Annotated in this window: 47 protein-coding genes and 2 pseudogenes (1 of these 49 running past the window's edge); 38 read left to right on the top strand and 11 right to left on the bottom strand. The window is 34.6% G+C overall.

The features are described from left to right. The 17 genes from lpxA to C245_RS0115350 all read left to right on the top strand — a co-directional run. Nucleotides 1-220 carry the final stretch of an acyl-ACP--UDP-N-acetylglucosamine O-acyltransferase gene (gene lpxA, locus C245_RS0115430; RefSeq protein ID WP_017497513.1) on the top strand. The gene continues 566 nt to the left of window position 1, outside the view, so only the last 220 of its 786 coding nucleotides appear in the window; its start codon lies off the left edge, out of view; its stop codon occupies nucleotides 218-220. Between the two features lie 94 nt (nucleotides 221-314). Further along, nucleotides 315-881 carry an elongation factor P gene (gene efp, locus C245_RS0115425; RefSeq protein WP_017497512.1) on the top strand — a complete coding sequence of 189 codons (567 nt, stop codon included), beginning with the start codon at nucleotides 315-317 and terminating at the stop codon, nucleotides 879-881. A 96-nt stretch (nucleotides 882-977) separates the two neighbouring features. Next, the gene (locus C245_RS0115420; RefSeq protein WP_017497511.1) at nucleotides 978-1,907 is read left to right on the top strand and encodes a UDP-3-O-(3-hydroxymyristoyl)glucosamine N-acyltransferase; all 930 of its coding nucleotides are present in this window, start codon (nucleotides 978-980) and stop codon (nucleotides 1,905-1,907) included. A gap of 2 nt (nucleotides 1,908-1,909) precedes the next feature. Beyond that, entirely contained in the window at nucleotides 1,910-2,272 is a 363-nt protein-coding gene (locus C245_RS0115415; protein ID WP_017497510.1) for a nuclear transport factor 2 family protein, read from the top strand. Between the two features lie 84 nt (nucleotides 2,273-2,356). Further along, on the top strand, nucleotides 2,357-3,229 hold the full coding sequence (sucD, locus tag C245_RS0115410) for a succinate--CoA ligase subunit alpha (RefSeq protein ID WP_017497509.1): 873 nt from the start codon (nucleotides 2,357-2,359) through the stop codon (nucleotides 3,227-3,229). A 140-nt stretch (nucleotides 3,230-3,369) separates the two neighbouring features. Beyond that, nucleotides 3,370-3,798, top strand: a complete 429-nt coding sequence (locus tag C245_RS0115405) for a hypothetical protein (protein ID WP_017497508.1) — start codon at nucleotides 3,370-3,372, stop codon at nucleotides 3,796-3,798. Nucleotides 3,799-4,372: 574 nt separating this feature from the next. Then, nucleotides 4,373-4,984 carry an RNA polymerase sigma factor gene (locus C245_RS0115400; protein ID WP_017497507.1) on the top strand — a complete coding sequence of 204 codons (612 nt, stop codon included), beginning with the start codon at nucleotides 4,373-4,375 and terminating at the stop codon, nucleotides 4,982-4,984. A gap of 90 nt (nucleotides 4,985-5,074) precedes the next feature. After that, nucleotides 5,075-6,190, top strand: coding sequence for a FecR family protein (locus C245_RS0115395; protein WP_017497506.1), 1,116 nt, complete (start codon nucleotides 5,075-5,077; stop codon nucleotides 6,188-6,190). A gap of 241 nt (nucleotides 6,191-6,431) precedes the next feature. After that, complete coding sequence (locus tag C245_RS0115390) at nucleotides 6,432-10,151, top strand: SusC/RagA family TonB-linked outer membrane protein (RefSeq protein ID WP_026110092.1); 3,720 nt, start codon at nucleotides 6,432-6,434, stop codon at nucleotides 10,149-10,151. Nucleotides 10,152-10,165: 14 nt separating this feature from the next. After that, nucleotides 10,166-11,653 (top strand): RagB/SusD family nutrient uptake outer membrane protein, encoded by a 1,488-nt coding sequence (locus C245_RS0115385; protein ID WP_017497504.1) that lies wholly within the window; start codon nucleotides 10,166-10,168, stop codon nucleotides 11,651-11,653. A 19-nt stretch (nucleotides 11,654-11,672) separates the two neighbouring features. Next, nucleotides 11,673-12,530, top strand: coding sequence for a putative zinc-binding metallopeptidase (locus C245_RS0115380; protein ID WP_017497503.1), 858 nt, complete (start codon nucleotides 11,673-11,675; stop codon nucleotides 12,528-12,530). Between the two features lie 29 nt (nucleotides 12,531-12,559). Beyond that, nucleotides 12,560-13,903: a DUF4302 domain-containing protein gene (locus C245_RS0115375; protein ID WP_017497502.1), complete on the top strand. Its 1,344-nt coding sequence runs from the start codon at nucleotides 12,560-12,562 to the stop codon at nucleotides 13,901-13,903. A gap of 271 nt (nucleotides 13,904-14,174) precedes the next feature. Next, complete coding sequence (locus tag C245_RS0115370) at nucleotides 14,175-14,378, top strand: hypothetical protein (protein ID WP_017497501.1); 204 nt, start codon at nucleotides 14,175-14,177, stop codon at nucleotides 14,376-14,378. 298 nt (nucleotides 14,379-14,676) lie between these two features. Continuing rightward, complete coding sequence (gene fabG / locus C245_RS0115365) at nucleotides 14,677-15,423, top strand: 3-oxoacyl-[acyl-carrier-protein] reductase (protein ID WP_017497500.1); 747 nt, start codon at nucleotides 14,677-14,679, stop codon at nucleotides 15,421-15,423. Between the two features lie 96 nt (nucleotides 15,424-15,519). Further along, nucleotides 15,520-17,547, top strand: coding sequence for a hypothetical protein (locus C245_RS0115360; protein ID WP_017497499.1), 2,028 nt, complete (start codon nucleotides 15,520-15,522; stop codon nucleotides 17,545-17,547). A gap of 58 nt (nucleotides 17,548-17,605) precedes the next feature. Beyond that, nucleotides 17,606-18,502, top strand: a complete 897-nt coding sequence (locus tag C245_RS0115355; RefSeq protein WP_017497498.1) for a LysR family transcriptional regulator — start codon at nucleotides 17,606-17,608, stop codon at nucleotides 18,500-18,502. Between the two features lie 74 nt (nucleotides 18,503-18,576). Beyond that, nucleotides 18,577-19,542 carry a YeiH family protein gene (locus C245_RS0115350; protein ID WP_017497497.1) on the top strand — a complete coding sequence of 322 codons (966 nt, stop codon included), beginning with the start codon at nucleotides 18,577-18,579 and terminating at the stop codon, nucleotides 19,540-19,542. A 10-nt stretch (nucleotides 19,543-19,552) separates the two neighbouring features. On the opposite strand, the gene C245_RS0115345 is transcribed toward C245_RS0115350, so the two are convergent. After that, entirely contained in the window at nucleotides 19,553-20,506 is a 954-nt protein-coding gene (locus tag C245_RS0115345; protein WP_017497496.1) for a hypothetical protein, read from the bottom strand. A gap of 170 nt (nucleotides 20,507-20,676) precedes the next feature. Here C245_RS0115345 and C245_RS0115340 point away from each other — a divergent pair, with 170 nt between their 5' ends. After that, on the top strand, nucleotides 20,677-21,675 hold the full coding sequence (locus C245_RS0115340; protein WP_017497495.1) for a zinc dependent phospholipase C family protein: 999 nt from the start codon (nucleotides 20,677-20,679) through the stop codon (nucleotides 21,673-21,675). 226 nt (nucleotides 21,676-21,901) lie between these two features. On the opposite strand, the gene C245_RS0115335 is transcribed toward C245_RS0115340, so the two are convergent. Continuing rightward, nucleotides 21,902-23,992: an LTA synthase family protein gene (locus tag C245_RS0115335; protein ID WP_017497494.1), complete on the bottom strand. Its 2,091-nt coding sequence runs from the start codon at nucleotides 23,990-23,992 to the stop codon at nucleotides 21,902-21,904. Between the two features lie 348 nt (nucleotides 23,993-24,340). Here C245_RS0115335 and C245_RS0115330 point away from each other — a divergent pair, with 348 nt between their 5' ends. The 11 genes and pseudogenes from C245_RS0115330 (at nucleotide 24,341) to hisIE (ending at nucleotide 34,797) form a co-directional block, all read left to right on the top strand. Continuing rightward, nucleotides 24,341-25,006 (top strand): response regulator transcription factor, encoded by a 666-nt coding sequence (locus C245_RS0115330; protein ID WP_017497493.1) that lies wholly within the window; start codon nucleotides 24,341-24,343, stop codon nucleotides 25,004-25,006. Beyond that, nucleotides 25,007-26,407, top strand: a complete 1,401-nt coding sequence (locus tag C245_RS0115325) for a HAMP domain-containing sensor histidine kinase (protein ID WP_017497492.1) — start codon at nucleotides 25,007-25,009, stop codon at nucleotides 26,405-26,407. 309 nt (nucleotides 26,408-26,716) lie between these two features. Then, nucleotides 26,717-27,574 (top strand): ATP phosphoribosyltransferase, encoded by an 858-nt coding sequence (gene hisG / locus C245_RS0115320; protein ID WP_017497491.1) that lies wholly within the window; start codon nucleotides 26,717-26,719, stop codon nucleotides 27,572-27,574. Nucleotides 27,575-27,680: 106 nt separating this feature from the next. Beyond that, the gene (gene hisD, locus C245_RS0115315) at nucleotides 27,681-28,973 is read left to right on the top strand and encodes a histidinol dehydrogenase (RefSeq protein WP_017497490.1); all 1,293 of its coding nucleotides are present in this window, start codon (nucleotides 27,681-27,683) and stop codon (nucleotides 28,971-28,973) included. Nucleotides 28,974-29,123: 150 nt separating this feature from the next. Further along, a pseudogene (hisC, locus tag C245_RS23150) lies at nucleotides 29,124-30,169 on the top strand (histidinol-phosphate transaminase). 99 nt (nucleotides 30,170-30,268) lie between these two features. Next, entirely contained in the window at nucleotides 30,269-31,405 is a 1,137-nt protein-coding gene (gene hisB / locus C245_RS0115305) for a bifunctional histidinol-phosphatase/imidazoleglycerol-phosphate dehydratase HisB (RefSeq protein ID WP_017497489.1), read from the top strand. 82 nt (nucleotides 31,406-31,487) lie between these two features. Then, entirely contained in the window at nucleotides 31,488-32,081 is a 594-nt protein-coding gene (gene hisH, locus C245_RS0115300) for an imidazole glycerol phosphate synthase subunit HisH (RefSeq protein ID WP_017497488.1), read from the top strand. Between the two features lie 57 nt (nucleotides 32,082-32,138). Then, nucleotides 32,139-32,881, top strand: a pseudogene (gene hisA, locus C245_RS0115295) (1-(5-phosphoribosyl)-5-[(5-phosphoribosylamino)methylideneamino]imidazole-4-carboxamide isomerase). 6 nt (nucleotides 32,882-32,887) lie between these two features. Then, nucleotides 32,888-33,193 carry an NIPSNAP family protein gene (locus C245_RS0115290; protein ID WP_017497486.1) on the top strand — a complete coding sequence of 102 codons (306 nt, stop codon included), beginning with the start codon at nucleotides 32,888-32,890 and terminating at the stop codon, nucleotides 33,191-33,193. Nucleotides 33,194-33,293: 100 nt separating this feature from the next. Next, on the top strand, nucleotides 33,294-34,049 hold the full coding sequence (gene hisF / locus C245_RS0115285) for an imidazole glycerol phosphate synthase subunit HisF (protein ID WP_017497485.1): 756 nt from the start codon (nucleotides 33,294-33,296) through the stop codon (nucleotides 34,047-34,049). 145 nt (nucleotides 34,050-34,194) lie between these two features. Then, a complete protein-coding gene (gene hisIE / locus C245_RS0115280; RefSeq protein WP_285226726.1) occupies nucleotides 34,195-34,797 on the top strand; it encodes a bifunctional phosphoribosyl-AMP cyclohydrolase/phosphoribosyl-ATP diphosphatase HisIE in 603 nt (200 codons plus the stop codon). 86 nt (nucleotides 34,798-34,883) lie between these two features. On the opposite strand, the gene C245_RS0115275 is transcribed toward hisIE, so the two are convergent. After that, nucleotides 34,884-35,582 (bottom strand): carbohydrate-binding family 9-like protein, encoded by a 699-nt coding sequence (locus tag C245_RS0115275; RefSeq protein WP_017497483.1) that lies wholly within the window; start codon nucleotides 35,580-35,582, stop codon nucleotides 34,884-34,886. A gap of 179 nt (nucleotides 35,583-35,761) precedes the next feature. On the opposite strand from C245_RS0115275, the gene C245_RS0115270 reads away from it, so the two are divergent. Then, nucleotides 35,762-37,417, top strand: coding sequence for a M1 family metallopeptidase (locus C245_RS0115270; RefSeq protein ID WP_017497482.1), 1,656 nt, complete (start codon nucleotides 35,762-35,764; stop codon nucleotides 37,415-37,417). A gap of 151 nt (nucleotides 37,418-37,568) precedes the next feature. Here the strand turns inward: C245_RS0115270 and C245_RS0115265 are convergent, their stop codons facing one another. Then, nucleotides 37,569-39,113, bottom strand: coding sequence for a hypothetical protein (locus C245_RS0115265; protein ID WP_017497481.1), 1,545 nt, complete (start codon nucleotides 39,111-39,113; stop codon nucleotides 37,569-37,571). 155 nt (nucleotides 39,114-39,268) lie between these two features. Here C245_RS0115265 and C245_RS23145 point away from each other — a divergent pair, with 155 nt between their 5' ends. From C245_RS23145 to acs, 7 genes are all read left to right on the top strand, one after another. Continuing rightward, on the top strand, nucleotides 39,269-40,444 hold the full coding sequence (locus C245_RS23145) for a 2-isopropylmalate synthase (protein ID WP_017497480.1): 1,176 nt from the start codon (nucleotides 39,269-39,271) through the stop codon (nucleotides 40,442-40,444). 99 nt (nucleotides 40,445-40,543) lie between these two features. Beyond that, nucleotides 40,544-41,662 carry a 3-isopropylmalate dehydrogenase gene (gene leuB / locus C245_RS0115255; protein WP_017497479.1) on the top strand — a complete coding sequence of 373 codons (1,119 nt, stop codon included), beginning with the start codon at nucleotides 40,544-40,546 and terminating at the stop codon, nucleotides 41,660-41,662. Between the two features lie 269 nt (nucleotides 41,663-41,931). Then, nucleotides 41,932-43,605 carry a dihydroxy-acid dehydratase gene (gene ilvD, locus C245_RS0115250; protein ID WP_017497478.1) on the top strand — a complete coding sequence of 558 codons (1,674 nt, stop codon included), beginning with the start codon at nucleotides 41,932-41,934 and terminating at the stop codon, nucleotides 43,603-43,605. Between the two features lie 158 nt (nucleotides 43,606-43,763). Continuing rightward, nucleotides 43,764-45,452, top strand: coding sequence for a biosynthetic-type acetolactate synthase large subunit (ilvB, locus tag C245_RS0115245; RefSeq protein ID WP_017497477.1), 1,689 nt, complete (start codon nucleotides 43,764-43,766; stop codon nucleotides 45,450-45,452). A gap of 85 nt (nucleotides 45,453-45,537) precedes the next feature. Further along, nucleotides 45,538-46,059, top strand: a complete 522-nt coding sequence (gene ilvN, locus C245_RS0115240) for an acetolactate synthase small subunit (RefSeq protein ID WP_026110090.1) — start codon at nucleotides 45,538-45,540, stop codon at nucleotides 46,057-46,059. 60 nt (nucleotides 46,060-46,119) lie between these two features. After that, nucleotides 46,120-47,589 (top strand): ketol-acid reductoisomerase, encoded by a 1,470-nt coding sequence (gene ilvC, locus C245_RS0115235; protein WP_026110089.1) that lies wholly within the window; start codon nucleotides 46,120-46,122, stop codon nucleotides 47,587-47,589. A gap of 503 nt (nucleotides 47,590-48,092) precedes the next feature. Beyond that, nucleotides 48,093-50,000 (top strand): acetate--CoA ligase, encoded by a 1,908-nt coding sequence (acs, locus tag C245_RS0115230; RefSeq protein ID WP_017497474.1) that lies wholly within the window; start codon nucleotides 48,093-48,095, stop codon nucleotides 49,998-50,000. On the opposite strand, the gene C245_RS23140 is transcribed toward acs, so the two are convergent. The 7 genes from C245_RS23140 to C245_RS0115190 form a co-directional block, all read right to left on the bottom strand. Beyond that, entirely contained in the window at nucleotides 49,956-50,279 is a 324-nt protein-coding gene (locus C245_RS23140) for a DUF4287 domain-containing protein (RefSeq protein ID WP_017497473.1), read from the bottom strand. The genes acs and C245_RS23140 overlap by 45 nt on opposite strands. Nucleotides 50,280-50,305: 26 nt before the next feature. Beyond that, nucleotides 50,306-50,845, bottom strand: coding sequence for an SRPBCC family protein (locus C245_RS0115220; RefSeq protein ID WP_017497472.1), 540 nt, complete (start codon nucleotides 50,843-50,845; stop codon nucleotides 50,306-50,308). Between the two features lie 566 nt (nucleotides 50,846-51,411). Next, nucleotides 51,412-52,008, bottom strand: coding sequence for a PolC-type DNA polymerase III (locus tag C245_RS0115215; protein WP_017497471.1), 597 nt, complete (start codon nucleotides 52,006-52,008; stop codon nucleotides 51,412-51,414). Between the two features lie 2 nt (nucleotides 52,009-52,010). Beyond that, entirely contained in the window at nucleotides 52,011-53,927 is a 1,917-nt protein-coding gene (locus C245_RS0115210) for a DUF294 nucleotidyltransferase-like domain-containing protein (RefSeq protein WP_017497470.1), read from the bottom strand. A gap of 770 nt (nucleotides 53,928-54,697) precedes the next feature. Further along, the gene (locus C245_RS23135) at nucleotides 54,698-54,883 is read right to left on the bottom strand and encodes a hypothetical protein (RefSeq protein ID WP_017497468.1); all 186 of its coding nucleotides are present in this window, start codon (nucleotides 54,881-54,883) and stop codon (nucleotides 54,698-54,700) included. A gap of 261 nt (nucleotides 54,884-55,144) precedes the next feature. Continuing rightward, nucleotides 55,145-55,528, bottom strand: coding sequence for a hypothetical protein (locus tag C245_RS0115195; RefSeq protein ID WP_017497467.1), 384 nt, complete (start codon nucleotides 55,526-55,528; stop codon nucleotides 55,145-55,147). Between the two features lie 267 nt (nucleotides 55,529-55,795). After that, nucleotides 55,796-56,221: a hypothetical protein gene (locus C245_RS0115190; protein ID WP_017497466.1), complete on the bottom strand. Its 426-nt coding sequence runs from the start codon at nucleotides 56,219-56,221 to the stop codon at nucleotides 55,796-55,798. 153 nt (nucleotides 56,222-56,374) lie between these two features. Here C245_RS0115190 and C245_RS0115180 point away from each other — a divergent pair, with 153 nt between their 5' ends. After that, on the top strand, nucleotides 56,375-57,604 hold the full coding sequence (locus C245_RS0115180; RefSeq protein WP_026110088.1) for a multidrug effflux MFS transporter: 1,230 nt from the start codon (nucleotides 56,375-56,377) through the stop codon (nucleotides 57,602-57,604). Nucleotides 57,605-57,671 lie beyond the last annotated feature (67 nt).

The raw sequence follows: 57,671 nt of genomic DNA, 5'->3' as shown, positions 1-57,671 counted from the left end.
AATTAATTCAGTAGGTTTAAGAAGAAGAGGTTTCAGTACTGAGAAAATCAGAGAAATTCAGGAAATTTATAGAATTTTATACCAAAAGAATTACAACACAACACAAGCTTTAAGTATTATTGAAGCTGAAATGGAAGCAACTCCTGAAAGAGATGAAATTCTGGATTTTATCCGAAATTCGTCAAGAGGAATCATGAAAGGATATTCCGGAAACTATTAAAATAAGTTTAATCGTTTATTTGTTGAATCGTTTATAGGAATAAACAGTTAAACGATTCAACGATTCAACAAGAAATAAATAAAACAAAAACAAAATGGCATCTACATCAGATATTAGAAACGGATTGTGTATTAAATTCAACCACGATATTTTTAAAATTGTTGAATTTCTTCACGTAAAACCTGGAAAAGGACCTGCTTTCGTAAGAACAAAATTAAGAAGTTTAACATCAGGGAAAGTATTGGATAATACATTTTCTGCAGGACATAAAATTGATGTTATTCGTGTAGAAACACATAACTACCAGTTTTTATATGCTGAAGGTGATGAATTTCATTTTATGAACACAGAATCTTTCGAGCAAATTTCTTTAAATAAAAACATTTTAGATGCTCCGGGATTATTGAAAGAAGGAACAAGTGTAATGGTTCAGGTAAATACTGAAACTGACTTGCCTTTATCAGTAGATATGCCATCTTCTGTAATTCTTGAAGTTACTTATGCTGAGCCGGGAGTAAAAGGAAATACAGCTACAAATGCTACAAAAAACGCGACAGTAGAAACTGGAGCGTCTGTAAACGTTCCTTTGTTCATCAATGAAGGTGATAAAATTAAAATTGATACAGCTTCAGGTTCTTACATGGAGCGTGTAAAGGAGTAGTTTTTATAAGTTTTCAGTTTTCAGTCGCAGTTATCAGTTTGTTAATGCAGATTGAAAACTGAGACTGAAAACTGAGACTGAAAACTAAATAAATATATGAAATTTCCAAAGAGTCATTCTTTACAAGAAATTGCAAATTTGCTTGATTGCGAATTTATTGGTGACCAAAACTTTCCAGTTTTAGGCATGAACGAGATACATGTCGTTCAAGCCGGAGATATTGTTTTTGTTGACCATCCTAAATATTATGACAAAGCATTACAATCGGCTGCTACTATAGTTTTAATCAACAAAAAAGTAGATTGTCCTGAAGGTAAAGCCCTTCTAATTTCTGATGATCCTTTCAGAGATTTTAATATCTTAACCAAACACTTCAGACCTTTCCAAGGCACAAATGTGTCGATTGCACTCTCTGCAACTATCGGAGAAGGCACAGTAATTCAGCCCAACTGTTTTATCGGAAACAATGTTACCATTGGTAAAAACTGTCTGATTCACCCCAATGTTACTATTTACGATCATACCGTAATTGGAGACAACGTAATGATTCATGCCGGAACTATTTTAGGAGCCGATGCTTTTTATTACAAAAAACGTCCTGAAGGCTTCGATCAGTTAATATCCGGAGGTAGAGTCGTTATCGAAGACAATGTTGGCATAGGAGCGCTGTGTACGATTGACAAAGGTGTTACCGGTGATACTACTATTGGTGAAGGTACAAAATTGGACAATCAGGTACATGTTGGACATGATACTGTAATTGGTAAAAAATGTTTAATTGCGTCACAAACCGGTATTGCCGGATGCGTAGTAATTGAAGATGAAGTCACCATTTGGGGACAGGTAGGAACCACCAGTGGCATCACAATAGGAGCAAAGGCTGTTATTATGGGGCAAACAGGAGTTACCAAATCGGTTGAAGGAGGAAAATCTTATTTCGGAACCCCAATCGAAGAATCGAGAGAAAAGTTAAAACAAATGGCCAATATCAAAAAGATTCCTGAAATTCTAAATAAATTGAAGTAATTATGTCTATAAAAGAATTTGTTCAAAAATTTTACAAGTCAGATGCCTTAATTGATAGCGAAATCATGAAAGCTTACTTACATCCGGAAGTAAAGTTAGACTGGAACAGCACCAAAGGATTGATTGAGATGGATTATGATTCTATGATAGCTATGGCCAATGAGCTTAGCCGTGCTTATGTTCGTTCGAAGGTTAGAATTAGCCATATCATTGCCGAAGAAGACTTAGTTTCAATACGATATTCTCACTTTGTAAAAACGATTGAGAACCCCAGAGAAGAGATGTTATTAGCTCATTTTGCCACAATTTGGCAAATAAAAGATGATAAATTATATCGCGGTTATCAAATGAGTCAATTTTCTTAATTTTTTTAAAGACAAAAAGGTTAAAATACGTTACAAAACCTTACTTTTGCATCACAATTTTAAAAACTACATAAAATATATATCATGAGTGTTTTAGTTAATAAAGATTCCAAAATAATTGTTCAAGGATTTACAGGTAGCGAAGGAACTTTCCACGCTTCTCAAATGATTGAGTACGGTACAAATGTTGTTGGTGGTGTAACTCCGGGTAAAGGAGGAACAAGCCATTTAGACCGTCCGGTTTTTAACACAGTAAAAGATGCTGTAGAACAAGCCGGAGCTGATACATCTATCATTTTTGTTCCGCCAGCTTTTGCTGCTGATGCAATTATGGAAGCTGCTGACGCTGGAATTAAAGTAATTATTGCTATTACTGAAGGAATTCCTGTAGCTGATATGATTAAAGCTAATAACTATGTTAAAGAAAGAAATTCAAGATTAATCGGACCAAACTGTCCTGGTGTAATTACTCCGGGAGAAGCTAAAGTTGGTATTATGCCAGGTTTCGTTTTCAAAAAAGGAACAGTTGGTATCGTTTCTAAATCAGGAACTTTAACTTACGAAGCTGCTGATCAGGTTGTAAAACAAGGTTTAGGAATTACTACTGCTATTGGTATTGGTGGAGATCCAATTATTGGAACTACAACTAAAGAAGCAGTTGAATTATTAATGAACGACCCAGAAACTGAAATCATCATTATGATTGGTGAAATTGGAGGTCAATTAGAAGCTGATGCTGCTAAATGGGTAAGAGCTGATGGTAACCGTAAACCAGTTGTTGGTTTTATTGCCGGAGAAACTGCTCCAGCAGGTAGAACAATGGGTCACGCAGGTGCTATTGTTGGTGGTTCTGATGATACTGCTGCTGCTAAAAAACAAATCATGAGAGACAACGGAATTCACGTTGTTGATTCACCAGCTGAAATTGGTAAAAAAGTAAAAGAAGTACTTGGATAATTCCGGGTATTTAAAATAATAAATTCCAAAAAAGTCTCAATATTCTGTTGAGACTTTTTTACATTTAAAGTCCTCAGGGATAAATCAAAAAAACTTAGTATCTAAGTATCTCAACATCTTAGAAACTTAAAAATAAAAATATGTACAAAGAATTAGAAAAATTTAAAGTAAGTAGTAGTTTTACTTTTACAACTGAAGACAGTTTAGAACAAGTTTGTAACGCTCCTGAAGGAGGTGCAGGTGTTTTTGTAGTTTATGCAGTTGAAGGAAATGCAAAAGAATTGATCATGGTAGGATCTACCGGAACTGTTCAAAATGATGGTACTTTGAAAAGCAAAAACGGCGGATTGTACGATAAAATTGTAAACGGACATCAATTTGCAAAAACGGGAAGAAAATACTCTTGGCCAGCACAAATGAAATTAGAAAATATTGCTGCTCTTGAAGTAGTTTGGTTCGAAACTTTCAATGCAGATTCAAAAGGAATTCCAACTACAGTAGAAGGACAGGTTTTGCAGAATTTCTTAGATGAAAATGCAAAATTACCTAGATGGAATGTAGCTTTCTAAAAGAAAACTTCAATATAAAATCGTCAAAAGCCTTACTAAATATTTTAGTAAGGCTTTTTTTTTAACACATAGAAATATAGATTTGATACTTTTAAAAAAGGTATTTCCCTTATTGAAAACACACAGAGGCTACTAGGTGTGAGAAACCGGTAAAGTATCTTTTTTGTCAGATATTATACCGATTCTCGTACTGCTTCAGTCCAATGTTTTGTTGCTTAATATTTGAATTTGGAATAGTTACTTTTTTGATCGGCAGGTACTACTTTAGAATAAAATACAAACAAATCATTTAAGCTATTGTTAAAAAAAAGCTAAAGAACTATGGCTGTAAAATCTGACATTTAGATAAAATAAAAGATTAGCTTAAATTTTACTTTTATGTGCTAAACCCCGTTAAGTCAATAAAAAAAGCTCTTTCCAAATGTTAAATATTTATATTTCTCTTATAAAAAAATTTGTTTTATATGTTTGCTTTTATATATTTATCGCATAGATGTAAAGAATAATGTTAAAAAATCTTATTCTTTATGTTAAAAACAAGTGCTTATTTTCAAGAATTCTATTGCAATTTTATATGAATACCAAAACTCTACAATTCAAAACATCGGACGATCTTACGCTTTGGACTAACTTGAAAAATGGAGATGAAAAGTCATTCTCTTTGTTGTTTGAAAAATACTATGGTGATTTGGTAAATTATGGAAATTCACTTTCTCCGAATGCCGAAAAGGTACAGGATTGTGTTCAGGATGTTTTTACAGATATTTGGGTTTACAAGAATGGGCTTCAAAGTTCGGTTGTAGTAAAAGCCTATTTATTATCAAGTGTACGCAAGCGTATTGCACGTTTATACGAGCGTGATCATATTTTTCGCAAGTCCGCAAGCACAGATTCAATTGCTTTTCTTTTAGAGTTCTCTGTAGAACATGATCTCATGGATGATGATTATGCTACAAAAGAAAAAGTAATTCATTTGAATAAATTATTAAACAATTTACCGGCACGACAAAAAGAGGCCTTATACTTAAGATACCATCAAGGCTTAACGGTTGATCAAATTGCCGATATGCTGGAAGTAAATTATCAATCAGCAAGTAACTTACTACACCGCGGTTTACTTACTCTTCGCAAGGAATGGAAGGGTAGTGTTTCGTTAATTCTTCTTCTTTCCTCAACAACTTTTTAATTTTATTTATACAGAATTAAAAAAAAATCACAATTTGGTGAGTATATAATAAGAAAGCCGTCCTCTATGTTTTTGTAACCCTATTTCTAGATGCAAAAACGTAATACATATACCGAAATTGAAGATTTCTTATCTGATGAATCATTTCAGTCATGGATTTTATCCAAAATAGACAATGATGGTTGGGAAGAATGGACTTTAGAGAGTCGTCAGCGCGCTAAGCTGGTAGAAGATGCAAGATTATTGTTGTTGGCCATGAAAGTGCCGGATCAGCCGATATCTCCTGTAGATCTTCATCATGCTTTGCAGGCCACCTGGATTAAAATCGAAGAGAAAGAGAATCAGAACAATTCAACCCCAAGTTCGAAAATAAAATTTCTTAAGAAATATTTTCTTAGTGGTATTGCCGCTGCTTTAATTATTGGCTTAGGATCAGTTTGGTTGTATAACAATCAAATAATTCCTAATAGCAAAGAAGTAACCTACAATGAGTTAATTAGTGAAAACAATGAAGGACTGGTTGAACAAACCAATAATTCAGACAAAGCTCAAATTATTACTTTATCTGATGGTAGTTCGGTTTTATTACAACCTAATAGTAAACTGAGTTATCCTAAGATCTTTACCGGAAACGAAAGAAAGGTGTATTTATCTGGTGAAGGCTTCTTTGAAATTAGTAAAAATCCAAAAAAGCCCTTCTTTGTTTACGCCAATGAAATTGTTACGAAGGTAGTTGGAACTAGTTTTAGAGTCAAGGCCTATTCTGACCAACCTGATGTTGAAGTTTTGGTTCGCACCGGTAAAGTAAAAGTAAAATCAAACGATTTGGTTGCAAAGTCAGACGATGATGAAGTTGTTTTGTTACCTAATCAGGCGTTACGTTTTCAGCGAAAAGATTTAAGCTTTAATAAAATTACAAATATCACTCAGGATATAGTCCTTACCCGTAGTGTCGGAAATATCGAACAGCTCAGCTTTGAGTTTACCGATATTCCGGTATCACAAATTTTTGAAACGATAGAGCAGGCTTACCTTGTAGACATCGATTATCCAAAAAACAAGCTGAAAGACTGTCACCTTACAACATCTCTTAGTGATCAGCCTTTGATGGAAAAGCTAAAAATTGTCTGTAACAGTATTGGCAACAAGACGACTTTTGAAATGAATGGAAATCAAATCGTTATCGTATCTGATGGATGTAACTAAACTCATTTTGCAACTGTAATTGTAAAGTTGAGTTTTAAATAACAAAGAAAAAACATGAACAACCTAAAATAACCAAAACAAATAATAATAACGCCTATGTAAAAGAAAATGCATAAAAAAAGTGCCGAAATGCTGTAACATTATCGACACTTAGATGAATCAAATTACTCTCTGTAAAGAGTAACTGAGGATGTTTCTTAAAATACACTCGAATCAGTATTAATCAAAACAAACCAAAATTATGAAAAAACCAGTTGTTAAACAACGATTACTCCATCGAATCATGAAAATAACACTATTTCAGTTTGTTCTGGCACTTGTGTTTTCAAGTGTTGCCATGGCAAATGATGTAAATGGACAAAAAAAATTAGATACTAAAGTTACAATTAATATTACAAATTTAACTTTAGACAACACCTTGTCTAAATTACAAAAGTCTGCAAATGTAAAGTTTTCTTACAATTCAAGATTACCACAACTGAATCAAAAAGTTAGTATAGATGCTAACGATGAAACTTTGTCGAGTATTTTGAATCGAATTTTATTACCATTTAATATCACTTACACTGAAGTCAGCAATCAGATAATTCTACAGAAAAATGCATCAGCAGTTCCTTTTACAAGTGCTGAAACATCAAATTCAGTATTTGAAAGCTTAACCGCTGCAGGTCCGATTATTAAGGGTACAGTTACAGATGTTAGTGGCAGTCCGCTACCTGGAGCTACTGTATTAGCGAAAGGAACTAAGATTGCGGTATTAACAGATTTTGATGGTAAATTTTCTATCGAAATGCCGACTAACAGTGACAGACTTGTAATTTCTTATGTTGGAATGGAAACAAAAGAAATAGGAATAAGCAATACAAATCCGGTTATCGTTTTAAATGAAGCAGGACAAAATCTAAAGGAAGTCGTAGTAACCACAGGTTATGAAAAAACTTCAAAAAGAACTTTTACGGGGGCAATCAGTAAAATTTCCGGCAGTGAATTGAAAGTCGATGGTGTTGTAGATGTAAGCAGAATGATTGAAGGTAAAGCTGCCGGTGTTACTGTACAAAACGTTACGGGATCTTTTGGTTCGACGCCAAAAATTACGGTTCGTGGATCTTCTTCTATTTTTGGAGATACCAAACCTTTATGGGTTATTGATGGGGTTGTACAAGAAGATATTATCAACGTTTCATTTGCTGATTTAGCATCTGGAAACTCAGCAACATTATTAAGTTCTGCTGTAGCAGGTTTGAATGCAAATGATATTCAAAGTATTGAAATTCTAAAAGATGCATCTGCTACTTCAATCTATGGTTCAAGATCGTTAAATGGGGTGGTGGTTGTAACTACTAAACAAGGACGTAGAGATTCTCCTCTAAAAGTGACTTATTCTGTTGAAAATACAGTTAGAACTGTACCAAGTTATACTCAGTATGATATTCTAAATTCTCAGGAATCGATGAGTATTTTTCAAGAGATGAGAACCAAAGGTTATCTTAATCAAAGTTCGTCTATTACTGCAAGATTTAGTGGTGTTTATGGTATTTTGGCTAAAGAAGTTAACCGCTATAATGAATCAAATGGTCAGTATGGTGTTAGAAATGAGCAGCCATACATCAATGAATTTTTGCAAAAATATGAATTAGCAAATACAGACTGGTTTAAAGTTTTATTCAGACCATCTATCACGCAGAATCACTCCTTAAGTTTTTCAGGAGGTGGAAAAAATAATACTTTTTATGGTTCTCTAGGATACTATACTGATCCGGGATGGACTTTAGCTGATAATGTGAAACAATTATCATCAAACTTAAAAGGAACATTCTTTATCAACGACAGATTAAATATTACTTTATCAACACTTGCTTCTATACGTGATCAGGAAGCTCCGGGTACGTACGAAAGTAAAAATGATGCTGTATTTGGTAAGATAACCAGAGATTTTGATATTAACCCATTCAATTATGTATTAAGTACAAGCAGAACGCTTAGACCTTATGATGAAAATGGTAATTACGAATACTACCAAAACAACTGGGCTCCTATGAACATCTTAAAGGAGTTGAAAAATAATACTATGGGGATAAAAGTAAACGATATTCGTTTTCAAGCTGACATAGATTATAAAATAAACAAAAACTTAACCTATAACTTTACAGGTTCTGCACGTTATGCTAATACATCAAGAGAGCATAAAATTTACGAAGATTCAAACGTAGTAGGGGCATATAATGCAGGAGTTGGTGCGACTCTAAATACTCAAATTCAAAAGGATAATGTGTTCTTATACCAAAATCCAAATGATTTAACCGCACCGAAAATATCTGTATTGCCAAATGGTGGATTTTTAAGAAAATACACTAACGACATGACTTCTTATAATGTTAGAAATAGTATTACTTACAGAAACACATTGAATGACAAACATGAATTAGAAGGCTTCTTTGGTACAGAGTTCAGATCAGTAGACAGAAATAATGACAATTTTACTGCTGCAGGAATTCAGTATGAAAAAGGGCTTAGTGCTTTTATTGACCCAAAATTAATTGAAAAGTTAGTAAACGAAGGAAACTCTTACTACGATTTTGGAGCTGAAAGAGAGAGAACAGTTGGTTTCTTTGGAAAAGTTGGATATACTTACGATCGTCGTTATACAGGATCTATTACTGGTCGTTATGATGGGTCTAACAGACAAGGAGATACAGGATCATCAAGATGGCTTCCTACTTACACATTAAGTGGTAAATGGAACATTAAAGAAGAAAATTTTATGAAGAATGTTGAATCTGTAAACACTTTAGCACTTAGAGCTTCATACGGTTTAACAGCAACGGCAGGTCCTGCTACAAATTCATTGGCTATTTACAGAAGTTTTATCACTAACCGTTTTAACACAGGTGACAGAGAAAATGCAATAAATATTTCGGATTTACAGAATGCTGATTTGACATGGGAGAAACAATTTGAAACCAATATTGGTTTCGATCTTGGATTGTTTAGAAACAGAGTACAAGTAACTACAGATGTTTACAGCCGTAAAGCATTTGATCTTATTGATTATGTAATTACTTCCGGTGTTGGAGGACAATCTGTTAAACAGGGTAACAATGCCGATATGGAAACTAAAGGTATTGAGTTTGGTTTTACTACTCAGAATATTGCTGCGAAAGATTTTAAATGGTCTACAACACTAAACTTATCTGTTTATGATCAAAAAATTACAAAACTAGCCAACAGACCAGCAGTATTTGATTTGATAGCTTCCAACGGAGGTAACACAGTAGGGCATCCTAGAAACTCACTTTATTCTTATCAGTTCACGGGACTGAATCCTGAAGGATTACCAACTTTTAAATTACAGGATGGTGCTGAAAATAATATTACAGAAGCTAATTTTCAGGATACTAATAATGTAATGAAATATTTAAAATATGAAGGATCTGTTGAGCCAAATAAATCTATTGGTCTTGCTAATACGTTTACTTACAAAAACTGGTCATTATATGTTTTCATAGTAGGATCAGGAGGAAATAAAATCAGATTGAATCCTGTGTATAATAATGTTTACACAGATCAGACCGTTTTCACAAAAGAATTTGCTAACAGATGGATTAATCCAGGTGACGAGCAATATACAAATGTACCGGTTATTGCAGATCAATTGTTGAACAGGAATTACGGAGCCAATAACTTACAAATTGCATACAACACCTATAATTTTTCTGATGAAAGAATTGCAAGTGGTGACTTTGTACGATTAAAAAATATCTCTCTTGGCTGGGAATTCCCAAGTGATTTTAAAAGAAAGTTAGGAGTTAGCACCTTTACTTTAAAAGGTTCTGCGGTTAATCCATGGCTGATTTATTCAGACAAAAAATTAAACGGACAAGATCCTGAATTCCGTAATACCGGAGGGGTAGCTTTCCCTATTACAGCACAATATACTTTTGCAATAAATATTTCATTCTAATACTAAAATTGATTATGAAAAATATAAAAATAACACTATCACTATTATTGCTGATTGGTTTTAGCAGTTGTGATGATTTCCTTTCAGAAGTACCAGATAACAGAACGCAGATAGATACACCTGAGAAAATATCTGAATTATTAGTTACAGCCTATCCTAGCTCTTCTTATTTTGCACTTGCTGAAGCCATGTCAGATAATGTTTTTGACAGTGAGTTAAAACAGGCTGCGAATGTAAATAATGATAATAGCTATAATTGGGAAATGCAAAATCAGATCGGAACAGATACTGAAAATGATTTTTGGACCGGATCGTACGAAGCTATAGCAGCAGCAAATCAGGCATTAGATGCGATTGAAAAATTAGGCAGTCCAACAAGTTTAAATCCACAAAGAGGGGAGGCATTGATCGCGAGAGCCTATTCTCATTTTATGTTGGTTTCATTATGGGCAAATCGCTACAATCCTACAACAGCCTCAACAGATTTGGGAGTTCCGTACATTACAAAACCGGAAACAGAATTATTAGTGAAGTACAAACGTAATACTGTCAAAGAAGTTTTTGATTTTATTGAGCAGGACATTACAGAAGGTTTGAAATATGTAACAAATGATTATAAAGAACCTAAATTTCATTTTAACAGGGATGCTGCCAGGGCTTTGGCATGTCGTTTTTACTTAATAAAAGGGGACTGGGATAAAGTTCTTGAATTTTCTGAAGGACTTGGCTCTAAACCAACTAAAATTAGAAGTTACCTTGCTTTTAACGCTGTTCCTTTCTCCCAAATGCCTTTAGAATACTCTAAAGCAGAACAGGAAACCAATCTGTTAATTGCTTATCCTAATTCAACTGCAAACAGAGCAGGTGCATACAGATTTGCTCTTGCCGGAAATAAATCAGATGAAATATTAGGTAATCAAACCAATATGTGGGGTAAACCAAATCTAATTAAAGCTCAAGGTCAGTATTATAGCGGAGTACTAGTTGTGGTTCCTAAACTTTACGAATATTTTAAAGTTACCAACTTAACATCTGGTATTGGAGTGCCATACACTGCTACTGTTTTACTTAGCAATGACGAGTTATATTTGAACAGAATTGAAGCATTGGTGATGAAAAACAGAATGGCAGAAGCCAATACAGAACTGGGATTCTTTTTAGGAACCAGAACATCAGGATACAATGCTACAACAGATGTCTTGAATGAATCAGTAGTACAAGCTAAATATCCGGTAATCACAAATGAGTATACTCCATTCTATACCTTAAGCCCGCTTCAGGCTTCCTACATAAAAGCAATAGCGGAGGCAAGAAGAAAAGACTTTTTACGTGAAGGACTTAGATGGTTCGATATTAAACGTTTTAATCTGGTTGTAACTCATAATACACTTGAGTTTGGTAAAGTAATTCGAAAAAACGTTCTGGAGAAAGATGATAATAGAAGAGCATTACAAATTCCGCTTAGAGCTTCAGATAATGGTATTGAAAAAAATCCTAGATAATTTTTAATTAAAGTATAGTATGAAAATAGTAAAAACATATAAAATAGCACTAATGGCAGGGGTTTTACTTCTTGCATCCTGTGCCCATGAAGTACAGCCAAAAGAAAGTCAATTTGATTTTTCAGCACTGTCAAAAACAGATTTAGATAAATGGATTGGGACCAATTTCTTAGATCCTTATAACATAAATGTATACTATGAGTGGAATCAAAATTTAGTTGATAATACTAAATATCTATTTCCTCCTCAAGTAGATAAAGTTCAACCGGCAATGGAAGTGGTAAAAAAAATCTGGGTAGATAGCTACACCAAGATTGGCGGAGTGAATTTTGTAAAGAAAATTGCTCCCAGAGAATTTGTACTTGTTGGTGGTGTTAATTTAAACACTAACGGAACGGTAACACTAGGATTAGCAGAAGCTGGTCAAAGAGTTACACTATTTGAGGTAGATAAACTTAATAAGAAAAACAGAGCCAATGTTACACAGTTTATTCACACCATTCAACATGAATATGTGCATATTTTAAACCAAACTAAGCCATTTGACGAACAGGCCTGGTCAAAGTTAACTCCGGTAGGTTATACTTCTACATGGTACACAGAAGCACTTTCAACTTCAAGATCATTAGGTTTCATAACCAGTTATGCAAGATTGAATATTTACGAAGATTTTGCCGAAACTGCCGCTACAATTTTAACAAGTTCAAAAGCTGAATATGATGCCATTTTAGCAAGTGTAACAGATGCTACAGCTAAAGCAAATATTAAAGCAAAAGAAGCATTGGTTGTAAAGTATTATAAGGATTCTTTTAATATAGATTTCTATGCTTTAAGAGATGAAGCTCAAAAAAACACTGATGTTGTAGTTAATAACTAAGGACAATAAATTTTATAAAAAGCAATATTATGAAAGCAAAAAATATATATAAGTATTTAGCGATTTCTTTGATAGCTTTATTTCTGGGATCTTGTACAAGCACAGAAGTAGACGCTAAATTTGATCAAAATGCTACCGAAAGATTAAGTTCTCGTCAAAAAGAACTGAATGATGTTCTACTTTCATCTTCAGAAGGATGGAAAGCCGTTTACTACACAGACAGCACACAATTAGGAGGCTGGACACATTTATTCAAATTTCTTCCGGAAGGAAAAGTAGATATGGCTTCCGATTTTAATAGCCTGACAGGTACTTACAAAAGTCAGTACGAAATTCAGGTTGGCAGCACTGTAAGTTTAGTTTTTACAACGGAAAATAGAATACATCTTTTGTCTGATGCGAATAATTCTCCTACAGCGGCTCTTTTAGCCAAAGGATATTTAGGAGATTTTCAATTCTTTTATTATGGACAGAAAAATGGCGACATTATTTTTAAAACCAATAGAAATGGACACGAAGTTCGTTTTGTAAAAGCGACAGCAAAAGATTGGACAGATTTACCTAAAAACACGCCAATAATAAATGCCATAACAGGAAATGAGGTAAGTCCGCTTTATAGATTATTGCAAATAAATGACGGATCTACGGTACAAAACTATGATTTTGATTACAATACAGCTGCGCGTTTTGGAGTGGCAACATCATTAGTAGCAGGATCAAATGACGTTCAAAATTTAGCTTTGGCTTTTACACCAACCGGAGCTACAGTAAAACCGGCACTTACAGTAAAAGGTCAAAAGCTAACTAATTTTGTGTATGATTCCGCTACTAACAATTTTGTGGCAACTGGAACTGGTGGAGTAAGTGCAACTCTTAAATTTAGCAATGTCCCACCAAGATTAACAGATGATTATAAGATATTGCTTCCGGGGAAAATTTATGCCAGATTTGGTTATTATGTTGACGATTATACAGAGGATGCATCAACAAACTCGCAATTGTTTGTAAATGAGTTAGCAAAAATTAACGCAAGTTTACCTAAAGGTGTAGCCATATCATCTGTTCAGCTTTATTTGAATCACTCGCTTGGAAATTTCATTTACTATACGTTTACAGGTGGTCAGGCAGCAATTTTTCACTACATAGATGTTGTGGAAGACGCACCGAACCAAAAGATCATTCTAAAACATAAGTCCTGGAACGGAAACACAACTGCTGCAGCTCCTGCATTTTTGGCAAGTTTTGATAAAAATCTTGTCAATACAACTGGTGTTTATGTCAAGAAAGAAAACTTCAAGTTAGGATATACCAATACCGTTTATACGTTTACCAGTGCGTCAAGTTCATTTAGAATGACAACCTGGCTGCTTTAAGTTGCACCTAAAAAAATGCATTGTAGTCTTTTAGAAAGAGCAGCTACAAACTGCAATGCGTTTTGTCTTTATTTTATTTTATTTTATTTTATTTTATTTTTATTTTGAGTTGAGGCAGCCCTTACGGGCTGCTTTTTTAAGTGAGAAATCAGAACAACTCGTTGTATATGATTTAGAAAGAGAACTAATATGTTATTTAAGAATATGTTTATGTCTGAAACTCAACGGACAAAAAATGATTGAGCTAACCAACTATTAAACAACCAATTTTATGATGTTAAAAACTATTTTAAATTTCGCAGGAGTTGAAGTACTAGGTAAAGAAGAACTAAAAGAAGTAAACGGAAGCGGTGGAGTAAGATGTACTGTACCGTGGTCACCATTACCTTATAATGGGCCGTGTATTATGCTTCCACCGATAACACCTGCAGAACCAATATGCAGAGCAACGATAGATGGTGTGATTTGTGAGTAGTTTTAAAGATGTGTCATCCTTAAAGAAAGATATTCAACCGATGCTAAAAGTTGAATAAATGACTTTTAAAGAACATTTTTTTATAGATTAAGAAAAACCGTTTCATAATTTGAAACGGTTTTTTTATGATTATTGCTAAAGAATCGTCCTAAATCGCAAATTATACTAAGAGTAATTTTTTTAAAAAGGGAATTATCATATATTTGACAAGTCATTCACAGCACTGTTTTTTACTCTTTTTCTCAGGAGAAAGTAAATAGCTGGTTAGCTGGAAATAATATTAACATTAATTTTGAATATGAAATTACTAGAAGGAAAAGTTGCCATTATTACAGGCGCTAGTCGTGGAATTGGAAGAGGAATTGCTGAAGTTTTTGCTAAACATGGCGCAAACGTTGCTTTTACATACAGCTCATCTGTAGCTTCTGCAGAAGCTTTAGAAGCTGAATTGAACGGTTTAGGAATTAAAGCAAAAGGATACCAATCAAATGCTGCCGATTTTAATGAAGCACAAACTTTTGTTGATGCAGTTTTAGCTGATTTCGGAACCGTAGATATCTTAATTAACAATGCCGGAATTACAAAAGACAACCTGTTAATGCGTATGTCTGAAGCAGATTTTGATCAGGTTATTGATGTAAACCTGAAATCTGTCTTTAATATGACAAAAGCAATTCAAAAAACCTTTTTGAAACAACGTTCAGGATCTATCATAAATATTAGTTCAGTAGTTGGAGTCTCAGGAAATGCAGGACAAACTAACTATGCCGCTTCAAAAGCAGGTGCAATTGGTTTTACTAAATCTGTAGCATTAGAGTTAGGTTCCCGTAACATTCGTTGCAATGCAATCGCGCCAGGTTTTATTGAAACGGAGATGACTGCAAAATTAAACGAAGATGTAGTAAAAGGATGGAGAGAAGGAATTCCGTTAAAAAGAGGAGGAAGCGCAGAAGATGTTGCTAACGCTTGTCTTTTCTTAGCTTCAGACTTAAGTGCGTATGTTACCGGACAAGTACTTAATGTTTGTGGAGGAATGCTTACCTAAAAATAATTTAAGGATTCAATAATTGAAAAATTTAAAGATTACTAATTTTTCAATCTTTTAATTTTTAATTTTTTTTAATCTTTCAATTCATAAAATATGACTACAAACACGATTCTATTAATATTACTTTCTTTAGTAATCGCAGTTGGTTTGTCGTATTTTCAATATTTTTTTAAAGCCAAAAACAAATCCAATGTGATTTGGTTTTTGGCTTTTTTACGTTTTTTAGCCATTTTTGGATTATTGCTTTTACTGATAAACCCAATAATGACCAAAAATACACTGGAAGTTACTAAAACTCCGCTTGCGATTGCTGTAGACAATTCAAGTTCTATTACCGCTTTATATTCAAATAAAAAAGTAATCGAATTGCATCAAAAATTGATGTCGAATCCTGCGCTTCGGGATAAATTCGAAATTCAGTCCTACCAGTTTGATGCCGATTTTAAACCTTCAGAGAAGTTTGATTTCAAAGGAAAACAAACCAATCTTGACGAAGTTGCCAAAAATCTAAAAAGCATCAATAAAAACCTGATTTTTCCAACTGTAATTATAACTGACGGAAATCAGACTACAGGAAACGATTATGTCTATCGTTTTGATCCTGTTAATAAAGTTTATCCCTTGGTTGTGGGAGATACAACCACTTTTTTAGATCTTAAAATCAATCAGCTTAACGTAAACAAATACGCTTTTCACAAGAATAAATTTCCGGTAGAAGTATTTCTTCAATACGCAGGAGACAAAGCTACAAATGCTGATTTTACCATATCACAAGGAGGTAAGGTAGTTGCCAAAGAAAAAGTTTCTTTTTCTCCTTCCAAAAAGACAGCAACCTTAAACTTACTTTTACCGGCTGATAAAGTAGGCTTACAAATTTTTAAAGCAGCAGTTTCTTCCAATATCAAAGAGAAAAACAGCTACAATAATATCAAAAATTTTGCTGTCGAGATCATTGATCAAAAGTCAACGATTGCAATCGTTTCTGCTATAAACCATCCCGATATTGCAGCGTTAAAACGTTCGATTGAAACCAATGCACAGCGTAAAGTGATCCTGGTTAAGCCAAACGATATCAATCAGCTGCAAGAAGCTTCTGTTTTGGTTTTATACCAGCCAACGACAGCATTCAAGGCTATCTTCGATAACAATAAGCTTGCCGGAGTAAACACTTTTATCATCACCGGTAACAACACTGACTTTAATTATTTGAATCAGCAGCAAAAAAATCTGGTATTTAAAATGAGTGGTCAGAGAGAAGATTATCTGGCAGAATTTGAATCGCAGTTTAATCTGTTTGCTGTAGATAATATAGGTTTTGAAAATTTTCCGCCACTGCAAAATTTATTCGGAACGGTGACCACTAATGGAAATGTATCGGTACTGCTTTCTTCAAAAATTAGAAATGTTTCTACAAATGCACCCTTACTGGCCTTTACAGAGAATCAGGCAAAAAGAACCGCTTTTCTTTTAGGAGAAAACAGCTGGAAATGGCGTCTTCAAAGCCATATTGACAATCAGTCTTTTGAGAAGTATGACGTTTTTATAGATAAGGTTATTCAGTATCTGGCCTCAACTACTTCCAAAAAATCTTTGGTAGTTACACACGAAAGCTTCTACAATTCCGGTGAGGCTATTGTGATCAATGCGCAGTACTTTAATAAAAACTATGAGTTTGATGAAAAAGCAAGACTTACAATTACCGTAACAAATGCAGCAACCAAACAGGTAAAAAACTACGACCTGCTAAAAGGAAACAACTCTTTTTCCGTAAACCTGGATGGACTGGCCACCGGAAAATACAATTTCACAGTAAAAGAATTGAACACCAATACTTCTTATTCAGGTCACTTTGAAATTTTAGATTTTGATATCGAAAAGCAATTTGTAAATCCGGATGTTCAGAAATTAAAGCAATTAGCCCTACAAACCAACGGAAAAGCTTTCTTTGAAAATCAGTCAGATGATTTAATTCAACAGCTTTTAGAGAATAAAGAATACAAATCGATCGAAAAAAATATTTCCACCAAAACACCTTTAATTGATTGGGTTTGGCTGTTGATTTTAATTGCTTTGGTATTTACTGCAGAGTGGTTTATCAGAAAATATAACGGGTTGCTTTAATCAATCATTTAAACCATAAAACTTGAAACTTGAAACAAAATAACTAAAAACTAAAGAAATGGATTTCAGGCTAAAAGTATTCTACACCGTTGCACTCCGTCTTAACTTTACTAAAGCGGCAACTGAATTATATATTTCACAGCCAGCGGTTTCCAAACACATTCAGGAGCTTGAAGAAACTTATAAAACCAAGCTTTTCGAACGAAACGGTTCCAAAATCGCTTTAACTCCGGCAGGAGAAATTCTGCTAAAACACACCAAAAACATCTTTGAAATATATCGCGAAATAGATTTCGATATGAGCAGTTTTATTAACGATCGTCAAGGATTACTGAGGTTGGGAGCGAGCACAACGATTTCTCAGTACATTATTTCACCGGTATTAGCACGTTTTCATCAAAAACAAAAAGACATTAAAGTCAATTTGCTCAACGGAAATACAGAACAAATTGAGAATGCCTTAATCCATAAAGAAATCGAAATCGGAATTGTTGAAGGACAATCCAAAAACCAATCGATTAAATATACTCCGTTTTTAAAAGATGAACTGGTGCTGGTGTGCAATACCAAAAATCCGCTGATCAAACAAAATGAAATTTCACTGGAAGATTTAAAATCGATGAAATTCATTACCCGTGAGCGTGGATCTGGAACACTTGAAGTTATAGAATACTCTTTGAAGCAAGTTGGGGTAAAAATAAGTGATCTACAAATCGAAATGCAGTTAGGAAGTACCGAAAGCATTAAATCATATCTTCTAAATTCGGATTGCCTGGCTTTTATGTCCATACATGCAGTAGATAAGGAACTTAAAAACAATGAATTAATGATACTTGATGTCGCTAATTTGTCTGTTGAACGCTACTTCTACATCATTACTTTACTAGGTAAACCAAATGCATTAACCGAGCTTTTTATCCAAAATTTGTCTGCTTATTATAACCTAGAGTTATAGCCTATTGCGTTTTACGATTGGTAATTTTGATATAAACGACAGACCTTTGTACAAGAAATATCAAATTACTTATTTTGAAAACGAAACAACAAACATCGGTACATTTTTTTGAAATTAATCCTTATACGCAACAGGCAATTTTTGCTTTCATAATTGTTCTATGCCTATTTTCAATCATTTCACCTCCAATTGCTTTACTATTAGGAGTAATTCTGGTAAATGTCTTCGGGAATCCATTTGAAAAGTTCAATGCGGTAGCGATTACTTATTTACTTCAATTTTCAGTGGTAGGTTTAGGCTTCGGAATGAATGCAACTGCAGCGCTCTCTGCCGGAAAAGAAGGATTCTTACTTACTATATTATCCATTTTCAGCACTTTAATTTTGGGGACTTTCTTAGGGAAATGGTTGAAAACCGAGAAGAAAACCTCTCATTTAATTTCTTGTGGAACAGCTATTTGCGGAGGAAGCGCCATTGCGGCCATTGCACCAGTTATTAAATCTAATGAAAATCAGACCTCAATCGCTCTGGGAGTTATTTTTATTCTGAACTCTGTAGCATTGTTTGTTTTCCCCTTTATTGGACATCAACTCGACTTATCGCAGAAAGACTTTGGATTATGGTGCGCCATAGCCATTCACGACACGAGTTCTGTAGTAGGTGCTGCCAACAAATATGGTACAGAAGCACTTCAGATTGCAACTACGGTGAAATTGGCCAGAGCCCTATGGATTATACCGATCTCTCTTTTAACCGCTGTGCTTTTTAAGAATAAAAACTCTAAAATCAAGATTCCGTATTTCATAGGTTTATTCATTCTTGCTATGCTTTTCAATACTTATGTACCGCAAACGGCTGTGATCGCACCACATATTGTTTCGATTGCCAAAATCGGTCTTACGATAACTTTATTCTTGATAGGAGCAACTTTAAGTGTCAATACTTTAAAATCAGTTGGAGTTAAACCTTTACTGCAAGGAGTTGTTCTTTGGATATTTATTGCGGTTCTGGGACTTGTATCGATACTATTTTTCCACTAAAGAGAAATATTTATTTCACATTCGAGAATCTAACAACAGGCTTATCAATCAGCTTATACTGTTTTCCTTTAAACGAATAACGTCTTTCGATCTCGAAATTAAACTTCTTCTTAGTTTTGGCCATTGCAGCTATTTCATCAGGTAAAACGACTTCAAATTCATCATTAGCCTGGGCAGCTTTACTAAAGGAGCCGTTTGTTTTAACGATAATATCCCTAAAGTGTTTTTTGTTTGTATCCTTTACGACGGTGTAAGAACCGGACCATTCTACGCTCGCCACATTGGTGAGTTTGTAATTGTAAGACTCTAAAATAGGCTGGTACCTTCCGTCAAATCCGGCAATCAGATAGAGAATTCCCTCAAATGGACCGCCCGCACCACCATTTACATGGGTAAGTGTAAAGGCGTACTGATCTTCTCCAATTTCTACTAATTTTGGAGAAGGCGCCTGAGCAAAAGAGCCAAAAGCCGCAATAGCAGGTTGAAAAGATCTCATTTGCCAAATTTGGTTGTTTTTAGCAAACTTGGCAACGCCAACAAGTCCGCCGGAAAATCTTCCGGTCTGCAACCCGTCTTCATCGTAAAAAGAATGATTAAAAAGCAGCAATTTAAACTGATTCCCTTTAGAATCTGTATAATCAAGAGTGCCCAAAACCCTGGTTGCAACGCCATTTTCATAAGGAAACAACTGATCGCCTTCGACACCATTGACATCAATGTAGGCGGCAGGTTTGCAATTGCTGCATTTCCAGCTTATAAAAGTATTATGGTCGGAGAGATTATATAGTTTACCCGGAAACAATTGCTGCATCGTTTTCACTGAATTGAAAGGATCCGCTACCTGTAATGTTCTTTTGGTATTCAGAATCGTATCCTGAACATTTTTCAATTCGACAATATCTTCTTGTGCAAAACCGCTGGAAGTGAAGAGCAGGAAAAGAATTCCTATAGAAATGAGGCGCATATTTTTAGATTTAGATAAAAGATAGCGAATTTACGAAGAAACTTTTAATTTGAATTTCAATTACTTCGGATTCAAAAAAAATAAATGAAGCTAAATTTTGCAATCTTTACGATTATTCCCTTTGAAATGTACATAAATAAAATAAATTTGCACCTCTAACAAAAATAAAAATGAAAAACTTAAAAATGAAACCAAGACTAATTGCATTATTCGCATTAGCAATTGGTTTTTTGACATTATCCTGGGGGATGGTTGGTCACGAACGTATTAATAAAGCCGCAGTTATGGCTTTGCCACACCCGCTTCAGGTATTCTTCTATAATCATATAGATTTTATTACACAGGAAGCCTCTGTACCGGACATTAGAAAATATGCCTTAAATTATAAAGACGAAAATCCAAGACATTATTTTGACATGGAGAGTTTTGGTAACCCAGCAGATTTCCCACAGACTTTAGAAGCAGCAAAGCAAAAATACGATGCCAAATTCTTAAACGAGAACGGAATCCTGCCTTGGTATATCGAAGAGATGATGGTAAAATTGACAAAAGCTTTTAAAGAGAAGAACAGAGCTGAAATTTTGTTTTTAGCTGCAGATTTAGGTCATTACGTTGGTGATGCACACATGCCATTGCATACCTCTTCAAATCACGACGGACAATTAAGCGATCAAAAGGGAATTCATTCCCTTTGGGAAAGCAGACTTCCGGAATTGTTTGTTAAAAACTACAGACTAAACGTTCCGCAAGCCCAATATTATGAGGATGTTCACAAAGCAACCTGGGATATGATTAATGATACTCACAGTTTAGTACAGCCTTTGCTGGATGTAGATAAAAAGCTAAGAACAACAACTCCGGAAAATGAGACTTTTAAATTGGATGCTGACGGGAAAGTATTAAAGAGTAAATACAATACAGCTGTTTTCTCTGACGAATATGCTAAAAAACTACACAAAGAATTAAACGGAATGGTGGAGAATCAAATGAAAAAAGCCATTGCAGCAACAGCAAGTTTTTGGTACACAGCATGGGTAAATGCTGGAAAACCTGATTTAAGTGATTTAGATGCATTTGAGCTGACACAAAGAAATAATCAAGCCTTAAAAGATGATGCCAGATTATTTCAACAAGGAAACTTATTTGGAATGAAAAATCAGAATGATTAAATAGTTTACTATATAAGTATTCAGTCTCAGTCTCTGTACTGTGTTTAGTTTACAGATTATAGCTAATTATTATAATGAGAACAGCCTCAAATTCTAATGAATCTGAGGCTGTTTTTTTGTAATATTTTTACTTAATTTTATTTTAGACTTCATCCGCGATCAATACCGCAATAGTAAGCAGTATTCAACTGTGAGCACGACTGAATACTGCGACTGAGACTGAAAACTAACGCTGATACTTCTTCTCTTTAAGCATATAGGAAGCTGTTTGATAAAAAGAAATGGTTTCTTTTATTAAATCAGCTCTCTCCGTTTTCATCGGAGTTTCGTTGTAATCAATTTGAAATTCAGGAGCAATACCCGGTTTAGGGTTAATTTGCACATTAAACTGTTTTACCTGTTGCTTAGGCGACAAAATCGTCAGAACATTGTCTTTTATTAGTCCCATGTCCTGATAAGTAGCAATAAAAGCTCTGGGTTTATAATCCGATTTTAAAACATCCTGACCAAAAAACTTACTTTCGTAATTAAAGTTTAATAATCCAAAGAGTGTTGGCATAACATCTATTTGCGACATTAACTGATTGTATTTTTGAGGTTTTCTATTCGGATCATAAATAAACCCCGGAATTCTATACTTATCTAATGGAAGCTCGGTTTTTCCTGCACTTGAAGCACAGTGGTCGGCTACAATAACAAAAATGGTATTCTTAAACCAAGATTGTTTGCTTGCCATTGCAAAGAATCTTTTCAACGAATAATCCGTATATTTTACACCACCTTCACGAGATTTTGCATCACCCGGAATATCAATTTTATTATTTGGATACGTAAAAGGTCTGTGGTTACTCACCGTCATAATGTGATTAAAGAAAGGTCTGTTTTCCTTTTCCTCAGCATTCATAACCTTTATCGCTTTATTGTACATATCTTCATCACAAACACCCCAAACATTGGAGAAAGTAATTTCTTCAGGTGCAAAACTTGACTTGTCTACAATTTCATAACCATTTCCGGAAAAGAAATCCTGCATATTATCAAAGAAAGCATCTCCGCCATACAAATATTTCACCTTATATCCCTTTTGCTTAAAAATAGCTCCTGTAGAAAATTTATTTTTATTGTCTTCTCTTTTTACGACACTTTCACCGGCAGTTGGAGGCAAACATAAAGTAACCGCTTCCAGTCCGCGAACTGTTCTGTTTCCGGTAGCATACAAATTGGTAAAAAGAAGACTCTTTTGAGCCAAACTGTCTAAGAAAGGAGTAATGTTTTCTTCATTTCCATACATCTTCATAAAATCGGCACTATAACTTTCAATAGTAATCAGGACCACATTTTTATGATTTTCAAGCGAATCTCCGGTGATCGTTCTTTTAGTACTGTTTCCGTTAATAGTAGCGAACTGTTGTTTTAGTATCGCGAAAGCCTCTTCATTAGGCAACGTTTTATAAAAATCAAAGTAATCAAGCTTACTGTTCACAAATGCTAAGTAAAATTTATAGATACCGTTAGCCTGTAACTCGTTAACAAAAACATTCTTTGAGTTTTCTGTTTTTGCCAGCGTTGGAATCGCAATTAGTGAAACAGCAAATACCCCAAGATAGATAGCCGTAATTTTTAGTTTCTCACTTACAGTTGGAATATGGTCAATATAGTTTCTGGATTTTTTAAGGATAAAGTAAGTCACAATTCCAGTCACTAAAAATAATGCGGAGAACAAAGGAATTACCGGATAGGACTCCATAATATTTCCAATAACTTCAGTAGTGTAAATCAAATAATTTACCGCAATAAAATTATACTTCACACCAAACTCATTCCAAAAGAAATATTCACTTAAACCATTTTGCAGAATTAGTAAAACATACAGGAAAATTACAAATGCAAACAACCAATATCTGATTTTATCCCTTAGCTTAGGCAGAAACAATAAAAGAGCAAAGAGAGCCATCTTAATTCCGATAAAAATCATAACGATCATTGGCAAAGCACCTCCATACTCGTCAAAGACGCTTTTCCCGGAAGCTGCATAGATAAAGAGAACTGCCAAAATCCCAAGAATTATATAACCAGAAGGTTTATTATATTTAGAATTGGATATGAAAATCAGATAGAGCCATAAAAAAACACTTGCCACAACAAAAACAAAAAAATCAGAAGTAAGTCCCAGAGCAAAGATTTTTAAGCTCTGAATAATGGTAAATGAACTTTGTGTTATGGGATGAAAAAACAAAACAATTCTTAACAGAAAACTAACGATAAAATAAAATATCGCCAGATTATAGATTGGGGAAAACTTTTTTGAGAGGGACATTAATAGCTTTTTAAGTTCAGATAATTATTAATTTAAAAGAGTTATTCGTTTGCTTAAGATTGTAAAATTAGTAAAAATAACATACTTTTTTTAAGGATAAACAGCGAGTAGTCTCTTTTATAGTCAAATATGAGAATAGTACCTATTTTGACTTCTTTTTCAAACAAAAATAATCCCATTAAATTAATTCAGAATAAAGTTATGCTTTTGCCTTACTTAGTGTTAACTTAAGGTTTACTTAAGCAGGATAATTTTCAGCTATTCTAATGGCATTAAGTCCTTTCTGACCTCAAAAGTCTTATCTTTGAAGGTAAATAATTACAGTTCAACTAAAATTACACTATTAAAATGCACATTCTAATCGTTGAAGATGAGTTAGGTATTGTTCAGTTTTTGCAACAAGGTCTGCAGGAAGAAGGATACCAGATTACAACAGCCAATGATGGCTCCAAAGCTTTTGAGCTGATTCACAGCCAACACTTTGATTTGATTCTGTTAGACTGGATGCTTCCTAAAATTAACGGATTAGATTTGTGCAGAGCCATTAGAGTTAAGGATCAGAAAACCCCAATTATCTTTTTGACCGCTAAAGATACTGTACAGGAAACGATAGAAGGCCTGAAAGCAGGAGCAAATGACTACATCAAAAAACCTTTTAGCTTTGAGGAATTGGTAGAACGCATCAAAATACACTTTAGAAATCAAAAAGGATCAGAAGATTTGACTTTGGGGACTATCAAAATAGATTTGTTAAAACATATCGTTCTAAAAAACAATGAAGAAGTTGCGCTAACCCAGAGAGAATTCGAACTCTTAAAATATCTTATTCAGAACAAGGGAAAAGTCTGCACACGAAATCAAATATTAAAAGATGTTTGGGAAATAAACTTCGAATACGACACTGGTGTAATCGATGTTTTTATGAATGCCATCCGAAAAAAGCTCAATTTAAAAATTGAAGAAGATTATATTAAAACTATACGCGGTATCGGTTATATCGCTAACGATTTATAAATGACACAACTTTCTTTTAAAAACAGAATTGCTTTAAATTACATCATTACAACGGGATTATTAATTTTAGCCGTTTTCTCCGTCATTTATTCTATTGTAAAACACACAGTTTACAGTCATATCGATGAAAAAATAAAAGTTGAAATTCAAAATCACCTGCAGGAAATCAAAGAGGTAAAGGGAAAAGTAATTTTAATTGATGAAGAAGAATGGAACGAAAGAGAGCACAACACGGTAGATGTCAATCCCGTTTTTGTAGAGTTCCTCGATCTGAATAAAAAAATCATTGAAAAAGCACCGAATCTAAAAACCCAAATCCTTAAATTTAATGATTCTGTTGAAGATTTTGAACTCTTTGACACCAAAATGGGAGACCATGCGATCCGACAAATTCAGGTTCCGCTTCATCTTAAAGAGAAGAAAATTGGATATGTAATTGTTGCTATGTCCCTGGCCGATTCTAAAATGGTATTGAACAACCTGTTTGATATCATGTCACTTTCTTTTTTAGGCATTTTGATCCTGTTATTTTTTATAGCCAGATTCTTTGCGGGACGAAGCATAAAACCCATCAATGAAATCATTAATACCTCAAAAATTATCACCAAAGACAATTTAAAGACACGTATTGCATTACCGAGAACTAAGGATGAATTGTACACGCTTTCGAAAACGATAAACAATCTTTTAAACCGAATTGAACATGCAATTGAACGCGAAAAAGAGTTTACCTCTGATGCTTCTCATGAACTAAGAACACCTCTTACTGTTATTAAAGGAACACTTGAAGTGCTAATCCGTAAACCTCGAGACAATAAGGAATACGAAGACAAAATAAACTATTGCATAAAAGAAGTCGATCATTTGAATATGCTTGTAGATCAACTGTTGTTGATGGCTCGTTTTGAAAATCAGAAGAAAAATATAAATACCGAATCTGTTTATCTAAATGGGGTAATTTTAGACGTTTTCAGATTAAACTCCGAAAGAATTAACAATCAGCAGATCAAAATTAAATTTGATACCCGTCAGGATTATTATATTGAGTCGGATAATTTTCTAGTGATTACGATACTCAGAAATATAATTTCCAATGCTATTAAATATTCCCACAGTGGAGGCGAGGTAACTGTTCTGCTCTCCGAAGAGAATGAAAAGACAATCTGCAGAATTTCGGATAACGGTATTGGTATTGCAAAGCAAGATTTAGACGCTATTTTTAGCCCATTTTTTAGATCCAATTCTACGGAACATCCCGAAATTAAAGGAACCGGATTAGGACTTTCCATCGTAAAAAGGGTAACTGAATTACTTCATATCAAGTTTAAAATGGAAAGCGAAATAGGGGTAGGTACCACTGTCATTCTATACTTTGATCATAATAAAAAAGCACTATTATAGCTTCTGAAAGGCCTTTAAAACTAAGCCTTGAAAGTTTTTTTAACAATAAAATACCTTTAAGTTAAAATAAAAAATGCTTTTTTATGAAAATAACTACTATATTTGCAACCGAATCAAAGAATTAAAAAATAAAACAAGACATGATTTCTAATCAATTACATCATCATCATTTTCATTATTGCTCTCAGGCGATGTGTTAATGGTATGCGTGTAAATCATCATATTTTAAAACCCGTTTGAGTACATCAAACGGGTTTTTTTATACCACTTCTTTGTACTCAGACTATTTAATTCAAAAAAACTAAAAAAATGAGTACATTAAAAATTGCAATTCAAAAATCAGGTCGATTAAACGAAGACAGCATTCAAATTCTTAAAGATTGTGGTATTTCAATCAACAACGGAAACGATCAGCTTAAAGCCGAAGCTTCCAACTTTCCTTTAGAAGTTTTATACCTTCGAAACTCAGACATTCCGCAATATTTAATTGATGGAGTGGTAGATCTTGCTATCGTTGGGGATAATTTACTTGTGGAGAAAGGCCGACAAATCGAAGTAATTCAAAAACTGGGTTTTTCTAAGTGCAAAGTTTCTGTTGCAGTCCCTAAAACCTTTGAATACAATTCGATACAGGATTTATCAGGTTTGCGTGTTGCAACCTCATATCCAAATACTGTTAACGAGTATTTTAATTCTTTCGGACTGACAGTTGATATTCACCAAATTTCGGGTTCTGTAGAAATTGCCCCTAATATCGGACTTGCAGATGCCATTGTTGATATTGTTTCCAGCGGAAGCACCTTATTCAAAAACAATTTAAAAGAGGTTGAAGTAATTCTTAAAAGTGAAGCTGTTCTGGCAGTTTCGCCAAAAGTGTCTCCCGAAATTCAAAAACATATTGATACTTTAAAATTCAGAATCCAGTCCGTTTTAAGAGCAAGAAACTCCAAATACATCCTAATGAACGTACCTAATGATAAAATCGAAGCAATTGGAAAAATTCTGCCGGTGCTTCGAAGCCTTACCGTTTTGCCACTTGCACAAGAAGGATGGAGCAGCGTTCACTCGGTAATTGACAAGGACACCTTTTGGGATGTAATTGACAAATTAAAAGAGGAAGGAGCAGAAGGAATCTTAGTGTGTCCAATTGAGAAAATGGTTCTGTAGTGTGCTTCGCACGCTTTAAGCAATAGGCTGTAAGCTAAATGCTTTGAAAAATTAAAAAAAGAAACTGCTTATAGCCTAAAGCTTAAAGCATAAAGCATAAAAAAAAATGAATAAAATAAACAATCCGAAACCAGATACCTGGTCAGAAATACTAAAACGACCAACTAAAACGATCGATGATATCGAAGTTACAGTAAAAGAAATCTTTAAAGAAGTACAGAAAAAAGGGGATGAAGCTGTTGCTAAATACACTTCTATTTTTGACGGAATTGCTCTGGAAAACTATGAAGTTTCAGCTGAGGAGATTCAGGAAGCCAATAGTAGCATTTCAGAGGAACTAAAAGCGGCTATTCAGTTAGCAAAAGAAAACATATATAAATTTCACAGTGCCCAAAAAACAGATAAGATTTCAATTGAAACAACTGAGGGAGTCAACTGCTGGCAGGAAAAGAGACCTATTCAAAAAATTGGTTTATACATTCCCGGAGGAACGGCACCTTTGTTTTCAACCGTTCTAATGTTGGCTGTTCCTGCCGGAATTGCAGGCTGTAAAGAAATAGTACTATGTTCTCCGCCTGATAAATCCGGAAAAATAAACCCTGCCATTCTATATGCAGCTACTTTATGTGGTGTAACCAAAATATTAAAAGTGGGTGGAATTCAAGCCATTGCCGGAATGACATTCGGAACAAAGTCAATCCCTAAAGTATATAAAATTTTTGGACCAGGAAATCAATTTGTAACTGTAGCAAAACAGTTGGCAACTCAATTTGGAGTAGCCATCGATATGCCAGCCGGACCTTCAGAATTACTGGTCTTAGCTGATGACACCGCTGTACCAGCCTTTGTTGCCTCCGATTTACTGTCTCAGGCAGAACACGGAACAGACAGTCAGGTGATTCTGGTTTCGACTTCTAAAAGATTAATTGAAGCCGTTGAAAAGGAGATCCAAATTCAAATTGAAGAACTTCCCCGAAAAGCCATCGCTAAAAAAGCCATTGAAAATTCAAAGCTAATTTATGTAGAAAACGATCAAATCGCTTTAGATTTAATTAATGAGTATGGACCGGAACATTTTATAATTTGCTCTCAATACGATGATTTCTACTGTAACGGTATTATCAACGCAGGTTCTGTGTTCATAGGCAATTACACCCCTGAAAGTGCGGGAGACTATGCGTCAGGAACCAATCATACTTTACCAACAAACGGCTATGCCAAAAATTATAGTGGCGTAAATCTGGACAGTTTTGTAAAATCAATGACCTTTCAGAAAATTTCCGAAAAAGGAATTCAAAATATTGGCGCCGCCATTGAAATTATGGCTGAAGCTGAAGGATTACAAGCTCACAAGAATGCGGTTACATTGCGATTAAAGAGTTTGAAGGAAAGAGGATAGAGCAAAGAGTCAAGAATATAGAAGCAAGAATATAGAGCAAAGACTATAGAACATACAAGTAAAGGATACGGTAGCTACTGACCAGACAAAAAGTCTACTATCTTGACTCTTGGCTCTATTATCTATTCTCTAAGAAAAAAAACAAAAAAAATGAAATTCGATATAAACACGATAACAAGAGAGAATGTAAAATCTTTGAAGCCGTACTCATCAGCTCGTGACGAGTTTGAAGACTTTGATACTGCCGAGATGATTTTTCTGGATGCGAATGAAAATCCGTTTCAAACTGGAGTAAATCGTTACCCTGATCCGCAACAACTTTCGATTAAAGCCATTTTGGCAAAGAATAATAAGGTAAAACAAGCCAGATTTTATTAGGAAACGGAAGTGATGAAGTTCTCGATTTACTTTTCAGAGCTTTCTGCGAACCTAATACAGACAATATTATTTCGCTTCCGCCAACATACGGGATGTACAGCGTTTTGGCGAATATAAATGCAGTCGAGAACAGAGAAGTTCTACTTTCAACTGATTTTCAGCCACAAGTAGATCAAATCTTAGATACTGTTGACGAGCAGACAAAAATTATCTTTTTATGCTCTCCAAACAATCCTACGGGAAATTCATTTTCAGATGAGAGCGTTGTAAAACTACTTCAAAACTTTAAGGGTTTAGTCGTAATTGACGAGGCTTATATTGACTTTTCAAAAAAGGAAAGCTGGTTGACAGAGATAGACGAATATCCAAACTTGATCATCACGCAAACCCTTTCAAAAGCCTACGGATTAGCAGGAATCCGATTAGGAATTTGTTATGCGTCCGAAGCTGTGATTTCGGTTCTCAACAAAATAAAACCTCCTTATAACGTAAACGAATTAACCCAGCAGAGAGCTATAAATCGTTTGAATGATCCTGAAAAAATAAAGACTGAAATAGCTTCAATTATCGAACAAAGAGAAGAGTTAGTTAAAGTTTTACTTGAGGTTTATTTTGTAGAGAAAGTATATCCAACAGAAGCTAATTTTGTTTTGGTAAAAGTAGACGATGCCAATAAAAGATACGATCAGTTAATTGAAAAAGGAATCGTAATCCGAAACAGAACCAATCAGCCTTTATGTGAAAACTGTCTTCGTTTGACGATTGGGATCCCGGAAGAAAATGCTGTTTTGATTAAAGAATTAAAACTGTTGAAGTAATAAACATTTAAGCCACAGATTTCAATGATTTTTAAACGGCAACGAACAAAAAAATCATTTCAAATCACCTAAATCTGTGGCAGACTAAAAATATAGACTATGAAAAAAGTACTTTTTATCGATCGTGACGGAACGATTGTTTTAGAACCTGAAAATTACCAACTAGATGCTTTGGAGAAAGTAGAATTTTATCCAAAAGCTTTTCAATACTTAGCTAAAATTGCCAACGAACTAGATTACGAATTGGTAATGGTTACCAATCAGGACGGTCTGGGAACGGATAGTTTTCCGGAAGAAACGTTTTGGCCAACACAAAATTTTATCTTAAAAGCTTTTGAGAATGAAGGAATTAAGTTTGATGCTGTCTTCATCGACAGATCTTTTCCGGAAGATAATGCCCCAACAAGAAAGCCAAGAACCGGAATGCTGACAAAATACATCGATAACTCGGAATATGATTTAGAAAATTCCTTTGTTTTAGGAGATCGTTTGACGGATGTGGAACTAGCTAAAAATCTGGGAGCGAAGGCTATTTTTATCAATAATAATGACGGAATCGGGAGTAATGAAATTTCTTCAAAACGGGAAGAATTAGACCAAACGATTGTGCTTCAGACAATGAATTGGAAAACGATCTATGAGTTTTTAAAGCTAGAAGCTCGTTCAGCCTCGATTACACGTAAAACGAATGAAACAGACATTTTTATTAATTTGAATCTGGATGGAACAGGAAAAAGTAAAATTGAAACCGGAATTGCATTTTTTGACCACATGTTAGATCAAATTTCCCGTCACGGACAAATGGATTTAGAAATACTGGTTAAAGGTGATTTGGAAGTTGATGAACACCACACCATTGAAGACACCGCAATTGCTTTGGGAGAAGTTTTCGCCAAAGCACTGGGAAATAAACTGGGAATCGAACGTTATGGCTTTTGTTTACCTATGGACGATTGTCTGGCACAGGTCGCAATCGACTTTGGCGGAAGAAACTGGCTGGTTTGGGAAACCGAATTCAAGCGTGAGATGGTTGGTAAAATGCCAACAGAAATGTTTTTTCACTTCTTTAAATCATTCTCAGATGGCTCAAAAGCAAACATCAACATCAAAGCTGAAGGAACTAATGAGCACCACAAAATCGAGGCAATTTTTAAAGCTTTCGCAAAAGCGATAAAAGTGGCAGTGAAAAGAGATACGGAGAAAATGATTTTGCCTTCGACAAAGGGAATGCTTTAAACGTTTGTTTCAGGTTTCAAGTTTCAGGTTACTCAAGAGAACTTAAAACTTGAAACCTGAAACAAAACAAACAAAATAAGAAATGAAAATAGTAATCATAAACTACGGAGCAGGAAACATTCAGAGTATCATGTTTGCAGTGGAAAGACTCGGCTTTAAAGCAGTTTTGAGCAATAACCCTGATGAAATTCAAAAGGCCGACAAAGTAATTTTTCCGGGAGTAGGGGAAGCAAGTTCAGCAATGACAAAACTGAAAGAAAGCGGTTTGGATCGTTTGATTCCGAACTTAAAGCAGCCCGTTTTAGGAATCTGCCTCGGAATGCAATTAATGTGTAATGCAACAGAAGAAGGAAATACGGAAGGTTTAGGAATTTTTGATGTAGATGTCATAAAATTTACATCTAATGTAAAAGTACCACAAATGGGGTGGAATCAGATTTATAATCTAAAATCTGATCTGTTCAAAGACATTGCCGAAAATGAATTTATGTACCTCGTACACAGTTTCTACGCACCAAATTGCCAACATATGATCGCAACCACAAACTATGATGTAGAGTACGCATCGGCATTACAAAAAGATAATTTTTATGGAACGCAATTTCACCCTGAAAAGAGTGGTGACGTTGGGGAGAAAATCCTTGGAAACTTTCTTAAACTAAATAACAAAGAATAAATTCCAAATTCCAACCACGTAAAAAAATCTAAAATCAGAACTCTAAAATTTAGAAAAATGAGAATAATACCCGCCATAGATATTATAGACGGAAAATGTGTTCGCTTATCGAAAGGCGATTATGACACTAAAATAATTTACAATGAAAATCCTATCGAAGTTGCCAAATCATTTGAAGCTCACGGAATCGAATACCTGCATTTAGTAGATTTAGACGGTGCGAAGTCAAGCAAAATTGTCAATTACAAAATCTTAGAGCAAATTGCGACACAAACGAGCTTGCAAATTGATTTTGGAGGCGGTTTAAAATCAGATGAAGATTTAAGAATTGCCTTTGAAAGTGGCGCAAACCAAATTACAGGCGGAAGTATTGCTGTAAAAAATAAAGAAATATTCCAAAAATGGATCACTCAATATGGTTCCGGGAAAATTATACTAGGCGCTGACGCCAAAGACGAAAAAATTGCCGTTTCAGGCTGGTTAGAAAATTCAGACGAAGATTTAATTCCGTTCATTCAGGAGTATCAAAACAAAGGAATTCAATATGTTATTTGTACGGATATTGCAAAAGATGGAATGTTAGAAGGTCCAAGTTTTGACTTGTACAGCAAAATTTTAAAAACTGTAATGTCAAATCTAGCGGAGTCGAGATTAAACTAATCGCATCAGGGGGAATTTCAACGTTTGACGAATTGCCTAAACTAGCCGAACTGGGTTGTGAAGGAACAATTATCGGGAAAGCTATCTACGAAGGACGCATTAGCTTAAAACAATTAGAGAATTTTATAATAAGAAAATAAAAACATATGGTTACTTGTCATTTAAAATACACAATAGATCCTTTCCAGCTGGCTGTTTTCGAAGATTACGGAAAAAGATGGATTAAATTAGTAAACCGATTTGGTGGTCAGCATCATGGTTACTTCATGCCTTCTGAAGGAGCTAATAATATTGCGTTTGCAATGTTTTCTTTTCCCAGTTTAGCTGAATACGAAAACTATAGAAGGTTAATTTTGGAAGATCAGGAATGTATTGAAACTTTTAAAATTGCAGAAGATTCTCGCTGTATACTAAGTTACGAGAGAACTTTTCTTCGCCCAGTATTCGAATAGTATAAAATAGAAAATGAGAAAATTTGATAGTTAGATAATTTATTACGTGACATAGAATAATTATCTAATTAACTAATTTTCTAATTAACACTTTAAAGAAATGTTAGCAAAAAGAGTCATACCCTGTTTGGATATAAAAAATGGGAGAACCGTAAAAGGGGTTAATTTCGTTGATCTTCGCGATGCAGGGGATCCTGTTGAGTTGGCAGAACTGTATTCAGCAGAAGGTGCCGATGAACTGGTTTTTCTAGATATTTCAGCGACCGAAGAACGCCGTAAAACGCTTGTTAATATGGTTCGAAATGTCGCAGAGAAGATCAATATTCCATTTACCGTCGGAGGTGGAATTTCGAGCGTTGAAGATGTTGAAATATTACTAAACAATGGAGCAGATAAAGTTTCGATCAATTCTTCAGCGGTCAAGAATCCACCGTTAATTAATGAATTGGCTCAGAAATTTGGAAGTCAGTGCGTGGTCGTCGCTATAGATGCCAAACAAATTAACGGACAATGGATCGTACATTTGGTAGGAGGAAAAGTACCAACCGAACTCAACTTATTTGATTGGGCAGTTGAAGTGGCAGCACGTGGAGCAGGAGAGATATTATTTACTTCGATGGACAATGACGGTACTAAAAACGGATTTGCCAATGAGGCACTTGCTAAACTTTCAGCACTTGTTAATATTCCGATAATTGCTTCGGGTGGTGCAGGAAATATTCAGCATTTTGTAGATTCATTTAAGAAAGGCAAAGCCGATGCAGCCTTAGCCGCAAGTGTTTTTCACTTTAAAGAGATTGAGATTAAGACTTTGAAGGAAGAGCTTAGAAATAATGGTGTTGAAGTCAGGATTTAGAGCATAGAAAAATAGAAGAAAGAAAATAGAAGAAAGAAAAAAGATACCGGCACTCTAAAATCTAAAGTCTAAAATAAAAAGAGCAGGATATAATTAAAAAACAAAAAGAATTCAGCAATCTAGAATCTGAACTCTAAAATCTAAAATAACTATGAACGTAGATATAAAAAGTGCACACGGATTAATTCCGGCAATCATTCAGGATGCAGAAACCAAGAATGTGCTGATGCTGGGATATATGAATGAAGAATCACTTCAAAAAACAATAGAAACTCAAAAAGTAACCTTTTTCAGCCGATCCAAACAAAGACTTTGGACAAAAGGTGAGGAGAGCGGTAACTTTCTAAATCTGGTAAGCATTAAAAATGACTGTGATGGAGATACACTTTTAATCCAGGCAAACCCTGTAGGGCCAACCTGTCACACAGGAGCAGACACCTGCTGGCAGGAAGAAAACAAAGAGAATTATGGCTTTCTTTCTACCTTAGAAAACACCATCAAAACTCGCAGGGAAAATGCTGATTCCGAGAAAAGTTATGTTGCTTCACTATTCGAAAAAGGCATCAATAAAATAGCCCAAAAAGTGGGTGAAGAAGCGGTTGAAGTAGTAATCGAAGCTAAAGATGATAATGATGATTTATTTCTTAGCGAAAGCGCCGATTTACTGTTTCATTACCTAATCTTATTGCAAGCCAAAGGCTATCAGCTTAATGATGTTGTTGATGTTCTGAAAAAGCGTCAGAAGTAAAAAGTTTAGTTTCAAGTTTTAAGTTTCAGGTTTCAAGTTGTGTGCAGTAACCTGAAACCTGAAACTTGAAACAAATTAGCCGACAGTTACTCTACAAACTCAAAAACGGCAAACTCCTGTGGTTGATGAAAACCAAATCTAGAACTTTTATAAGCTTGTAAAGCAAGGTATTCAGTGGTATTACCGTAATCAATTCTAAAAGCATTTCCTCGCCACTTAGTTCCCACTTTTGGTGTTGAAAAATTACCGTTTTTAATCGTATTCAGGCTCGAGAAGGGAATCTTAATTTCGGTATTAAATCCTTCGTTTGTTATTTTACTTTGTGTTTCCAATCCCAAAACATCAAATGCTATATTCATGTTCCATCCGCCACAAGCTGGTGAGATACATTTTAGAAGTAAATCATAATAAGAAGAGTAGGCATTCACGCCAATTTCGAGATAGTTTTCCCCATTACCGTCCGGATCTATAAAAATCTCAACCAAATCATCAGTATTAAAAATTTCAGTGTCTTTTTGCTGTGCCTTACCCATAATTTTAGAATCAATCGAACGATAGGCAATATATAGGTTATCAGTATCCCATGCAAAAGAAACATACGTATCCTGGGTCGCCTTTTTTCCAGAATCATGAACCACAAATGGTCCCAAAAAAGGAGTCTTCCAATCTGATAAATTGCCATCAATATTAACTTTTTGAATTGTTCTTGGAATAAGAATATTTTGCGAATAAGTTGTGATCGAGCACATCAAACAAAAAAGGATAGCAATTTTAAGAATTCTCATAAATAGCGTATATGAATTTGATTTGCTAAAATACAGAAGAATAAACGAATTTTAACATTAATTTTTAGAATCCTCTCTATTAAATCAGTCAAAACTTGATTCGAATGTTTACATTTGTTGAAGTGTAAACGGCTCAAAAAGCCTTCCTAATTTCGACTAAAAGAAAATATCTGTTTCATATGAAAAAATACTTCGGTGGCGTTTGTATCGCCTTTCTATTTGGCTTTACTGCCAATGCACAAGGACTTTTGAATAAGTCAGAAACTATTTTTACACATCAGGACACTTTACGCGGAAGCATCACAAAAGAAAGAGCCTGGTGGGATTTAAAATACTATCATCTTGATGTAAAAGTGAGTCCAAAAGAGAGAACAATTTCAGGTTCAAATACAATCCGTTATACTGTTTTAACTCCGTACGATAAGATGCAGATTGATTTGCAGGAACCAATGCAAATTACGAAAGTAACACAGGATGGGAAAGAATTACAGTTTAAGAGAGATGGAAATGCCTTTTTCATTACGCTGACTCAAAAGCAAAAAGTGGGTGATACCAAAGAAGTGGTAGTGAGTTTTACAGGAAAACCAAGAGAAGCCGTTAAGGCACCTTGGGACGGTGGAATCAGCTGGAAAAAGGACAAAAATGGTAAAGATTTTATCGCTTCATCCTGTCAGGGATTGGGAGCAAGTGTATGGTGGCCGAACAAAGATCATATGTATGATGAAGTCGAAAACATGTTGATCAGCGTAAATGTTCCGGGAGATCTTACCGAGGTTTCGAATGGAAGATTAAAAAGCGTTAAAAAGGAAAAGGATGGAACTAAAACCTTCAACTGGTATGTTTCAAATCCCATCAACAACTATGGTGTAAACATCAATATTGGGGATTATGTTAATTTCTCAGAAGTATACAAAGGCGAAAAAGGAGATTTAGATTGTAACTATTATGTTTTAAGAGACAATCTAGCTTTGGCAAAAGAACAGTTCAAAGACGTGCCAAAAATGCTAAAAGCTTTTGAAAACTGGTTTGGACCTTATCCTTTTTATGAAGACAGTTACAAATTGGTCGAAGTGCCCTATCTGGGAATGGAACACCAAAGCAGTGTGACTTACGGGAATGGCTATAAAAATGGTTATTTAGGACGTGATTTAAGCGGAACAGGCTGGGGATTAAAATTTGATTTTATCATCATCCATGAATCAGGTCACGAATGGTTTGCCAACAATATCACGTACAAGGATATTGCGGATATGTGGATTCACGAGAGCTTTACTAATTACTCTGAAAGCCTTTTCCTGGAGTACTACTACGGAAAAGATGCCGCTGCAGAGTACGTAATTGGATGCCGTAAAGGGATTCAGAACGACAAACCTATCATTGGTAATTATGACGTAAACAACGAGGGATCAGGTGATATGTATCCAAAAGGAGCCAACATGCTGCACATGATGCGTCAGATTTTAAATGATGATGCCAAATGGAAATCGATTTTAAGAGGTTTAAATAAGACTTTTTATCACCAAACTGTGACAAGCAAGCAAATCGAGGATTACATCAACACACAATCCGGAATTAATTTTAATAGAGTATTTGCTCAATATTTGACCACAACAAAAATCCCGGTTTTTGAGTATATGTTTAAAAACGGAACTTTCGGTTACCACTGGACCAATTGCGTTTCTAAATTTGATATGCCCGTAAGAGTAAAATTAAACGGAGTTGAAACATGGTTAAAACCAACAACCGAATGGCAGTCTGAAAAAACTACTAATGAAGACAGAAAGGTGGAAGTAGATAAAGATTTCTATGTAACAACTTCGAACATAGTCGAATAAAAGATTGATAAATTTCAATAAAAAATCCCAAATTCCAATATAAAGGTATTTGGGATTTTTTGTATCTAATTAAAATTAAGCGGATAAGTTTTAAGAACCTATCCAGTTTGTCAGTATAAAATGATTATCAAATTGACTAATCATCTAATTATTATCGACTATTCAACTTCGCCTTTTCTTTAATAATATCGGCGATCTTTTTGTTGTCGATTTTACTTTCCAGCCATGAAATAATATCAAGGTATAAAAAGGCTCTTTTCTCATAAGTATTCTTCTCCAGTTCGATAAAGCGAGCCCTCATCTTGATAAACTCCTTTTTAATATCGGCAGGGTAGAAGTTATTCAGGTTTTTCATGAACTTGATAATCTCTTTCTGAACCTCATGTAAATCATTCATTTTTAAGAGGAACTTATACGTGTTCTTCAAATGATTTTCCAAATAATAATCCTTACCCAATTCGTAATGTGCAATCAAGGACAAAAGTCTGGCAAAGCACATTAAATCTTCACGCATCGACAGATTTTTATTGTTGATGATTTTATCCAAATAATTAATCGATTCATTGTACTTTTCAGTACCAAAATAAATAGAGGCAATTTTATAGTAAAACAACATCTCATGATGCTCATCAAGATGTTCGCTGTGGAGCTTTATTTTCTGCAGAATCTCCGGAATAAGATATTCACTTTCAGCAAAAGTTCCTTCCAGTATGTGAAGGTTCAATTTATTATTATAAACGTACAGAAAAGAAAGCGATGCAATGTTATCATTTACCGGAAACCTTGGATCAGCAATGGTTTCTTCTAAAAGCGTCAGGTATTTTTTGAAATTCGATTTGTATTTCAACATATACAACGACTCGAGAAAATAATGATTCCCCTTTAAGAAAAAGACTGGATTTAGGTAAATCATATTAGGATTATCATAAAACAATCTTACCCATTTGTAGGCATATTTATAACTCGCTAAGAAATCCTGAACCAGAAAACTACGCCAAAGATTAGCATTGTAAAACCAATACTTTTCTCTAAAACCAAACTTACTCTCGTCCAGTTTTGAAATATGCTTATTGAAGTAATCGTCAATGTATTTGTACTCTTCGTCGCTTTTTACATAGCCGGTTTTTAGCATGATTCCGTACAACTGCAGCGATAAATTCGATAATTTACTTGAAATGGTATTGCGATAATTCAGTTCTTTGGCCTGAATTACCAATTCGTCGGCACGTCCCTGAATACTTCGCGTAATGTACTGTGATTCGATTAGTTTTTCGAATTCTACAATTTCATACGCCATGTATTTCTCATCATTCTCAAGCGCCAGTTGTTTTGTTTTGTCCAGAATCTTCAAACTCTGTTTGTACAAACCTTTATTGTATAAAATAACCGCAAAATCGATTTGTTCCCGCAACTGATAACGAATATTCTGACTCGGAATATTCAAGCGAATACTTACTAAAATCTGTTTGTATAAGTATGATTTTAAATTAGATAGCTGAACCTTTTTAATAATACCACTCTTGAGAATCAGCTTTTCATCATAAGTTTCAGACTTATCCAAAATGTTAAATAATTCGATGAATTTGGTATTCGAACTCGTCTCTAAACGACTTGCAAAAATCTTAAACTGCCTTTTTTCGGATTTAGAAAGTGATTTTATTAATACAAATAAGAAATCTTTTTGATGGTTAGCCATTGTAAAATATAATAATATAACTTATTGATTTTTAGTTAATTAACCTGCTTTAAAATGTTTTATGAACAGTATAATTTCATTAAAATGAATTTCGTGCCGGCAAAGTACAATATATATTTGTTATCAAGATGTGAAATTACATTAAATAAACGAATATGAATAGAGAGAAAGTTCAAATTTTTGACACCACTTTGCGCGATGGAGAGCAGGTCCCGGGATGTAAGTTAGATACGAAACAAAAACTAGTTATCGCAGAACGACTTGATAAAATGGGAGTTGACATTATCGAAGCAGGTTTTCCAGTGTCAAGTCCAGGCGATTTTTTATCGGTTTCTGAGATTTGTAAAATTGTAGAAAATGCAACTGTTTGCGGTCTGACAAGAGCCGTAAAAAACGACATTGATGTTGCTGCAGCTGCCTTAAAGCACGCTAAGAAACCTAGAATCCATACCGGAATCGGAACCTCTCAATCTCACATACTCCATAAACTAAACACAACTCCGGAAGACATCATTGCAAGAGCAAAATTTGCTGTAGCACATGCCAAATCTTACGTAGAAGATGTAGAATTCTATGCCGAAGATGCCGGAAGAACCGACAACGCCTTCCTTGCGAAAGTTTGTGAAGAAGTAATAAAATCAGGAGCAACAGTATTAAATATTCCGGATACAACAGGCTATTGTTTGCCTGAAGAATATGGAGCAAAAATTAAATACCTAAAAGAAAATGTAAAAGGTATTGAAAACGTAACCCTTTCCTGTCACTGTCACAACGATTTAGGAATGGCTACAGCAAACTCCATTGCAGGAGCCATCAACGGAGCAAGACAAATTGAATGTACTATAAATGGTATAGGGGAGAGAGCTGGAAATACAGCTTTAGAAGAAGTTGTAATGATCTTCAAACAACATCCTTACCTAAATCTGGACACCAATATCAATACAAGAGAATTAAACGAAATGAGCCGTTTAGTTTCTGAAAGTATGGGAATGATTGTCCAACCAAACAAAGCCATCGTAGGAGCTAATGCTTTTGCGCACAGTTCCGGAATTCATCAGGATGGAGTGATTAAAAACAGAGCCACTTATGAAATCATGGATCCTCTGGATGTAGGTGTAAATGAGTCCTCTATTATATTGACAGCAAGAAGCGGAAGAGCTGCTTTGGCTTACCGTGCTAAAAAAGTAGGTTATGAGCTTACTAAAGTGCAACTGGATATCGTATACGTTGAATTTTTGAAATTCGCCGATATTAAAAAAGAAGTAATTGATGCTGATATTCACCAAATCATCGAAGCTGCAAAAATTCAGGGAGAATTAATTAGAAACTAGTTCAATAGAGCAAAGATCTAAGAGAATAGAATAAAGAGAATAGAATAAAGAGAATAGAACAAAGAAAAAAGGGTTTAAATACATAAAGAACGAGACGTTATGAATTTGAAAATAGCAGTTTTACCAGGAGACGGGATTGGACCAGAGGTAATTTTACAAGCCAAGAAAGCTTTACATGCTATTGGTGAGGTGTACAATCATGAATTTGTTTTTGAAGAGGCGCTCATGGGAGCCATTGCCATTGATAAAACAGGAAATCCTTTGCCAGAGCAGACATTAAACCTTTGTTTAAATACAGATGCTGTATTGTTTGGAGCCATTGGAGACCCTAAATACGATAATAATCCATCAGCAAAAGTACGTCCGGAGCAAGGATTATTGAAACTGCGTAAGGAGTTGGGATTGTTCGCTAACATTCGCCCGATAAAACCTTATAAATCACTCATTGATGCTTCTCCGTTAAAAAGAGAAATTATCGATGGTGCTGATTTTACTATTTTCAGAGAATTAACCGGAGGCGCATACTTTGGAGCTAAAACCTTAAATGAGGAAGGTACACACGCTTCAGATTTATGTGAATATTCAGAAGAAGAAATCACCAGAATTGCACATTTGGCTTTTAAATCAGCACAAAACCGACGCAAAAAACTTACCATGGTCGATAAAGCCAACGTTTTGGAAACTTCCCGTTTATGGAGAAAAGTCGTTCAGAAAGTAGGTCAAAGTTATCCTGATGTTGTTTTAGACTTTTTGTTCGTAGATAACGCAGCGATGCAATTGATTTTAAATCCAAAACAATTTGATGTGATTTTGACCGAAAATTTGTTCGGAGATATTCTATCAGATGAAGCAAGTGTAATAACGGGATCTATTGGTTTATTAGCCTCAGCGTCTTTAGGAGAAAAGAATGCTTTGTTTGAGCCAATCCACGGTTCCTATCCTCAGGCGAAAGGAAAAAACATCGCCAATCCGATTGCTTCCATTTTATCAGCGGCGATGTTATTGGAACATTTTGGTCTATTTAAAGAAGCTGCCATGATCTATAAAGCAGTCGAAAAAGCAATCGAATTTAAAGTAGTAACTGTCGATTTAAAACCGGATTCAAAGTTCGGCACAAACGAAGTAGGGGACTTTGTATCCAATTTTATCTTCAGTAAAGACGACTTACTCTATTTTAATAATGACAACGTTCACATTGGACAATCAACAATTGTTTAATATTTTTTGTTAAAAATTGAATAAATAACAAGAAGTATGTAAAATGTTGAGATTTTATTTTTTTAGTCCTTTAAGTTTTCATACTTTTGTCTCACTAAAAAAAAGAAAGATGCAAATCTCAATTATTATTACTATTTCTGTCATTATTGTAAATGTGATTATCACATATGCACGGGGAATGGTATAAATATAATTGAAAAACTATATTATAAACCTTCCAAATACTGGAAGGTTTTTTTTTGAATTAAAATTAAAAAAATAACACAATAATGGAATTAAATAAGTACAGCAAAACCATCACTCAAGATCAAACACAACCAGCAGCGCAAGCCATGTTGTACGGTATTGGTTTAACTGAAGAAGATTTGAAAAAAGCACAGGTAGGTATTGTGAGCATGGGGTACGATGGTAACACTTGCAACATGCACCTGAATGATTTAGCAAAAGACGTTAAAAAAGGTGTTTGGGATGCAAATCTAGTCGGACTTATTTTTAATACCATTGGTGTAAGTGACGGAATTTCGAACGGTACAGAAGGAATGCGTTATTCCTTAGTTTCCAGAGATGTCATTGCCGATTCTATCGAAACAGTTGCGGGTGCGCAGTGGTACGACAGCATCATTGCAATTCCAGGTTGTGATAAAAATATGCCTGGTGCTCTGATCGCCATGGGACGTTTGAACCGTCCGTCTTTGATGGTGTACGGAGGATCTATCCATTCCGGAAAGTGGAAAGGAGAAACATTGAATATAGTTTCAGCTTTTGAAGCCTTAGGAAAAAAAGTAAAAAATGAAATTACTCCGGAGGATTTTAAAGGAGTTATTCAAAATGCTTGTCCCGGAGCAGGTGCCTGTGGAGGAATGTATACGGCTAACACTATGTCTTCGGCAATTGAAGCCCTAGGAATGAGCTTGCCATACAGTTCGTCAAATCCCGCTTTAAGTCAGGAGAAAAGAGACGAATGTCTTGCTGCTGGTAAAGCCATTAGAACATTATTGGAAAAAGATATTAAGCCTAGAGACATTATGACTCGTAAGGCTTTTGAAAATGCCATTACAATTGTAGCCGTTTTAGGAGGTTCAACCAATGCCGTAATGCATTTGATCGCTATGGCACATTCCGTTGGTATTGAAATTACACTTGATGATTTTCAAGCGATAAATGACAGAACTCCTGTACTTGCAGATATGAAACCAAGCGGTAAATACATGATGGAAGACATTCATGAAGCAGGAGGTATTCCGTCAGTAATGAAATACTTATTGAAAGTAGGACTAATTCATGGAGATTGTTTAACTGTAACTGGAAAAACAGTGGCCGAAAACTTAGCTTCAACTCCAGATTTACAAGACGGACAACAAGTAATTCATGAAATACAAAAAGCTTTAAAACCAACCGGAAACATTCAGGTTTTATATGGAAATCTTGCTTCTGAAGGAGCTGTTGCCAAAATCAGCGGAAAAGAAGGAGAGTATTTTGAAGGTCCCGCGGTTGTTTTCGAAGGTGAGTTTGAAGTGATTCCAGGCCTTGAAGCCGGAAAAATTAAACCCGGTAATGTAGTCGTCATTAGGTATTGTGGACCAAAAGGTGGTCCGGGAATGCCTGAGATGCTAAAACCTACATCAGCCATTATTGGAGCAGGATTAGGAAGCAGCTGTGCTCTTATTACAGACGGCAGGTTTTCCGGAGGTTCACATGGCTTTGTGGTAGGACACATTACACCAGAGGCTTATGATGGTGGTGGTATTGCACTGGTAAAAGATGGTGATTTAATCGCTATTGATGCTGTAAAAAATACAATCAACCTGAAAATATCTGACGAAGAATTCGCCGCTCGTAAAGAGAGTTGGATTCAGCCTCCTTTAAAAGTAAACAGAGGAGTTTTACTGAAATACGCCAGATCAGTATCAAGCGCTTCAACAGGTTGCGTTACCGATAAATAATTTTACAATAACAATTTCAAAAAACAATGACAATATCAGTAAAATAGCAAAGTTCAATTGCAATAAAAAGTAGAAATATAAAGAATCAGTTTGAAATTGATTTTAACATTGCCATTGAATTTTGAAATTGATTTTTGACATTGAAAAAACAATATACTATGAAAATATCAGGGGCAGAAGCCGTTATAAGATGTTTGTTAGCAGAAGGAGTAGACTTACTTTATGGTTATCCGGGAGGAGCGATCATGCCGGTTTACGATGAATTATATAAATTCCAGGATCAGTTGCACCATGTATTGGTACGTCACGAGCAAGGTGCTACACATGCCGCACAAGGATATGCCCGCGCTACAGGAAAAGTAGGGGTAGCCATTGCAACTTCAGGACCGGGAGCAACCAATTTAATTACCGGAATTGCAGATGCTCAAATCGACTCAACCCCAATGGTTTGTATCACAGGTCAGGTAGGGAAGCACTTGTTAGGATCTGATGCTTTTCAGGAAACGGATATCATCGGAATTTCGACTCCGGTAACCAAATGGAATTATCAGGTAACTGAAGCTTCGGAAATCCCTGAAATTATTGCAAAAGCATTTTACATCGCACGTTCCGGACGTCCAGGACCCGTATTGATTGACATTACAAAAAATGCTCAGTTTGACCAATTCGATTTTAGTTATGAAAAATGTACCGGAATCAGAAGTTATACTCCGGTTCCGAAACTAAAATTAGATAAAGTGGCCGAAGCTGCTGCTTTAATCAATAGCGCTAAAAAACCTTTTATTGTTTTTGGACAGGGTATTATTCTGGGAAAAGCGGAAGCCGAATTCAAAGCTTTACTTGAAAAATCAGGAATCCCAGCTGCGTGGACCATTTTAGGACTTTCAGCCTTGCCAACAGACCATCCCTTAAATGTGGGAATGCTGGGAATGCACGGGAACTATGGCCCAAATTTGCTAACCAACGAATGTGATGTTTTAATTGCTTTCGGAATGCGTTTTGACGACCGTGTTACCGGAAACCTGAATACTTATGCCAAACAGGCAAAAGTAATTCACTTCGAAATTGATCCTGCCGAAATCGATAAAAATGTAAAAACAGAAATAGCTGTTCTTGGAGATGTAAAAGAAGCCTTAACCGCTTTATTACCATTAATCGAAGCAAAATCACATGATTTATGGCATAACGAATTTAAAGAGCTAAAGAGAATCGAGTACGATTCCGTTATAAAAGAAGAATTAAATCCAACCAATAATAAAGGAATTTCAATGGGTGAAACCATAGAAATGATAAACAAACACTCAAAAGGGGATGCTATTATTGTCTCAGATGTTGGGCAGCATCAAATGTTTGCCTGTCGTTATGCAAAATTCAATTCTACCAAAAGTAACATTACCTCAGGTGGATTAGGTACGATGGGATTTGCTTTACCCGCAGCCATCGGAGCCAAAATGGGAAAACCGGATCGTGAAGTAGTAGCTATAATTGGTGATGGCGGTTTTCAAATGAACATACAAGAATTGGGAACCATTTTTCAGACTAAGGTGCCTGTAAAGATTGTCATTCTAAACAATGAATTTTTGGGAATGGTACGTCAATGGCAGGAGCTGTTTTTTGATAACAGATATGCTTCTACCAAAATGATCAATCCAAATTTTGTAGCGATAGCTGAAGGATATTATATTAAATCTAAAAAAGTAACACAAAGGGAAGATTTAGATGCAGCCGTTGCCGAAATGCTGGCTTCAAAAGATTCTTATTTCTTAGAAGTTATGGTAGAGAAAGAAAACAACGTATTCCCAATGATTCCAACGGGAGCATGTGTTTCTGAAATTAGATTAAGCTAAAATTAAAGTTTCATGTTTCAAGTTTTTTGAGTTTCAAGTTGCAAAACGTGAAACCTGAAACTTGGAACAAAAAAAACTAAAAACAATGGAAAACAGAACATTTACCATATCGGTATACTCAGAAAATAATGTAGGATTGTTAAACAGGATATCAGGAATATTCTTAAAGCGCCACATTAATATATTAAGCCTAAACGTTTCTGAATCAGAAATAGAAAGTGTTTCCAGATTCATTATTGTTGTGGAAACAACAGAGAAATGGGTCAAAAATATTGTTGGGCAAATCGAAAAACAAATTGAAGTTATAAAAGCATTTTATCACACAGATGAAGAAACCATTTATCTGGAAAACGCTCTATTTAAAATTGCTTCAAGCCTGTTGTTTGATGAAAAACAAATTCAGAACATCATCAAGGACAGTCAGTCTACAATTGTCACGGTTTCCCGCGATTTCTTTGTGATTTCTAAATCAGGGAGACGTTCTGAAATCGAAGATTTGTATGCCAAATTCAAGCCTTATGGCATTATGCAGTTTGTTCGCTCAGGAAGAATATCTGTTTCAAAAGAAAAAATGGAAATTTCAACAATGTTAGAAGCATTCCAATAGGATTATTTCATCTATTAACCAATTATTAAATACAACATTCATTAAATATTATTAAAAAAAATGGCAAATTATTTCAACACATTACCACTTAGATTACAATTAGAACAATTAGGAGTTTGCGAATTTATGGAGCAATCAGAATTTGCAGATGGAATTTCAGCTCTGGCAGGAAAAAAGGTTGTCATTGTAGGCTGTGGAGCACAAGGTCTGAATCAGGGTTTAAACATGAGAGATTCCGGTTTAGACATTTCATACGCATTACGTGCAGATGCAATTGCAGAGAAAAGAGCATCATATAAAAATGCCACTGAAAACGGATTTAAAGTAGGTACATATGAAGAATTAATTCCAACTGCCGACTTAGTTTGTAACTTAACTCCTGATAAACAACATACTGCTGTAGTTACCGCCATAATGCCTTTAATGAAAAACGGAGCAACATTATCTTATTCTCACGGATTTAATATTGTCGAAGAAGGAATGCAAATCCGTAAAGACATCACCGTAATTATGTGCGCACCAAAATGCCCTGGTTCTGAGGTTCGCGAAGAATACAAAAGAGGATTTGGTGTTCCGACACTTATCGCTGTTCACCCGGAGAATGATCCAAACGGTTTTGGTTTAGATCAGGCTAAAGCGTACGCTGTAGCCACCGGAGGACATAAAGCGGGAGTTCTGAAATCATCATTCGTAGCCGAAGTAAAATCAGATTTAATGGGAGAACAAACCATTCTTTGCGGGTTATTACAAACCGGTTCTATTTTATGTTTCGATAAAATGGTGGAAAAAGGAATCGACAAAGCTTATGCTTCAAAATTGATTCAGTATGGATGGGAGACTATTACTGAAGCCTTAAAACATGGAGGTATCACCAATATGCTGGATCGTCTTTCCAACCCAGCAAAAATTGAGGCTTACGAAATTGCTGAAGAATTAAAAGACATTATGAGACCGTTATTCCAAAAACATCAGGATGACATTATCTCAGGAGAATTCTCCAGAACCATGATGATTGATTGGGCAAATGATGATGCAAACTTATTAAAATGGAGAGCTGCAACAGGAGAAACTAATTTCGAAAAAACAGCTCCACAAGAAGCTCCAATTTCAGAGCAGGAATATTTTGATAACGGAGTATTGATGATTGCAATGGTAAAAGCGGGGGTAGAATTGGCTTTCGAAACCATGACAGAGGCAGGAATTATCGAAGAATCAGCATATTATGAATCATTACACGAATTACCTTTGATTGCAAACACGATTGCAAGAAAAAAATTATTCGAAATGAACCGTGTGATCTCGGATACTGCTGAATATGGCTGTTATTTATTCGACCATGCCTGCAAGCCGTTGTTAACAGAATTTATGAAAACAGTGGAAACAAATGTAATAGGTAAACCATTTTCTACTTCAAATGGAGTTGACAATGCTACTTTAATTGCTGTAAACAAAGAAGTTCGTCAACACCCTATCGAAGAAGTAGGAGCATGGTTGAGAGAATCAATGACAGCAATGAAAAAAATTGGATAATAAATTGGGAATTACCACACATACGGTTGTGGAATCTGCTCTGTATCTCCGTTTGATGTAATATTTTTGAATTAGTAAGCACTTATTAAGAAAAATGGATATAGATGCAAATTGCATTCACTTAACTTCTGAAAGTAAGACTGTAAGTTAAGTGAAGCTAATCCCTAATGAAGGGGGTATATTTAGCAATAAATGTACTTGTTGAAGTTTCATTTTAATTAATAAAGTTGCTTCTATTTTCAAAAATAGTGCGGAAGATTGTAATACAGAATTACAAAATTAATTGTTATTGAAATTGTTAAAATTAAAAAGGCATGGTATTCATTTATCGTGCCTTTTTTGCAAATATGTCTTTTTTCATCAAAAAGCCATTTTTTATATTATACCCATTAAAAAGCAATATTTTTTTCAATATCTGTTTTTTTTCCTGTTATTTATGAATTAAATAATTTTAAGAATAGACTGATATTTAATACATTTATAAAAAAAAATTCTAAAAACGTATGAGTTATTATAAAATTGAAAATTTAGAACAGTATTTTAAACATTACAATAAGTCAATAAGAGAGCCTAGAAAGTTTTGGGGAAAAATAGCTGAGGAAAATTTTACCTGGTACCAGCAATGGGAAAAAGTAGTTGATTTTAATATGGCTGATGCGGAAGTAAAATGGTTTACAGAAGCAAAAGTTAACATCACAAAAAATTGCATCGACAGACATTTAAGCAAAAGAGGAGAAAAAACGGCTATCATTTTTGAACCGAATGATCCCTCAGAAAGCGCTTTACATATAACGTATAACGAATTATACGAAAGAGTTTCCAAAATGGCGAATGTTTTGCGCGAGCAAGGTGTACGTAAAGGAGACCGAGTTTGTATTTATTTACCTATGATTCCTGAATTGGCTGTAGCTGTATTAGCCTGTGCCAGAATAGGAGCGATTCATTCTGTTGTTTTTGCAGGATTTTCAGCTTCTGCTGTGTCTGCCAGAATAATTGATTGCGAATGTAAAATGGTTATTACTTCTGATGGAGGATACAGAGGTAATAAAAACATTGATCTTAAAGGAATTGTTGATGAGGCATTAGAAACTTGCCCGTCTGTTACTAAAGTTTTAGTTGTAAAAAGAACTAATAACGAAGTTAAAATGAAAGACGGCCGTGACGAATGGTTACAGCCTCTATTAGATAAAGCCTTAGATAATAGTGTTGCGGAAATAATGGATGCTGAAGATCCGTTATTCATTCTGTATACATCTGGTTCTACAGGCAAACCAAAAGGAATGGTACATACCACAGCCGGATATATGGTTTATACGGCTTATACCTTTAAGAATGTTTTCAATCACGAAGAAAATGATATTTTCTGGTGTACTGCTGATATAGGTTGGATTACAGGTCACTCTTATATTTTATACGGACCTCTATTAAATGGAGGAACAACCGTAATTTTTGAAGGAGTTCCTTCTTATCCTGACTTTAGCCGTTTTTGGGACATTATTGAAAAACATAAAATCACACAATTTTATACAGCACCAACTGCAATTCGTTCACTTGCAAAAGAAAGTTTAGATTATATCCAAAAGTATCCGCTAAAATCACTTAAAGTAATTGGATCCGTTGGAGAGCCAATCAACGAAGAAGCCTGGCACTGGTTCAACGATCACGTTGGAGATAAAAGATGTCCGGTTGTAGATACCTGGTGGCAGACTGAAACCGGTGGTATTATGATTTCACCAATTGCCTTTGTAACCCCAACTAAACCAACCTATGCGACCTTGCCATTACCGGGAATTCAACCTGTTTTAATGGATGAAAAACGAAATGAAATTGAAGGAAATCAGGTTGTTGGAAGTTTATGTATTAAATTTCCATGGCCGGGAATCGCCAGAACAATCTGGGGGGACCACCAACGCTACAAAGACACTTATTTCTCTGCTTTTCCGGGAAAATATTTTACAGGAGACGGTGCCTTAAGAGACGAAGTAGGATATTACAGAATTACCGGTAGAGTAGATGATGTTGTAATTGTATCCGGTCACAACTTAGGAACAGCTCCTATTGAAGATGCCATTAACGAACATCCTGCAGTAGCCGAATCTGCTATCGTTGGATTCCCACATGATATTAAAGGAAATGCACTATACGGTTTTGTAATCTTAAAAGAAACAGGAGAAGTCCGCGACCGATCGAATCTTAGTCGTGAGATCAATCAATATATTTCTGACCACATCGGACCAATTGCAAAACTCGATAAAATTCAGTTTGTTTCAGGCTTGCCAAAAACACGTTCAGGAAAAATTATGCGTAGAATTTTACGTAAAATAGCAGAAGGTGATTTTTCTAATTTTGGAGACACTTCAACTTTGCTAAACCCTGAAATTGTTGACGAAATTACAAAAGGGAGAATCTAGTATCTTTACAAAATAAAAAAAGCTGTCCATTCGACAGCTTTTTTTATTATTCTTTTTTTTTACTTTCCTTAATCCTTTAAGAAGTGCATAAATAGCCATTGCGTGTCCGTGACCTAAATCAAAATCTGCTTTCAGCCAGGTTACAATTTCGGTTGCTTTTACTTCAGGTTTTAATTCTCCACTGACTGAAAATCCTTTTTCATCTGAAAGTTTTTTAAAATCATCTGGACCTTTTCCTGTCTTTGTTTTAATATTGGTTAAATAAGCTTGAAATGACATAATTTTTTAGTTTTAAAGGTTATAGTTTATTTCTCGACAATCGTTTTTATGTTCGTTAGACTTTCTTCTACATCAGCTCCAATTATTTTATCCATATCAAAGAAAAGAAGCATAAAATTCTTAGGCCAGTTCATTCCGCTATTATAAATCCAGATAAGCTTTGTTTGATTTCCGGCTAAAGTTTCTGTTTCCATATGTCCATTTGCCGTAAATACATAAGGTGCTAAAAAACGAAGTTCAAAATCGATTCTGCTATTTTCTACTTTTTTTATTTCCCACTCTCCTTTACCAGTCTTATGGTGTTTGCTTTCAAAAGTCAGAACAGAACCCGCGGTTCCGTCAGTACCTGTTATCTCGATTTTTGTATCAGGATCCAGCAATAGCCATTTACTGTACAATTTTTGATTTCGGTTCAGTTTTATAAAATCAAAAACTTCCGCTTTGGGTTTATGAATAATTATTTCTCTCCTGATAGTATATTTATTTTTAGTAAACATTGCTACTACTAAAGCTATTGAAACTATAGCTACCAACACCGTTATTATTTTTACGAATATCATTTTCATTTTTGTTAAATTGGTTAATTAAAAAAGTCTTTATATTTATTTGTTATTTTGATTTGCGGTGACGCTAAACATCCGGGGGATTCACCAATGGTCTGAAATATAATCTGACTGTTCAGACATTTTCTACAGAACGTCTTTATTTTAAGACAATTTCCGCTAAAAGCCAGATGAGAATTTATAGTTGTCATTTTGTTTTACTTTTTCTGTTAATTTTTAATTATACTAACAAGACAAAGATGCGATTACTTACAAAAGGCAATACTGTACGTAAATGACAACAATAGGGGGATTTACGTCATTTCATTCTGCCGCTACAAAAAACAAGCAAAATCGAAGGCCTGCAAAACTAAAAAACTTTGATTGCGCTTAGTCTAACAGCTATTCACCTAACAAAAAACCTTTAAAACAACAAATCCGACAACCCCAAAGCCTTGAGATTATCGGATTTATAACATTCATTAGTGATCCTTTATTTCGGATATATCAAATATGTTTAGCCAAAAAAAAAGGAAATACTTTTCAGTGATTTCCTTACTTCTTTTTAACATGTTTTTGATTCATTCATTCTATTTAATTCCTAATCTCGATTTCAGTTTAAGGAATAATAGGCCAATTTTATACGCATCTTCTGCAGACGAATTTCTATCGCTTTTCGGAATTTTAAATATTTCACTTAAATCGTCCAGAGAAAACTGTTTGTCATTAATGTCCATCAATTTTCGGTACATCATATCGATATCCAGCGCTTCATTTTTCAATCTTCCACAATCCAGACGTTCCAATGCTGCATTCAACATTTCGATATCAAAATTAATATGATGCCCAACCAGAACAGAGTTTCCTATAAAATTAATCAGAGCTTCTATCGCATCAGGTTCCGGCATCTTCATCATTTTGCTTTCGATGATGAACTCATTAGAAAGACCGTTATCCTGCAAAAATTTGTACTGCAGCAAAACAGCTTCAAAATTGTCTTTAATCACAATGCTGTCATCCGTAACCGAAAATGCGCCTAAAGACAAAATAACATCTTTATTCGGATTTAAACCTGAAGTTTCTGTAGATAACACCACAAATCTATTAGGTTTAACTTCAAATTTCGTTAAGTATTCCTTCCAAAAATCAGGATACTCTTTATTGATATTTTTAATCCAGTCTAGCATACTTATGAGAATTGTGTAAGTTGAAATTTACTCTTAATTAATTCCTCAAGGTCTTTCATTGGGGTTAAGGCATTTTTTAACTTTTCTTTGTCTGTTTTCGACATTTCCCTCAAATTGATATATTGTCCGGAATCGTCATTTTTCAAACCTTCAACAGTTCTAAATTTAGACAAAGTTAGAAAAGCTTCAGCACAGCTTAAATAAATCTCTGCATTTTTAGAATCTGTAATCGCTAATTGTTTAAATCTCAAATAAGTATTTTTAATTCCCTTTATATTAGCATTCAAAATCAGCAAACGAGCTGAATCAATTAAAGGCATTAATGCACGGGTTTTAATATCAAATTTTGTTTTATGCGGTCCTTCTTCTTCAATAATAAACTTTTTGAAAAAGCTTAATGGAGAATTGCGTTTTAAAGCATCATTCCCTAAGAAATCAAAAAACAAAGTATTGTTTACCGCATTCTTAAAGATCACGTTTTCGATCACTTCTTCAATTTTTGGTTCTCCAAAAACAATCTCATAATCAAAGAAAATACTACTCAAATCATTACTATTTTCACCTGGAGTATTCATCCAGCTGTTGTATTGTTTCGTCCAGTCTGTCAATGACTTACACCAAAGCATATTACTCCCCATATGTCCGTTTGGGCAAAGCTCGTAACCCACTTTTTCTAAGATTGAAGTTGTTCTTTTAGCCAGTCTTAAAAAGTAATCTTTTACCTCTCTGTACTTGTCCGGTGCTACGTCTTCAAAAATCAGAATACTATCCTGATCTGTAAGCAAAAGCTGTTCCTTACGCCCTTGACTACCAATGCTTAACCACGCAAAACGAGCAGGAGGGGAGCCTAAATCTAAAATAGACAACTCGACAGCACGTTTAATAATAGCCAGATTAATTTCGCTTGCAATATTGCTGACATGCGAAATTGGAATATTTTTTTGAATCGAATTCTGAATTAAATCAGACAAACGATCACGGATTTGTTTTAGATCTTTTGGTAATTGAGAACGTTTTACTTCCTTAATCAAAACACCCGGATTACTGGCTTGTGCGACAATTAGATCATGCTCGGAAATAATTCCTTTTACAGCAGATTTACTTGTACCGTCTTTGGTAACACATAAATGAGTAACGTTGTGTTTCAACATTAGTAATTGTGCTTCGGCCAAAGAAACATTTTCAATAACCGTAACTACCGGCGAAGACATAATCTTATCAATCGTTTCAGTGATCGGATAGCGGCCTGTAGCAATTTTTGAGGATAAATCGGCATTGGTTACAATACCAATTGGATTGTTTTTTTCGCAGATCACAATATTGTCTACCAATGATTCGGTCATCAAAATAGCCACATCTTTGATAATGTGGTTGGACTCAGTTGTTAACGGCGAATTATTGTAAGCCAAAGACTGAATGTATTGCATTTCAGATTGCTGATCTACATAAAAAGCAGTATCAGAAATCAATTTTCCGTTAGAATGTACATTGTCCTTTGCATGTCTTGAATTTACAGCAAAACTCTCCAACAGAAAATTCAAAACATCCGAATTATTCGCTACGAATGGTCTGAAAACTGCAATTGGAATAGCATAGATAATACTTTCTTCACGAGCTTTAGCCGTCATCATATAGTTATTCTTGGCAAAAAACGGACGTAAGCCAAAAATATCTCCTTCATGACATTTGTTTATAATCGTTTCCTCGGCATCAGCAATTGTGGTCAGATTTACAATACCTGAAGCAACAACATAAAAGCTGTCATGAAGCAGGTCATTGTTTTGAAATAATACTGCATGTTTTTCTAAATTGATCACACGAATGTTAGTTGCAATATCTGATAATTCCTGAAAAGTTAAATTATCAAATGGCGGGTATTCTTTTAAAAAATCTGCAATATGCTCAGCAATTGTATTCATACGGTTGATATTTTTTTTAAAGTATCGAATGTAAAAATAAGAAAATTATGTCTTAGAATGAAAGCATCCCATACAGAATATAATTATTTTAAAGAAATCTTAAATATAACCATTTTAAAGCTTTTAAAACAGCTCATTGCAATTTTGAAACTCAATTTAAATTAGTTATTGATATGGATTGGTGAAAGTACAGACACAGAGTAGCACTGAGAATCGATTCTTTTGCATTAGAATAATCTTTATCGAAAATATTCGAAGGAAAATGAATCACAGTAGAGCAATTCTTTGAATTTTCTATTTTACATAATATAAATTATAGGTCAAATTGTATAGGATAAATAATCACTAATTTATTGGCGTTTAAAGCCTTTGTTGGTTCTTTAATGAATTGCTTTGTTGCCATACTCTAATACCTATTAGTAAATATTGTAAACATTCAGAAATTAAAATTTCAACATCATGCTAAGCCCCGTTTGCCGAGATTCTCATAAAATATTATTTTGAAATTTATTTTTCAAATACTGCAAAATTGCATCCATAATGTTCAACAAGATTATTAGATAAACTTGCAAATTCTATATAACTTAATTTTAGCCTGTGATACGTCGTTTAAAAAATATCATGCTTATTTCTGTTTGCTGAGATTCTCGTAAAAAATTATTTTGAAAATTATTTTTCAAATACAGCAAAATTCAATTCATAATATTTGACAGGATTATCTCAACTAAACTTCTAAATTTTATAAACTGAATTTACAGCCTTACATTCCTTTAAAAAATACTATTTCTTTCATTTATTTTTAGAAGTATTTTGTCATGTGCAATTATTCGACCAGCATCAATATCATTTTTAGCTTGTTCAATTTCCGTTTTTAATTCCAGCATATAAAACTCATCCGGAAAAAGAATTTTGGCAATCTCCAGGATTTCATTCGGCGCAAAGGATTTTGTCTTCAACTTTCTATAAAATATCGATCTTGAAATTCCAACTTTTTCAATTGCGTAATTCTTGTATCATAATAATTTTACGCTTTCTATTTTACATAATATTATTCTCTTCCACCTCATGGTACCCAAAAAAACATAGGTTTAACACTCTCATAAAAGACATTTCTCTTATTTAAAATATAGAGAGACTACTATGTGTAAGAAACATGCTTCTTTTTATACTCTTTTATAGAAATATCCCGATGCATCGGGACTATGTAGTAAATAGTTCTACTCGTACAACTTCGTCAGAACTGTTTCTTTAGGAACTAAATCGTCACCACCTCTTTTAGCGAATTGTAAAACATCATCCTTTGCAAATAAAACGGCACCTGCGGAACCGTCTTTGCCTTTAATGGTAATTTGAGCTTTTTCGCCAAGCGCGTATACATTACCCGTAACTTCCATAACACCGCTGACAAATTTCTGATTGTCGCTCGTAATCTCGGCCGTTCCGAATATTTTATTATTGGATTGCGCCATATTAATTTTCAGGACATAATCTTTGCTGCAGGTTTTACAATTTTCAGTGCTCCAGGTTCCGGTAAATCGATTGGTTTGCGAATAGGATGCTATAGAAACAATCATTAATAAGAATACGAAAATTTTCTTCATTTTGATTTAAAAGTATTTGTCATTCAATCAGCTTCAAATATAAAACAATATGACTATCCTTTACACGTATTAAGAATGTTTTTTTGCCACTGATTTTACAGATTCGCACCTGTTTTATACGCAATTAAAATAAAATCTGTGAAAATCTTTCTAATCTGTGGCTAATTTTAGTGACTTGGTATTGGGACAGCCTCTATAAAACAAAAAAGCATTCACCGTAGCGAATGCTTCTGTTTGATTTCAATTTTTAGTCTAAAATCTATTGTTTTAGTTTTGTTTTATCTTTTTCAGGTAAACTGGTTTTCCGTTTAGCGATACGCTAATTTCATTATTTTTTTCATTGAAAGTAGTTCGCAATGCATTTCCTTTAAAAATGGTTACGTCTCCGTAAACTTTTCCGGTTTCATCAGAAACGTATTCAAACAGCAATTTTTTGTTATCAGGTTCAAGTCCGATTTTGTAGCTTGAAAATTTTGAAGTTGTCAAATCAAACTCCTGATGCGTGTCAATGATATTGCCATCTGCATAAAAATTGGTAACGGTTTTGTTTAAAGTAATGTCCGGGTAATATTTGTTTACTTTTTGCAGTAATGCGTACTGCTCTACATTTGCTTCTTCTTTTTTGGACGTAATGGTTTGTGCAAATGAAATTGTGGTAAAAATAAGCGCGAATACTAAAATGTAATTTTTCATAATTTTTGATTTAAGATTAGTGTTAATAATGCTTTTTTATAGTTCAATTAATGCGTAACCTAATCAAACGTTTTATTAAAAAACGTTTAAATTACACTACAAGATATGAAATCTTTACCTTTGCAAAAAATGAAAAGCAATTTTTTTAAGAAAATGACAACAAAAAAATACATTACCCTTATCCTTATTTTAGGTTCTTTAACAGCACTCGGCCCATTTTCAATAGACATGTATCTTCCTGGTTTCTCAGGTATAGCAAAGGATTTGCACACTTCGGTAGCAAAAGTATCCATGAGTTTATCCAGTTATTTTATCGGAATTTCAGCAGGACAATTATTATACGGACCATTATTGGATCGTTTTGGTCGAAAAAAACCTTTGTTTATAGGTTTGATGGTTTATATTCTGGCTTCTTTGGGATGTATTTATGTTACTAATATTGATTCGTTTATCCTTTTACGCTTTGTTCAGGCTATTGGTAGTTGTGCTGCCACGGTGGCTTCTGTAGCGATGGTTCGTGATTTGTTTCCTGTAAAAGACATTCCAAAAGTATTTTCTTTATTAATGCTTGTCGTTGGACTTTCTCCTATGCTGGCACCAACAATTGGAGGTTATGTTACAGAAGATTATGGCTGGCATACCGTATTTTTTATCCTAATGTGTATGGGAATTGCTATATTAATTGCATCACAAATTGGTTTACCAAATACTTATAAGCCTGATACTTCAATATCTTTGAAGCCAAAACCGATTATCACTAATTTTATCAGCGTTTTTAAAGAGCCTCAGTTTTACACTTATGCCTTTACAGGTGCAATTGCTTTTTCTGGCTTATTTTCATACGTTGCGGCCTCGCCTATCATTTTTATGGACATTTACCACGTTGATGCCAAGACTTACGGTTGGATTTTTGCTTTTATGTCGTTAAGTTTTATTGGCTCAAGTCAGTTAAACTCCCTATTATTGAAGAAATATTCTAGTGAACAGATGATTTTTGGAGCATTGATTTCACAGTCTGTTATTAGTATCCTTTTTCTAATTCTGGCTTTAAATGACCTTTTAGGATTGTATCAAACTATCGGAATGTTATTTTTATTTCTAGCTTGTCTGGGAATTTCAAATCCAAATACCGCCGGACTTACCCTGGCGCCTTTTGCGAAAAACACAGGAAGTGCTTCAGCATTAATGGGGGCTATTCAGTTGGGTATTGGGGCTTTGGCTTCGTTTGCTGTTGGAGTTTTCGTTAAAGATTCTGTAGCTCCAATGGTGGCTATTATGACCACCACTACTCTTACAGCTTTTATCTTTTTAAATATTAGCAAACGTTCTATCAAACAAAAGGTAGAATTGTCTGCGGAAGATGATATTACGATTGGTCACTAATAAAGATATTCTAAATTGTCATTTCGACGGAAAAGAGAAAAAGTACATTCTCACTATAATAAAAAAG

The organism is Flavobacterium sp. WG21, assembly GCF_000335775.1.
GTDB lineage: Bacteria > Bacteroidota > Bacteroidia > Flavobacteriales > Flavobacteriaceae > Flavobacterium > Flavobacterium tructae.
This window is presented reverse-complemented; position numbering and strand designations above follow the sequence as displayed.

What these genes read in the sequence shown, in the direction of transcription:
- efp (WP_017497512.1), top strand. Translation starts at nt 315, where the DNA reads ATGGCATCTACATCAGATATTAGAAACGGATTGTGTATTAAATTCAAC.
- C245_RS0115385 (WP_017497504.1), top strand. Translation starts at nt 10,166, where the DNA reads ATGAAAAATATAAAAATAACACTATCACTATTATTGCTGATTGGTTTT.
- C245_RS0115395 (WP_017497506.1), top strand. Translation starts at nt 5,075, where the DNA reads ATGCAAAAACGTAATACATATACCGAAATTGAAGATTTCTTATCTGAT.
- fabG (WP_017497500.1), top strand. Translation starts at nt 14,677, where the DNA reads ATGAAATTACTAGAAGGAAAAGTTGCCATTATTACAGGCGCTAGTCGT.
- C245_RS0115270 (WP_017497482.1), top strand. Translation starts at nt 35,762, where the DNA reads ATGAAAAAATACTTCGGTGGCGTTTGTATCGCCTTTCTATTTGGCTTT.
- ilvN (WP_026110090.1), top strand. Translation starts at nt 45,538, where the DNA reads ATGGAAAACAGAACATTTACCATATCGGTATACTCAGAAAATAATGTA.
- leuB (WP_017497479.1), top strand. Translation starts at nt 40,544, where the DNA reads ATGAATTTGAAAATAGCAGTTTTACCAGGAGACGGGATTGGACCAGAG.
- hisH (WP_017497488.1), top strand. Translation starts at nt 31,488, where the DNA reads ATGAAAATAGTAATCATAAACTACGGAGCAGGAAACATTCAGAGTATC.
- C245_RS0115345 (WP_017497496.1), bottom strand. Translation starts at nt 20,506, where the DNA reads ATGCGCCTCATTTCTATAGGAATTCTTTTCCTGCTCTTCACTTCCAGC.
- C245_RS0115400 (WP_017497507.1), top strand. Translation starts at nt 4,373, where the DNA reads ATGAATACCAAAACTCTACAATTCAAAACATCGGACGATCTTACGCTT.
- C245_RS0115220 (WP_017497472.1), bottom strand. Translation starts at nt 50,845, where the DNA reads ATGAAAATGATATTCGTAAAAATAATAACGGTGTTGGTAGCTATAGTT.
- sucD (WP_017497509.1), top strand. Translation starts at nt 2,357, where the DNA reads ATGAGTGTTTTAGTTAATAAAGATTCCAAAATAATTGTTCAAGGATTT.
- acs (WP_017497474.1), top strand. Translation starts at nt 48,093, where the DNA reads ATGAGTTATTATAAAATTGAAAATTTAGAACAGTATTTTAAACATTAC.
- C245_RS0115420 (WP_017497511.1), top strand. Translation starts at nt 978, where the DNA reads ATGAAATTTCCAAAGAGTCATTCTTTACAAGAAATTGCAAATTTGCTT.
- C245_RS0115265 (WP_017497481.1), bottom strand. Translation starts at nt 39,113, where the DNA reads ATGGCTAACCATCAAAAAGATTTCTTATTTGTATTAATAAAATCACTT.
- ilvC (WP_026110089.1), top strand. Translation starts at nt 46,120, where the DNA reads ATGGCAAATTATTTCAACACATTACCACTTAGATTACAATTAGAACAA.
- C245_RS0115180 (WP_026110088.1), top strand. Translation starts at nt 56,375, where the DNA reads ATGACAACAAAAAAATACATTACCCTTATCCTTATTTTAGGTTCTTTA.
- C245_RS0115415 (WP_017497510.1), top strand. Translation starts at nt 1,910, where the DNA reads ATGTCTATAAAAGAATTTGTTCAAAAATTTTACAAGTCAGATGCCTTA.
- ilvD (WP_017497478.1), top strand. Translation starts at nt 41,932, where the DNA reads ATGGAATTAAATAAGTACAGCAAAACCATCACTCAAGATCAAACACAA.
- C245_RS0115405 (WP_017497508.1), top strand. Translation starts at nt 3,370, where the DNA reads ATGTACAAAGAATTAGAAAAATTTAAAGTAAGTAGTAGTTTTACTTTT.
- hisD (WP_017497490.1), top strand. Translation starts at nt 27,681, where the DNA reads ATGAATAAAATAAACAATCCGAAACCAGATACCTGGTCAGAAATACTA.
- C245_RS0115210 (WP_017497470.1), bottom strand. Translation starts at nt 53,927, where the DNA reads ATGAATACAATTGCTGAGCATATTGCAGATTTTTTAAAAGAATACCCG.
- C245_RS0115370 (WP_017497501.1), top strand. Translation starts at nt 14,175, where the DNA reads ATGATGTTAAAAACTATTTTAAATTTCGCAGGAGTTGAAGTACTAGGT.
- C245_RS0115330 (WP_017497493.1), top strand. Translation starts at nt 24,341, where the DNA reads ATGCACATTCTAATCGTTGAAGATGAGTTAGGTATTGTTCAGTTTTTG.
- C245_RS0115390 (WP_026110092.1), top strand. Translation starts at nt 6,432, where the DNA reads ATGAAAAAACCAGTTGTTAAACAACGATTACTCCATCGAATCATGAAA.
- C245_RS0115275 (WP_017497483.1), bottom strand. Translation starts at nt 35,582, where the DNA reads ATGAGAATTCTTAAAATTGCTATCCTTTTTTGTTTGATGTGCTCGATC.
- C245_RS0115335 (WP_017497494.1), bottom strand. Translation starts at nt 23,992, where the DNA reads ATGTCCCTCTCAAAAAAGTTTTCCCCAATCTATAATCTGGCGATATTT.
- ilvB (WP_017497477.1), top strand. Translation starts at nt 43,764, where the DNA reads ATGAAAATATCAGGGGCAGAAGCCGTTATAAGATGTTTGTTAGCAGAA.
- C245_RS0115190 (WP_017497466.1), bottom strand. Translation starts at nt 56,221, where the DNA reads ATGAAAAATTACATTTTAGTATTCGCGCTTATTTTTACCACAATTTCA.
- C245_RS0115360 (WP_017497499.1), top strand. Translation starts at nt 15,520, where the DNA reads ATGACTACAAACACGATTCTATTAATATTACTTTCTTTAGTAATCGCA.
- C245_RS0115325 (WP_017497492.1), top strand. Translation starts at nt 25,007, where the DNA reads ATGACACAACTTTCTTTTAAAAACAGAATTGCTTTAAATTACATCATT.
- C245_RS0115340 (WP_017497495.1), top strand. Translation starts at nt 20,677, where the DNA reads ATGAAAAACTTAAAAATGAAACCAAGACTAATTGCATTATTCGCATTA.
- hisG (WP_017497491.1), top strand. Translation starts at nt 26,717, where the DNA reads ATGAGTACATTAAAAATTGCAATTCAAAAATCAGGTCGATTAAACGAA.
- C245_RS23140 (WP_017497473.1), bottom strand. Translation starts at nt 50,279, where the DNA reads ATGTCATTTCAAGCTTATTTAACCAATATTAAAACAAAGACAGGAAAA.
- C245_RS0115355 (WP_017497498.1), top strand. Translation starts at nt 17,606, where the DNA reads ATGGATTTCAGGCTAAAAGTATTCTACACCGTTGCACTCCGTCTTAAC.
- C245_RS0115195 (WP_017497467.1), bottom strand. Translation starts at nt 55,528, where the DNA reads ATGAAGAAAATTTTCGTATTCTTATTAATGATTGTTTCTATAGCATCC.
- C245_RS23145 (WP_017497480.1), top strand. Translation starts at nt 39,269, where the DNA reads ATGAATAGAGAGAAAGTTCAAATTTTTGACACCACTTTGCGCGATGGA.
- hisF (WP_017497485.1), top strand. Translation starts at nt 33,294, where the DNA reads ATGTTAGCAAAAAGAGTCATACCCTGTTTGGATATAAAAAATGGGAGA.
- C245_RS0115290 (WP_017497486.1), top strand. Translation starts at nt 32,888, where the DNA reads ATGGTTACTTGTCATTTAAAATACACAATAGATCCTTTCCAGCTGGCT.
- C245_RS0115380 (WP_017497503.1), top strand. Translation starts at nt 11,673, where the DNA reads ATGAAAATAGTAAAAACATATAAAATAGCACTAATGGCAGGGGTTTTA.
- C245_RS0115215 (WP_017497471.1), bottom strand. Translation starts at nt 52,008, where the DNA reads ATGCTAGACTGGATTAAAAATATCAATAAAGAGTATCCTGATTTTTGG.
- hisB (WP_017497489.1), top strand. Translation starts at nt 30,269, where the DNA reads ATGAAAAAAGTACTTTTTATCGATCGTGACGGAACGATTGTTTTAGAA.
- C245_RS0115375 (WP_017497502.1), top strand. Translation starts at nt 12,560, where the DNA reads ATGAAAGCAAAAAATATATATAAGTATTTAGCGATTTCTTTGATAGCT.